Genomic DNA, 57,671 nt, shown 5'->3' on the forward strand with positions numbered 1-57,671 from the left:
GTTAGCTCAGCTGGTAGAGCAGTTGACTTTTAATCAATTGGTCGCTGGTTCGAATCCAGCACGACCCACCATCATTTCTTAAAGCGCTTTCTACCACGCTTTCTTTACTAAAAATATCAACCCCAAAGCGTCATCTCCAGAAAATGCCTTCTACCTATTACGGGTCTGTGCTAAGGCTGCTCCAGAACACAATATTAAAGTAAAATAAACTCAGCGCTGTCAGGCTATCTTCTGCTAACAATTCCGAAAAAATGTGGTTGCCGCTTTGCGTTAGTTCGTTACTAGCATTTATTCTATCTGTAATTCAATTTTTTAGGATGGTATGGTTGAAAATTGGTCAATCATCCTTAACTAAGTAGTATGTATTTTTTATGACAGTTGGGTATAATCCACGCCCTTGTCACAACCGAGATGTAGGTCAATGTCAGTAGCCTTTCGAGTGGAACAGGTAGAGTATCCTTTTCCCGCTAAACCGCAGCCATTATCAGATGCCCGTAGAGCATCGCTTAAAGCTGAGATTAAATCTTTGCTTAAACAGCGAAATGCTGTGTTGGTTGCGCATTACTATACCGATCCTGAAATTCAGGCATTAGCGGAGGAGACCGGTGGTTGTGTTGCTGATTCTTTAGAAATGGCGCGCTTTGGTCGTGATGCCGCAGAGCAAACGTTAATCGTAGCGGGCGTTCGCTTCATGGGTGAAACAGCAAAAATACTCAGCCCAGAAAAAACAGTACTTATGCCTACACTGGAAGCAACCTGCTCCTTAGACATAGGTTGCCCCATTGAAGAGTTCAGTGCGTTTTGTGATGCTCACCCCGATCACACGGTCGTGGTTTATGCGAATACTTCGGCTGCCGTGAAAGCCAGAGCTGATTGGGTGGTTACATCAAGTATTGCGCTAGAGATTGTTGAGCACCTAGATAGCCAAGGTAAAAAAATCATCTGGGGGCCTGACCGCCACCTAGGTTCGTACATTGCCAAACAAACTGGCGCAGAAATGTTGATGTGGCAGGGCGAATGTATTGTTCATGATGAGTTCTCAGCGCAGAAGCTGGCTGATATGAAAGCGCTGTATCCTAACGCGGCAGTATTGGTTCACCCTGAATCACCCGCTAGTGTGGTAGACATGGCTGACGCAGTAGGCTCAACTAGCCAACTGATTAAAGCGTCGCAAACTATGGCTAACGACACCTTCATCGTGGCAACCGATAAAGGCATTTTTTATAAAATGCAGCAACTCACGCCAAACAAAACGTTTATTGAAGCTCCTACTGGTGGAAACGGCGCAACGTGTAAGAGCTGTGCTCATTGCCCATGGATGGCCATGAACGGCCTTGAGGCGATAAAAGCCTCATTAGGTGCTACGTATGAAGGGCATGAGATTTTCGTTGACGACAGCCTGCGTGAGGGCGCTTTAATCCCACTCGACCGTATGCTCAACTTCTCGGAAGAATTGAAAGCGAAAGGCGGCCTGTAACGCTTAATAAGGCAAAGGCGAGTAATAATTCAGCAGTTAGCGTGTTTTTTCGCGCAACGTCTTGATTAAGACACTCGCTTTACCTACTATACGCGCGCTTAAGGTGAATTGTCCGCGCGTAAGGTAATTACCAAGCAGTATTTCGTTGTTTGCGTTCACCGCAAATAGCACAAAGTTTGGAGAGGTGGCTGAGTGGCTGAAGGCGCACGCCTGGAAAGTGTGTTTAGGGTTAAACCTAACGAGGGTTCGAATCCCTCTCTCTCCGCCAAATAAAAAAAGCCCCGTTTTCTTTGCGAAGAGCGGGGCTTTTTTGTGTTTGTAATTCTATGATTGGTAAACACTTTAAGAAATAAAAACCTCACTCGTTTTAAACATAAAAAACCTCAGTTATTTGGGGTTTAAAGTTTTCAGTATCACTGTGCGAACAAAACTTTAATCTTTTTCATTCGCGCTTTGTTTACGCCAAGATCAGAAATGCCCAGCCGCGATGCCGATCTAAAGTCAATCTGCGTTCTATCACCAACTTTTTGTGAAAGCAAAAATTCAACATCATCAACAAAACCAATTAAGTGCGACCTGAATTCTACTCTTAGGTAGTTATCTTGCTCCTCAACTATTGTGGTTCGAGGTAGCGAATTAATAATGCCCACTAATTTCTCTTTCGCTTGCGCCCTTGAGCCTTTAAATAAAATAGGTGCTATATCTTGAGCGTTTTTATCCATACTGCTATGGCAGTTAGGAGTAATAGGGCAATCTTTTAGGGTTTCGCCGCTGACACCTAATTCGGGTGGGATAGTAGAGCAACCTACTAGAGGTAACGAACAAAGTAGCCAATACCGCTTTTTCATAATTTCTCTTTGTGTTTGAACATCGCTTTGTACTTCAGTTACAGATTAACACAGGTTTTCTACCTTTTTAATATTCACCTGTCTGCGTGTTGTTTGGTGTTTAGCTTGTTAGTCGTGAAGGCGTAAGATCTAAAGACGTAAGTTGTGCAGGTATAATATGTTTCAAACTCAGCTTATCGATACACCAAAATTAAAAGTCTTTTGAATAAGCAGATTTACACAATCGATACATGAATAAATTTCATGATCTTAATTATCAAAGGGCGGCATCAAGTAGTACAATCACGTTTTTATTTCATCATTCGTTAGTAGAGCCGTAAAATGAAATTCTTTATAACCCTTATTCGCAACCTACTCGGGGCCATCATTGCTTTTATAGATGTCATTACCCGTGGCACTAAACTAAAACGTTCGCCAGAAAAACAAGTGCAGGTGGCTGAAGAAAGCCAAAATTTGGCTTTATACCAGTTCTTTGGTTGCCCTTTCTGCATTAAAACTCGCCGAGCAATGTACAAATACAATGTGCCTATTCAAAAGCGAAACGTATCAGAGGGGTCGCCGTATAGAGAGGAGTTGTTACAAGGTGGCGGAAAAATTCAAACGCCATGTCTTCGAATTGAAAATAAAGATAGCGTTGAGTGGTTATATGACTCTAAAGCGATTATTGGCTATTTAGAAACGCGCTTTGTTGAAGCAAAGTAACTGCTCGTTATAGTTTCTAGCTTTACTGTAACGGCTAGCCCTAATAAAGGGCTAACCTTCTAAGAAGAACAACTGTAGTGGGAAATACCGCCAGCGTTAAAATATTCTGGAGGGCGCAAACGGTAATAATGGCTTTGTGTTTGCGCTGATTGTTCTTCGTAGGGTTTAGTAAGCACGTCTTGTAGCGCGTGAATGCGATCAAAATTGCCAACTTCCGCGTCTTTATACGCCGGCACCACTAACCATTCACGCCATGTAAACTTAGGGTTGGTAAGCTTCATTTTCTTAACGCTTTCGTTAATATCACCCGACTTTTCAAGTTGAGCTCGCCAACTTTTTAGCCACTCATTCCATTCAAAAACCAAGCTTTCTTTAAGCTCAGTATAAAAACTTGTTTTTAGTGCTTCAACATCCTTAGGATGGTTAGATAGCTCTCTGAAAAAGTGGTTATAGTCCACACCAGTGCGCATCATTAAGTGTAATAGTTGAAGCAGCAGCTCATTATCGTAAGCGTTAAGCCCGAGTTTTGCGGCCCACATGTTGTCCATCTTTTCTTGCATGGCCGAGGCAAAATTGCTGTTCACATCACGTAATGCTTCTAGTTCAGCTGGTGCATTGGTGAGCAAGGGCTCGATGGCACGACAGAACATATCAAAGTTTTTTTCTGCCGCTACAGGCTGGTTTAAAAACGAGAAATGACGTCCTCCACCAGTCCATGGTTGGTAAGCCGGGTCGAACAACTCACAAAATCCAAAGGGGCCGTAATCTAGTGTATAGCCTCCTGCCGCGCAGTTGTCGCTATTGAAGTTTCCTTGGCAGTAACCTACTCGAATCCAATGCGCCACAAGTGATGTGAGTCGGTCTTGAAAGGCAGTAGCAAGGGCAACAAGCTGAGCTTCAAATGGTTGGGCTGTATCGATATCACCTTTATACTCACGTTCAATCAAATGTGCTGCCAGAAGCTGAAGCTCATTTAAAGCAGTAGGGTGTTCGTTGCTTCTTGCCCGTCTTCCAAAAAGTTCTAGCTGACCCACGCGAATAAAAGAAGGAGCAACGCGAGTTGAGATGGCCACAAGGTTTGGCACCATGACTTCTGGGTCTTGAGAGTTAGAGCCCTCTAAATACCAAGGTCTGTCGACAGTTTCAGACTGAGACATAAATAAACTGAGAGAGCGAGAAGTAGGGATACCCAATGCGTGCATATGCTCTTGTACTAAAAACTCTCGCACACTGGAGCGCAATACCGCTCTGCCGTCTGCACCTCGGCAGTAGGGTGTTCTTCCTGCGCCCTTTAACTGCATTTCAAAGCGCTTTCCATTAGTAACAATTTCTAGTACTGAAAGAGCTCGTCCATCTCCGTACCCATTGCCCGTTGAAAATGGGCATTGCTGAATATATTCGGTGCCATAAATTGACAAAGCGTAGCCGGTAGCCCACCCATAAGGCCTTATTTCGGCGGGAAGGGAAGACATGTCGCCAGAAAATAAGCGCATAAATTCAGGCGTGTGGGCAAGGCTATTATTAAACCCTAATTCTTCGAAGAACGTTTGGCTATGAACAACGTACATGGGGTTTTCAATAGGGGTGGGCGTTACCGGTACATAATGGCCAGAGAATACCTGCCTTGGGTTATGCTCATTGCCGTCTTCTTGCGCGTGCGGATCCACAACCAGGCTGCCTAGAAACGAATAATCAACGTATTTTGCAAGGTCGCTAATAGTTTGAATTGGCTGTTCAGTTTTATTTTCTTGATCGTCTAACATTGGCGCCCCTTTAAAACGTTTGATTTAGACGGCATTGTACTACATATGAATCTGGTTACTTGAATCGATCAGACTTTACACTGCAATGAATAATTGAAGTTACAGTGCATCAATATATTCGGCAATGGACAAGCGTCATTAAACGATACTGAGAAACGTCGCCACTTAACTACATCAATAAAAGGCATTATTTAGCGGTTTCAATTTAGGGTTAAGGTATAGGCTATTTTTACCTAACCCGAAATTCAGAAATTTGCCAGTTGCGTCCGATCACACGTTTGTATTAGAACGGCAGTAATATGTGCGTTGAGCGGACCTTGGCGCAATGCATTTCCCACCCTATTGATCAGTAGATTTACATGAAATTCATTGACACACTTTGATGCCAATTCATGGCAAGGATGCCATTGCTAGCAACTCACTCTCATACCTTTAAACGACATCGTCCAGAGCAGACAATACTGTATCAATTGGTCGAACATCACTATCCAGAATTTCTGAAGCAGCTTGGACATCAAGGAAAGTCGTTACCACACCATGTGGAAAAAGAGTTTGAAGAGTTTCTTAGGTGTGGTCGGCTTGAGCATGGCTTTTTGCGTGTAGTTTGTGACGACTGCAAGCTTGAGAAACTGGTTCAGCGCGACTTCAACTTTGGGGCGTAGACAAAAGCAAAATAAGATACTAAGAAATAAATCCTGTCATGCTAGGGCAGCTTGCGCTCGAATTCCAAAATTGCTGTACCAAAGGCTTGAAAAGATCAAACAATGACAACTGTCCTATTAACCAAAATGCTTAAACCATCTTAGCAATGAACATCTAACCAACCTAAAAGCCAGCTGTAACGAAGGGTAGCGTTAGTTTTACTTCTACTCACCTTTTGATGATATACCAACAATTATAGCCTTTTTCATAGCGCCAGAGCTCATTGGAAACCGTGTAGCCCAAGACGCCAACTGAAAAGCGTATGGGGCATCAGTCAAATAAATAACAGGGTATGTTTTGTCAGTATTTGGCGAGTAAGAACGTGGCGTTTTGATAAACAGCGGATAAACTCTAGATGTTGATTTTTCAATTAAACTGACAGTTTCGCTACGAGGAATTTCGACTGATTTACAATAAACGGAAGTGCTAAGAAAAATAAAATAAACCAATAGCGTACCAAAAGTTATATATGGCACTAAACCAAGTCGATGATATTTCTTTTCGATTCTTTGAATTTGCTCTATCTTTACATATTAATTAAGAGCTTTGATATCTTCTATTGACTTTAACTCCATCTGTCGACTCTCCTTTTTCTATAACTCCGCAAGCGGATATATGTCTTTACAAATATTCGTTCGAGTGGATGTTTACTTCATTTGGTCACAGGGTCAATCAATATTCGCATTTAATAAGACTTAGGTTTTGAACGTTGAGCACTTTTCGAATTATAGCTCCCCAGCGTAATTCGAAAGGTCTTGTTCAGACCGGTAAAGTTGATTCCGTAGTCCGTTTGATCGCCGTTCCACATTCGCTGAAAAAGCCACTCTGCGTCTGTAAATTCAACTTCTTCAACGGACACAAAGATCGCTTGTTGGTTTGGTAGTGTTTCGTTGTTTTTCTTAAATTCAATTCGGGCATTTTTCCCGGTCACTAAAAATACGTTCTCATCCATTTTTGCGATAAGGACACCGGCATTTTTGAACTCATTCGGCTGCTTGAGTCCTGTTGCATTTGACGCGGACCAGGCCCGATAACCGAATGGCCACTCATCGAAGCTAACCTCGGCAAGCCAACTCCCAAGATTAAAATGACGAGAACCGTTGTTATCTCCGCGTGCTGCACCCCAGATACCGTTCTCAAAACCCAGACGTGACCACTCACTGGCAGCATTTTTGATCAGGGCGTAGTTTGCCGCAAACCCTTCGATATCGTCAGGTTTAAACCCCGTTATATCATTAGGGTGAACTTTGTAGTCAGCATCATCGATACCAAAAGGTGAGAAGCCTATGGCACCGCGACCCAAAACTTCGAAAAAGTAACGAGGATAGGCATCGTGAGTTCCCGTTTCAGAAACAAAAAGCGGGTTATCAATCCGTGCATACTGGTCTAATACTGCATTGTAGTCATGAGATTTGGGTAAATAGATATCCGGGGTTAGCATGTCTATTGCAGGGGCGCCTACCTTCCACACGTCGAGAACGTTAAACGTTGGCCCACCAGTGGCGTATTGCCCCGGTGATTGCTTGGCCGTGGGATGACGAAGCGCCGCATTGGTATACATCGGTAAATTCAGAACTTCCCGCCCAGCCTCAGCGAGTCGGCCTACGTAACGAGCAAACGCATAAGCCGTGAACATTTCTTCGGCGTCTTTACCAAAAGCATCGCGCCAAATACCGTTTTTAAGGCCTAAATTTTTCGAAAGTTCAGGCGGAACCGGCGCTTCAAACACTGAATTTGCCAACGCTGAATGATCGCGAACGAGGCCATATACACCGACCTCGTTTTCTACTTGCACCATGATTACCGTGTGTTGACGATCATACTTTTTCAAATGCCGCATAAACGCCGTAAATGCTTTGCGTTCAGCCATAAATAATTCCTGACTGTGCGGCGAGAGCGCATAGTGATTATCCCCGTCAGGTCGTATCATTCGAGGAAAACGCTGATTGTCTAGCTTAACCCAAGGAGGAGTATAACTTGGAGAAGTATTTTTAAAAGCACCGAACCACAAAGGAACAACACGTACATTTCGTGTTCGTGCCTGTTCTAATAACGTATCGAGAAACGAGAAATCAAATTCACCTTCAATCGGCTCAATCTGCTCCCATGAAACGGGGATTTGCAGTGTATTGGCTCCCAACGCCTCGACACTCTCCCACACTGATGGCAGTGCGGCCACATAATTACTGGAATTATTTGTCTGAGCGCAAAGCATCAAAAAAGGCTTATTATCCACGAAGAAAACGCTGCGCCCGTTGCGAATATGCAACTTAGGTAAAATATTTGTGGCGACACTCAGCGCTTTTTCATGCGATTGCCCAAACGATACGACACTTGGCTGTGGATCTTTTGACGTCATCATGCAGCCTACTAAAGACATTAAACACGTCAACATCACGAGCGCTTGAGAGAAACGGAAATTGATATTAAGCATACTACGGCGCTCTATCTCAGCAGATTATTGGTGCGATAAATAGGCCAGAACCTGCTATTTATTCACCCCTGTTAATAGTTTTTAAATAATAGCCATTTGCGGCAATCAACGTACAGCAATTTATCGAGGCTGAAAAAAGCCGACTTGTTTTCCATCATTCTACGGCTTCTAAATTGATTTTATTGTGAATATAACTTTGCCTTGGGTTATTCTACTTTGCAACCACATTACGATGACAGATAGGCATTACTTACCCAGAACTCAGGTTTGTCAGTATCTGCGAGCTACTATCGAGACATATATGGACGCTCCCGTGATGTCAACGTAATACCAGCCTCTTCGTGCTGATTTTCAGCATGAATTACGCTCTAATCTTCTTTTACCGCTAGTCTGTCAGGTGAATACATCAACAACATGGCTAACGTTTTTTGGGTTGGTGATGGCGGTCTTCATACCACTATTCAAGACATTGAAAAGTGGGATAGGCAGTTTTACAAACCAGTTTTAGGGAAGGAACCGCGCAAATTTATGCATCAAATAAATATCTTGGCTCTATACACGTAACCGCAATTTCATTGGCATGCGCGGATAATCGGGATTGCCATGATTTATTCCATTCATGATGGTTAAGCAGTTCAAATATACGCTTATAGAACCGCGAGATTTGCGCAGGACTCACCGTGAAACGTTTTAAAGTTGTCTTATCATAATGTTCACTTGCGATAAAACGAAGATCGGATTCAGTATCACCAAATGACGCATTTAAACAGATGGGTTTGATCTTGAAGTAGCCCAGTAAGGCAACAAAGAAACATCGATGTGAAATATTGCGGATGCGAGTAGCTGCATCTCCTTCAATACTATTCAGCGAGAAATATTGACGTCTTTGTTCGTCATCAAGCGCGGGAATACCGTAAAGATCGTCTATTTCGGATTGGTAAAGGATGCTCAGTCGTTTTTCAAAAGACATTTTTGCCCAAATACTGAGAGTATAGGCCATCACATCAAATTATTGAAAATTGACAGTCCTCTGCATGTCAAGTCTGATAGGGGCTACAGAGATAATTGAAAAATTAAGAGGGAATGTCCAAACTACCCCGTCATGGTCGTTTTTCAGCACTTAAGAAAAAGCTCCCTATGTTTCATTAATTTAGGAGCTTTTATTGATGATGTTTTGACGGGGGGACTAACGGATGGTTAGCTGAATATCGCCGATACCTTCGATACTTCCGCTTATTTTGTCTCCAGAAACGACAGGCCCAACGCCATCTGGCGTACCAGTGTAAATCAAATCGCCGGGTTGTAGATGGTAAAATTTGGACAAGTCGGCGATAATTTCACGCACGTTCCAGATTAACAAATTTATATCCGAAGATTGTTTGGTGTCACCATTCACGGCCAATTCGATTTTGCCGTCGTTTAACACACCTGTTTTACCTATTGGCACAATGGGGGCCAGAATCGCAGACTCTTCAAAGTCTTTACCCAGATCCCAAGGACGGCCTGTTTCTCTCGCTTTTAACTGGAGATCTCGACGGGTCATGTCCAAACCGCATGCGTAGCCGAAAATGATGTCTTCGGCTTTCTCTTCACTGACATTGAAGCCTTCTTCACCAATCGCAACGACAAATTCCATTTCATAATGGTAATTGTCTGTTTGGGGAGGGTAATCAATGCTTGCCCCTGTTGCCACGTAAGTACTGGCATCCTTAATAAAGTAAAAAGGACTTTGTACACTTTTATCAACGGTGGCACCCATTTCCGCCGCATGAGCATGGTAATTTCGTCCCACACAAAAAATACGATGGATAGGAAACAGGCTATCAGAGCCTTCAATGGGCGCCAAAATGGTTTCTTTAGCGGGGAATACGAGTTTATTTGTCATGTTTTTCCTTTTATAAATGCTGTATTGATAAGGGTTAAAAAATACCGAGGTAACGATGTAGTGGCGCTTCGTCGGCAGTGATAATGAACGCAGGCTCAGTTGCAGAGGTGTTGCTGAGCGTTACCTCGCTGTAACCGGGCGCGCTGAGCGTGTCCTTTTCTGTCCATAGCAAAGCGTCGTTTGAATCCACTTGTAGAGTGCCTTGACCCTCGACAATATGGAAAACACTGGCGCTTGTGCGTTTAGGCAAAGATAGGGTTTCGTTAGGGCGTAGCATCATGGCGCCAAAGCCAATGCTGGGGAATAAGCTGGCTCCGTTTTCTGGATTGACATAAGCGATGCGGATTGGACTGTCACTGTAGTGCTGAGCCATTTCCATCAAACAAGCCCGTGTTCTTGTCCATGGGTAGCGCAGCATCGGCGAATCCGTATTCTCTCTTTTAAAATCCAATTCAGGCACCACGCCTGCGGCGCTGTATTCGGCAAAGGATTTATCCCGTTCAAGCACCTTGGTCTGAGTTTTTCCCTCAATTGCCCAAGAGCCTTCTAGTTGATACATCAAAGGCAGATCGAGTATGTCTAACCAAATAATCGGTCCGTCGCCGTCGTGCTGGTGCTCGTGCCATTTTCCAGATGGCGTCAGAATCAAGTCACCTCGTTCCATGATGCAAGGCTCGCCGTCGACAATGGTGGTTGCCCCTTCGCCTTCAATGATAATGCGTACGGCGTTGGGTGTATGGCGGTGATTGGGGGCGGTTTCGCCCGGTAATATTAACTGCAACCCCATATAAATACTGGGAGTGGCTTGCATGTTGGTTAGCCCGTGTCCTGGATTAGCCAGCACCAATACGCGACGTTCGGCTTTTTCCATCGGCGTTAAATCCCCTGCTTCGATTAACAGAGGACGAAGTGTGTCAAATTGCCAATTTAACGTTTGGGTTTTACGGCTCGGGACCTTATGAGGCAAAACGGCACGCATATTGGGCCAGAGTGGCACCAAGTTTAAATCGGTTAATTTATCGCGGTAGGATTGAGGTAAATCATCAAGAGTACCTAATGATTGCATGGGAAACTCCTTATTATTTATTTTTCAATTTCACAAAATTAAACGATGAAATCGGGCTGTTGGTTGGGCGCGGCTTGTTGAAAAGCCGTGTTTTGTTGGCAGTGCTCATAAATGCTTAAGACTTTCGTAAAAGACGACAAATCACAGCCGAAACGCAGAGCATTGGCCACTTGTGGGACTAAGCAACAATCTGCCAATGTGGCCTGATCGCCAAAACAATAATCACCATAGCCGTATTCGTTTAAACGGCTTTCCAGTGCTTCGAACCCTTCTTGAATCCAGTGTTGATACCACACCGTTTTTTGTTCATCCGTAACCTCTAGTTGCTGCTTGAGATAGCCTAGGATGCGAAGGTTATTAACCGGATGCATGTCGCTTGCAATCATGTGACAGATTTCTAAAACCCTTGCCCGTTCTAATGAGTCTTTAGGCAGTAACGGCGAGTCAGGGTAGGTGAGTTCTAAATAGTCCAAAATAGCCATGGATTGTGTGAGTGTTTGGCCGTCATCCGTAATCAGCACAGGGACGCCCTTTGCTGGATTGAGTTTTATATGGCTCTCGGTTGCTTGCTCACCAATACGAATGTTGACGCCATGATGCTCGTAGCTTAGTCCTTTCAAGGCGAGTGCAATTCGCACTCGGTAGGACGTTGAACTGTTAAAAAAGTTATATAACTGCATGGTTTTTTCCTATGATTGGGTCGAATTAGGTGACGGTTTTGATGCTGTTTTTTTGATCAGATAAGTAACGAATGGCACCAGGATGATATTGAATCCCCGGATAGTTTTTATTCACGGTATTAACTGCGAGTGCTTTAAAACCTGGGAATATTTTGATTAAAGCGTCTTTGTTCTCGAGAATGGCTTTTACCATGTGATAAACATCTTCGTCAGATACTTTATCGTTAACGATTAGAACGTTATACCAAGTCAGCATTTGGATTGGTTGGTCTATGCCAACTAGATGTGGCGCTGGTTTTACTTCGGAAAAATAAAAGGCTGGACGTACTTTAAGAATGACATCGCGTGCTGCTGGATCTGTGTTAACCGGTAAGAATTTCACACCGCCTACGGAAGCATCTACTTCCGCTACTTTTGGTCCACCAATGGCAAAATAAGTGGCGTCCAGTCGGCCTGATGAAAGATTGTCTGCGGCACGGATTAGGTCAGGGACAGGAACTTTTTTTACATCTTCCCAAGTTAAACCGCCAGTCGCCAGCATGGCTCCCATATGCGGGCGGCCAATCGGAAACGCATTCCACCCCGAAGCGACTCGTTTCCCTTTTAGGTCTTCGATGCGGTCAATTTTGGATTGCTTTTTGACAAAAATGCCAATCGGCTGAGGGCTAATGCGCAGTGCTACTTTTAAATGACGACGTTGTTTACCTTTATAATCTGCCTTTCCCTGTACCGCGACAATGGCGTCATTGATATCATTAATAGCAAACTCGGCTAAGCCTTGGTTAACGGCATCCATCATAGCGCGATTACCACTATAGGGTTGAACAACCAAATTGATATTGGCTTTAGAGCGCGCAACATTGGCTATGCCGTTACTCATGGTGTTCCAAATAGAACCTTGTGGTGGTGACGCGATCGACAAAATTTGTGCCGATATATTGCTAGAGACTAGTGTAATAACGCTCGCAGTGATCAGTGATAATATTGTTTTTTTCATTGTTCTCTCCAGGTTATTTATAGTTATTGTTTGCTGGCTAAGTGATTCGCGATGGTTCTACGAACGAGGTATTAACCTTATCTAAACTTTAGGAAAACCTGCCCGTCTTCCATTCGAGTTGCGTACGCTTTGATATCCTCAGTCAAGGGTTCGCTCATGGCTTTTCCCGTTTTTATACAGAATCTCCCTTGATGAAGCGGGCATTCGATTTGTCCGTCTTCTAAAAATCCATCGCTTAATAGGGCATGCCCGTGTGTGCAGACATTGTCTGTCGCAAAGATTTCATCCTCGACTTTATACAGCGCGATTTGATGACCATTGACCGTAACGCCAATGACATCGTCTTCAGGAACATCGTCAATGCTGATGGTCTCTATCCAGTTGTCACTCATGGAAAACCTCTTTTTTCGAGTATTAAATTGGGTAAATCAAAGAATTAAGAATCATCTCGTTGTCAAAAATGCAGAGTCGAGATTTGATCTGAATACCTTGTTCCGTTAGGCGTAAATGATCCAGATAACGACCGACGTTATAGACTTCAGCAATGCCATTATTCTTGGTTCGAAAAACCGTGTAATTAGCTTGTGATTCAATGATGCCGTCATCTGATTCACTTAATATCAGAGGCGATGAAACCAGATGCAGCTGGTGGTAAGGGTCGTGAAATATGGTTTCTGTGATACCGTAAATACGGTCTTTCAGCATGCCTTTACTGGTGAGTGATAACGCGGCCATGGGCAAGTTGCGTTCATAGTTTTCTCTGGCTTGAACCTTGTAAAGGCAATCTTCGCTAAACATGTCGAGCCATGCGTCCCAATTTTCTTGATCAACCATAGCGGCGTAATTTTGGTAAAATTGAGTCAGTTTTAGGTAGTTGTCGGCTTTCATTGTCATACTCCCATCACTTTGCGCCAGTAGGCGTACATGCCTCGGATTAAGGTTTCAGAGACCATATGATCGGTTTCTTCTATTTCTTTCCCGCCCAGTTCTGCCAGTGAACGATGGAAAGGTTTCTGCTCAAAACCCTGTTGAGAAAACTCAATAACTTCACCGTCATCCGCCGAAACAAAGCCCGCAGGGCCAAACAGGTTCGCTTGGCGCAAACGACGCTCGGTCATGTCGGGGGTATCGTCTTCGTAGCCAAAATGCGTCCAAACAAAGTCGAATGAACCATGGCCGTTTGGTTGAATATGACGGGTACTGACACTGTTAACCTGCTGTTGCAGAATGACGCTTGGGAAGAGGGTCATCATGACGGCGGTCGGGCCATCCCACCATGGCTCGACTTCGACATCTAAGAAGCTAGGGTCATTGAGCTGCATGGACTCTTTAAAACTGGAAACATTCGTGGTTTGTGTGTCTTTACCGCCTGAGCCTCGTGTTGAGATCATCGCGGCATGGCGAAAATGTTCATCCATTTTTAACTCAGAGCGGTTATCTGCACGCCATAAGCCAAAAGTGACAAACCAGGTATGCAGTAAACCTGGGTGGTAAGGGTCTTTGATGTTTTCCTGCATCAGTTTCCAATTGCCTGGAATACGTTGTTTGTTGTAACCCAACAAGGTGAGCTTGCGACCATTAAACATCCGATCAAAGTAGGACAACATAGTGGGGCCAAGAAAATCTTCAAATGACTCAACATTTTGGTCAAAACTGGCGAAAACAACACCGCCGCGCGTTGCGACTAATAGTTTGGTTAAGCCATGATCAGATGTTTTGAAATCTTTAGGCATGCCGCCTTTTGCTTTGCCATCTTGTTTGACACCTCGGCGGAAAGGAACCCCTTGCAGCTTGCCTTCTAGGTCGTAATTCCATTGGTGATAAGGGCAGGTAAAGCTTTTGACATGGCCATGTTTTTCTCGACAAAAACGCATGCCCCGATGGGCGCAAACGTTTTCAACCACATAAATACTGTTATCTTCATGACGGACCATAATGACGGAACGTTCGCCAATAACCGTGCGTTTGAAGTCGCCAGGTTGTGGAATTTCGGCTTCTAATCCGACATAACACCAATGTTTTTTATAAAAGAGTTTCTCAAGCTCCTGCTTGTGTATGTCTTCGTCTGTATAAGCCCAAAAGGGAATTCGACTGGTGTCTTCATGCTCCCAAACAGGTGCCATTGGAATAGGATTTTCATGACTCATTTTATTCGCCCTTTTGGTCTTTATTATGGGTTGAATATTGGCCTTAAAAAGAAATGACTGGTTTCCTGTAAAGGCCTTACTTTTATGTCAAAAAATTAGATAAATGCTGTTAAACCCCGCTAGGGTAAAAGGCATCGGCATATATACGATCGATATCGGCTCCGCGTTTGCTGCAAACCAAAGAGGCGGCTTCCACCATGGCTGGTGCTCCCGCTAAATAAATGCGCCAATTTTTAAGTTCTGGAAAACGTTCTGTGATGGCCTCGATTACCAGACCTCGAAAATGTGGACTATTGGGTTTTGTATGATCTAAGGCAATTAGGTACTGGAAGTTGGCGTATTCAGAGGCCAATTTTTCCAAATAATCCAAGCCGTATAAGTCTTCTTCAGTGCGCGCGCCAAACACCAGTTGAATGTTATTTTGCATTCCAGATTCTAGTGCGCCTCGGACAATTGAAAGGATAGGTGCAAGCCCTGTCCCGGTAGCAATACACAACATAGGGTCGGTATTTTTACGTCTAAGATAAGAGGCTCCAAGTGGGCCATTGAGTTTGATGGATTCGCCAATCTTGATTTGTTCATCGAGCTTGGATGTCACTCGACCATTTGGCACAAGACGAATGTGGAACTCTAACGAATCATCGTCCGTTGTGCCTGCCATAGAGTAAGATCGAGTACCGTCTTCACGCCAAAAGGTTAGGTTGGCGAATTGACCGGGAGAAAACTCGAAGGTTTTGTTGGTTTTGAGTCTTAATCTACGTACATCATTCGATAATATATCGAAAGAAACTATTTCCGCTTTTATCGTCTTTGTTGGGTGTGTAACGATTTCATCAGGTTCTGGGATTTCAATAATCGAATCCGTTTCAACACGGCTTTGACAGGCTAAAACGAATTGGCCATGTTGTGCTAAACGTCCTTCTGCAGCCGCTGGTCCGTTCACTGAACCTTCAATAACTTTACAGCGGCAGGTTCCACATCGACCTGAGAGGCAGCTATAGGAAATGGCAATGTCATTTTCCAAAAACGCTTCTAGCAAGGTGCTGCCTTGTGAGGCACTGATCGTTTTATTGACAGGTTTAATGAGTATTTCCATGGTCGCTCTTATTTATTGAGATCTTTATACGGCTACTGTGATGACGTGAAAAGGTCTCTTATTATTGTTTGATTTATGTGCGATGCTTTTGCATGGAATTGACTATAGAAGTTATTGAAATATTCAGATATAAAATAATCCTAATAATAATTATTCACATCAGTGAGATCTCTACCATGATTCGACTACAAGATATTGATTTAAATTTGCTGGTTGTTTTTCAACTAATGTACCGAGAACGGAAAACTGGTTTGGTAGCAGAGCACCTAGGATTGACACAACCTGCGGTTAGTAATGCGCTTGCGAGGCTAAGGCTGGCCTTGCATGACGAGTTATTTGAAAGGACGGCGCGAGGTATGAGACCTACGCCATTTGCAGATAGTATTGCGGAATCTATTGGCTATTCGTTGAGTACATTGCAAGACGGATTAAATTATCAGGAGCGTTTTGATCCTTTGTCGAGTGACCGATCTTTCTGCATCAATATGACGGATTTAGGGGAGATTTATATGTTGCCGCGTCTGATGGCCTACCTTGCTGAGCACGCCCCTAATATTTCAGTCAGCACGGTAAGAGACCAAGGACACTCCCTAAAAGAAGAGCTAGAAACAGGCAGTGTGGATCTGGCTATTGGACTGTTACCACAACTGGAAGCGGGTTTTTATCAGCGTCGTTTATTCGATCAAGATTATGTTTGTTTGATGCGAGAAGGACACCCTTGTGCGATGGGTAAGTTAAGCTTAGAAGACTTCTCTAAATCAGAGCACATTATAATAGAGGCTCAAGATACAGGACATGGTAGGGTGGAGAAATTATTAGCAAAAAGCGGAGTATTACGAGTCAGTAAATTGAAACTCCCGCACTTTATTTCGGCACCTTACATTGTGGCAAAAACCGATCTTATTGCCACCGTGACCGAAAAGCTGGGTCTACAAACGGCCGAAAATCTGAATTTAATCGTGAAAGCCCATCCTGTCGATATTCCTCCAGCGCAAATCAATATGTTTTGGCATCGCCGTTATCATCAGGACACGGGCAATGTCTGGTTTCGGAATTTGATCTTTGAATTGTTTTCAGAATAGTAAACTGTGTTCAATTCTAGTCATCCTGATAAGAGTCTCATTGTCAGTAAGGCAGGCCTTTCTAGCAGGATGGCGATGGCTCATATTATGAGTAATATCGTCATTCACTTGCTTTTAAAGCGTCTAGCCAAACGTCCTAACTCACTAGTATCTCTGCCACCATCTTGTTGGCTCATAGCCTGTTGAACCGGCTAACGTCATCCTTATTGACGGAATGGTTTACGGGTCTGACGCCGCTTGCTGGAAAACTCACTGTCGGCAAAAGTTAACTGTTGGCTCATGGGTGTTGGTCGTTGCGATTTACTATACTGCTATGATCTCACATCTGGGACTTATTCGCATCTTCCCTAGATATACAGCATGAATGATAGCTCCCAAGAGTATAAACAATATCATGGTGGCTATAAGTAAAAATATAAGTCCAGTCATTATTAACCCACCACTTTCAACCTGATGTAAATTCATCTCAGGTGAAAGTCCGAACTCTTTTGTCACAAACGCAATAAAGCTAAACGATGGAAAGATGCCCAGTATGATACCAATAAAAACAAAGTTTGAAATTTCACTTTGTACTTTAGGTTTGAGTTTAAAATAATCAAACATACGTTTGAGCATACTTGTAGCACCTAACTTTAAGCTAAGGGGCGCAGATACGTGGGGCATAATGGCGAAGCCGCCCCGCGTATAGGGGGAACTCTCCAGCGAGCAGCGCGAGTACCTTGAGTGGTTTGTTATGCACTTACACTGTTATCTCTATGAAAAATAGCGATTTTATTATTATCCAAATCCCTAATGTAACAAGCATAATAAGCATTATCATTTCGAGGGCCAGGCTTGCCTTCGCAAGTCGAGCCTAAGCTGATTGCTAGCTGATAGACCTTCTTAACAAGTTCATTACTGTTAACTTTGAGAGCCAACATAGTTCCGTTACCGAATGTTGCATTTTCTTTATTGTGTGGTTTAGTAATGGATAACTTTGTATCAGAGCCTGGAAATGCATAAAACACAACGTCTTCTGTTTTTGCTACTTGCTTTGCACCGATTAGACCAAGAATTTGGTCATAAAACTCAATAGCTTTATTAAGATCGTTAGTTCCTAACGTAATGTGTGAAATCACTTCCGATGTCTCCTAGGTGCATAACACCAAATTAAGCGGCGTTGCCCGCTCTTGGCAATGTCCGCTTCAATTTTCTTGTTAGGCATCGCTATCATTCAGGCGCACAGTAACTAGCATTAAAAACACCTCTAAGCTCTAACCCACTTTCTAACTTTAGATTATAATTGCCTTTTAGTTCTGTATCAGTTGCACTCAGAATATTTAACTCTCCGTTTTTACAAATACTCATCTCGTCGGCAAGATCTCCAAAAACGAAAAAGCAATATAGCAATTCCTCTCGTTGTAGTGTTGCTGCACCAGATTCGTATCCTAGCGCAAACCACTCAGAACTCTCTTTTCTCCCATCTTGCCAACTTCCAGCCTGGTACATCCACACACCAACCTTTTTCGGATTCGGTTCATTATTGAAACATGCTGATTGAAATTCTACTGATTGATCACGACACCCAACTAAAAAACTCAAGCTAGTAAAAATAAAAAAAGATACGAGAACTCTAAGTTTCATATGTGTATGCCTAACAATTTAATAAGGCGCAAATTGCGCGTTTTTCTACCGAGCTACCGCTCGTTTTTGTCCATATTGTCATGATTACCAAATTTGTGAAAGCCGATGCAGACAATGGCTGCAAGAAAATAAAGCTATTTAATTTTAGGATGCAAACGCGCAATTGGGTCGTTTGCTTGAATATAGGGGAAAGGTAGCTATAACTGTATATAAATACAGTTGTATTAAAAGTTCATGAAAACAAAGTCTCCTTTCTTAAATCACATAAATGACTACATGCTGCTAAAACAGTATTCCCCAAGGACTGTCTCTACATATTTAAAATGGATTTCAGCATTTATTCACTTTCATGGGAAACGTCACCCTTCATCAATGGGTGATAATGAAGTTGAACAATACCTTGAACATTTGGCGTTAAATGCAAATGTGTCACGGCGCACGCAAGCCACTGCATTAAACTCGATATCGTTTCTTTACAAGCACATTATAAAGAATGAACTGTCTCTCAATTTGAATTTTGCCAGAAGTAAACGCCAACCCAAACTACCCATTGTTATGACGCAAGATGAAGTGAAGCTGCTTATGTCAAGATTGGATAAACGTTACTATCTTATTGCTGGCTTGATGTATGGCAGTGGCCTAAGGAGCATGGAAGCTGTGCAACTGCGCGTGTAAGATATTGATTTCGATTGCAAGTGTTTAAGAGTCTGGAATGGTAAAGGCCAAAAACACCGAGTCGTTACTTTGGCAACGGAGCTTATTCCATTACTTAGAAATCAAATAGCGCAGGTTGATGAATACCTGAGACTCGATATACAGAATGAGCAATACGCCGGTGTTTGGATGCCTCATGCACTTGCTAAAAAATACTCTTCAGCGAATAAATCGCTTGCTTGGCAGTTCCTGTTTCCCTCTCATAAATTGAGCGCAGACCCAGAAACTGGTGAAATAAGAAGACATCATTTTCATCCTACTTGCGTTCGCAAAGCGGTAAAAAAAGCTGTATTGGTGTAGGGTTTGAAGAAGCCAATCACGCCTCATACTTTAAGGCACTCATTTGCTACCCACTTACTACAGTCTGGCGCAGATATCCGGACGGTTCAGGCCCAACTGGGACATTCTGATGTAAAAACTACTCAAATATATACTCATGTTCTTCAGCAAGGCGCTAATGACGTAGTAAGTCTTTTGAGTCGTTTATTTTGATGATGTATTAACACTATTGACCGCTTTGGCACCAAAAGCACCTACTCAATTTATAGCGGACATACCTCTGCTCATTTCAGATCTATAAAACGAAAAAACCAATGTCTGCTTATTGCATACAGCAAGCATTTAAACCCTGAGTGCATGCGGCCGCCTTATGGCATAACTGGGAAGTTAAAAACCTAAACTCTGGAGGTCTGCTGTTTGTCTTCAGCAGCCCCTCAATCAGACTGCGATCAGTGACTGGTTATCGCACGAAGCCGAATATCGGCCATGTACCAAAAGCCGATCTTGAGACACTTAGAGATTAACACTGCAAAGATAAGATACCAGATGACCTATTATTGAAAACACTGTTCGACTAATCGTTGCGATAACAAAAGACGTTAAGTAGGTGCATTTTTTGCTCCTACTGCAAATCCATCTTGCTAAATCTACTCAGCCAAATTTGTGAAATCATGTTCTTAATAAATTGTCCAACAAGCTGTTGGATATTTGACGCTTGTTTAGCTGCTGCATTTTGTGCAACAGCTTATTGCACTTTTAATTGGTCAACGGGCTGTTGACCATATGTTCTATTTTGGACCCCATGAGTCATTTGTGCAGACATGTTTGTACAAATAGGAAAGTGCATATTTTGCACATTGCTCAGGTCTCTTGATCGTTCATTACAGTCTGTCGAGTTGACCCAAGTCAACGTGTCAGGCCAAGCTTAAGCAATACACTTCCTGACTATTATTTTTCAGGGTAACTCAGCGCTAGATTTATCATTTCTTTCAATATCGGCATTCATTCTTTTCGACTTTTTTAGTACAGCCTATTCCTTAAATAGATCCCAGAAGCATGTAAACCTGCTTGCAACCCTATACATACGATTTTAAAATTCCGTTTTTTCAAATTCGTTACGGAAATTTCTTATGAGCTACAACAATGTCGATGCCTTAACAAAGCACCTTAATGATTCTCCTGAAAGCGTTGAGTTTGTTGACGTTATTGCCCTTATCGATAATGCATTTACTTTCACGCCAACGGCCTTTACTAATGGCGAAGTAACTAATGAAGCTAACCAAAACAATGGTTCTTGCAAGTTACTCGCGTTAGGCCAGCACCTTCAACTTAACCAAGCGCAGACATTGGCACTGTTTGGTGGTTTTTATCGTGATGACGTTTTGAAAAATCCTGATGGTGATGACCACGCGAACATTCGCAATTTTATGCAGACAGGGCAGGAAGGGGTGAGTTTTGAGACATTCCCGCTATCCGTTAACAGCTAGGTTTTTATCTAGGCTCAGAATCTCTCAACGTTAGTACTTCTGCGCCTGTCGCCGTTACCAATACCGTGTGTTCCCATTGAGCAGATAACTTCTTATCTCTTGTAACCACGGTCCAGCCGTCTTTTTTAAGCTTTGTTTTGTACGTTCCTTGATTAACCATGGGCTCTATTGTGAATGTCATACCTGCTTCCAATTTAAGCCCAGTTCCCGTGCTACCCACGTGGACTATTTCTGGCTCTTCGTGCATTTCTTTGCCAATACCATGGCCACAATAATCGCGAACAACACTGTAACCATGTTTATGCGCATGCTGCTGAATAGCAAAGCCAATGTCACCAATTGTCGTGCCGTGCTTAACGGTGTCTATACCTTTCCACATCGCTTCATACGTCACATCAACTAATCTTTTCGCTATAGGTGAAACAGTACCAATAGCGTACATCTTGCTGCTATCTGTAATATAACCATTTTTTTCTAGGGTGATGTCTATGTTGACGATATCGCCATTCTTGAGCTTTTTGGTAGCAGATGGAACGCCATGGCAAACCACATCATTTACAGAGCTATTAAGCACAAATTGATACCCGTATTGCCCTTTACTTGCGGGTCTCGCATTAAGGCAATCAACAATATACCGTTCTACAAAGCGATCAATTTCAAGGGTGGTAATACCTGGGGCAATAAAACTATCTAACTCGCTAAAAACCTTTGCCAGTAATTTGCCAGATTCACGCATGAGTGAAATTTCACTTGTCGATTTTATAAGGCTATTCACTAACCAACCTTACTGAAAATACGTTTTGAGAGCGCATCTCTAAATCAATGATCTGTTCGTAAGATAATTTGGGATTTTGCTCTGCTAGCCGGCCGACTTTCATCCAAAATTCTGCTTGCGAATTAATAGAACGTTCCATCACTGCGCTGGTTTTGCGCACCTCTTCATGCAATGCATCAGATATTTTAACAATTCCCATAACCAACCCAGTAGGTATATATTATGCTACATAATGTACTATTCTATATATATTGTCCATTTCTGGGTTTTTAGACTTAATAACAGCAGACGTTAGCAAAACTAGTACAACACTTGTTGTCGCAAGTGGTATTGATGCTAGAGAGCGATTCCAATAACAGGTCGATGTTTGTGAGCGCATTCCAGCGAAAGTTAGACAATCTGAAATTTATACCCCTTGCACCTCGTAAAGTGTCGAGTCGGCAGATTTTAGATAACTTGCTACACTGTCCTTGCGTGCCTCTAAATGGTTGGTTTGCACTAAAGGTTTTTGTTAAGCATGGCTCAGGGCATCGCACAGTGTTTCATCACTGTGTGCCACACCAATGACGTGAATATTTATTTTTGTTGCGTCTTTTCCAACATAACCACCACTCAAAGTTAAGCAAAGTAGATTATTTAGGATGATGTAGTGCTGATGAAAAACTGACGCACCCAATTTTTCATCAGCACTGGCGAAGTGGTATACCGAAGGAAAAGAAGTGGGATGCCGCATTGTTCTTCTTGTTGCAAGAGGTGAAGAGCGTCAAACCTGGTTCAATATTAAGCGCTATTATCTTCAATTTCAGAATTCTGTTTATATCTGTATCCCATTTATCTCTCGCCTCTAAAAAACTATATTCCTTTGCATCGGGGAGGAACCCTATACCGTTTTTTAAGGAGTGCGTTATATGGCTATAGCCACAGTAAACTATCATGTGAAAAGTAACGAAGTTCAGGCATTTCATTTTGATGTTAATGGTGTTGTTGGAAATTTGATTTCGCCGGAATTAGTTTCAGTCAAGGTGCCGGTTACTGACATTCGAAATAAAACGCGTTCAGTGGACTTCGATGAAGATGGGATCATTTTTATAAATGCACCGACAAAGGTGCATGCATTTGATGAATCTGAAGCGTGGGCGAGCGACTATGAAAGTGAGCTTACTGCCATTCTACAGCAGCAGATAAAAGCAAAAGAAGTGATTGTTTTCGACCACACAGTACGAATTGACGACCTTAATGCTACGCGCAGACCTGCCCGTAATGTTCACAATGACTACAGTGAAGGTGGGGTAGAAAAGCGTTTGGTAGATGTTGTAGGAGCTCAAAGAGCGCATGAGTTTCAGCAAGGGCATTTTGGATTTGTGAATGTATGGCGCCCAGTGGAATACAAGATACCGTCATCGCCATTAGGGTTTATTTGCCCACGCTCGATGCAAGAAGATGATTGGATGAACATCGAATTAGAATACCCTGATCGCAAAGGCCAAATATTAGGGGTAGCTGAAAACAAAACACACGAGTGGTTCTATCAGTCTGATATGACGCCCGAAGAAGCGATAATATTTAATATTTATGATAACCGTGGAAGACCGCATTTGGCGCATAGTGCACTAGATATGGAAGGTGATACTGCTACGACAAGACCTCGCCAAAGCATAGAAACGCGCACGCTTGTTCGGTATTAGTTTATTTTTGACATACTCGGGAGCGCATAACAGAAAATAAGGGGGTGTATAAGTCGAGATGACTCCGTTTTTAAGGGTTAAGGTATTTATCTAACACTTCAAGCAGCTTTTCTTTTCTTATTGGCTTGCTAACATGGTCGTCCATGCCTGCATGTAGACAGGCATCGATATCTTGCTGCATGGCATTTGCTGTTAATGCAATAATGGGTAAGGTACCGTTCATTTGATGGCGTATAACCCGAGTGGCCTCGTACCCATCCATCTCTGGCATTTGAATATCCATCAAAATAACATCAAACGATTGTTGAGATAATTTGTGAATAGCGTCGTTTCCGTTGGCAACACGGAGTATTTGTAGATTTGTGGCGTTTAGCATTGCCGTTATAACTTCAACGTTTATGTCGTTATCTTCGGCCAATAGTACGCGTGTCTTTTTGAACTGGGTAATTAATTGCGCGGCTTCTTGGTTATGAATGTATTCGTCACCTATTGAATGACAAAATTCCAACGTAAAATAAAAGCGTGAACCTTGTCCAATGGCGCTAACAACGTGAAGTTTAGAGTTCATTTGCTCTAATAATTTATTGCAAATATTTAAGCCTAGGCCTGAGCCTCCATACTTTCGTGCCGTTGAGCTTTCAGCTTGAATGAAGGGCTGAAACAAGTTTTCTTGTTGGGACTTGCTGATACCGATGCCGTTATCCTGAATCCATACGTCGAACAAGCAGTGGGTGTTGTCTTTGTGTTTAACCTCAATGCCTATTTCTATAACCCCAGCACTTGAAAATTTAATGGCGTTGCTAATCAAGTTGGCGAGTACTTGTTTAAGCCTAAGCTCATCAAAAATCATCTCTTTTGGAAGGTTTTTGTCGATATTTAGTTTAATCGTTAAACCCTTGTTACTTGCTTGAGCGTGGAATATATCAAGTAGCTTTCGTATGCTTTGACGTAAATTATAAGGGCCGTAATCTAGAGTTAACTTGCCCGCTTCAATTTTAGAGAAGTCCAGTAAGTCATTAATAAGTTGCAGAAGCATTTCAGATGAATTAACTATTTGGCTGGTCAGCTTTTTAGTTTGTTTATCTTCTAGTTTGTCAGTCAGTACTTGCCCAAAACCAATGATGGCGTTCAGAGGGGTTCTAATTTCGTGGCTTATGTTAGAAATAAACTCTGTTTTAAGCCTGCTATGAAGTTCTGCTTTTTCCTTCGCTGAAATGTAGAGAGCATTGGTCTTACGTGCCTTTTTAAGCAAAATTAAAATAATAACCAGGGTGACAAGTGTTAATGCAATAAAAATCACCAGCCACCGGGTGAAGAGCTTTTGCGTTTGCTGAGCAGCTTCCCTAGCGTTAAGCAGTTCAGAAATAGCACGGTTTTCTTTTTCTAGTAATGTGGTTTTTTCTTTTTGCTGCTCTATTTCGTAAACTAAGTTTGCGCTCTCTAATAGCTCTAAATCTTCGTACTTTTTAGCCTCAAGATATTCGTTATGGTAAACCTCGTACTCTTTGTACGCCGTTTCAAAATCACCTTCTTTGGCAGTAATTTGGGAGGCGAGTTTTTCAAGTTCTGCACGCCACGTGGTCTTCTCACCTACTCGGTAGTCATCATAGGTGCTGCGAGACTGGTCAAGGGCCACTCTCGCTTCTCTCAAACGTCCGCGTTCCATCAGCGCTTTCGCTTTTAATCTATAAATTTCGCTATCGTAAAAAGAGGTAGTAAGCGGGTGAGAGGTGACAGTTTCAGCCAGTTTCAAGGCCTCTTCAATGTTGTCAGTGCGAAAATAGGTAGACGCCATTCCATACAGGGCAATATATTCTGCGTAATTAATGTCTATATTTCTGTCTGATTCTATGGTCAGTTCAAAGTAGGTAATCGCTTTATCGAAGTTGCCCATATTTCTAAACAAAATGCCAATGGCGTACAGGTTGTCACTGACAAGCGGCCATTCATTGAGCGCTTTTGCCTCTGCTAACGACTTCTCATAATACTCAAAGGCAATATCAAAGGACTTTACCGAATGATAATAATCTGCGGCCATGTAATGGTACAGGGCGGTGGCATAAGCGAAGTTATTTTCATAAACCAGGTCGTTGAGGGTGTTTAATAAGTTAACGCTTGATGCAAAAACTTGCCCTTCATTGTACGAAAGTATGAGATACGCAATCGCCATAGCCTTAACAGACGGGCTGGCTGCAGGAGATTGTATGACTTCACCGAATAGCTGATAAGACCGGTCGTAGTTGGCATTGATACCACTCATTCTGGCCAGCCCGGTTTTAATGATTAACCCATCTTCCGTTTCAGCGACTAAATATTCAAGGATAGTCAAAACATCATCAGGGGCGGTGTGATGTAACTTGAGTTTAAGTTGAACGTATCTAACGGCTATTTTGGTTTTTTCAAGCGAGGTGAAGTCGGGGGTGAGTAAACGCGTTTCTAGCGTCGATATTACCTCGCCAATAGGCATTGGGGTTTCAGTTTTAACCCGTGAATCTAACGACTCAAGTTCAGTCAATACATTGGCATTCACCACGTGGCTAAATATACTAAGGCCAACTATTGCTAGAACTTTAAGATAAAATCGGATCATGGATAGCACAGTATTTTCTTACGTCTTGTTGAGTGATTGCTAGGCTTAAACTAACACCAACGAACTAAATTCACTTCTCGCAAATTAGCAGAGATAAAACCTCATGTCTTGAATTTAGGATAATTATCCAGCGCGCCATATAAAATTTAGTCTTTAGTCTAATGTTTTTGGCTTGATTGCTCTTTGCTGAAGCATTTCCTCGTGTTCTTTTTAGAAGTCGTTTTTGGTAACGTCTTAGTGTAACGGGGGGCGTGTGCAATATTCCTAAAAATGCCATGATAGCCCACAAGTCGCTATGTAGCATGACTACTGAGCCTGCAATATTGCAGACCTTCGTGTGATAACTAAGATATATGCTTGTTTTCTTAACTTTCTAAAAGCAGAATGCAACCATAAAAATAGTGTATCGCCAGATAGTTGGAAACTTTATATGATTGGTTTTTTCAAGCCTGCAGTACATAAAACTCGGTTAAACGAACAAGAAATAGACCCAGTTTATAAAAAGCTTAGATGGCAGGTATTCCTCAGTATCTTTGTCGGCTATGCGGGCTACTACCTTGTAAGAAAGAATTTTTCACTGGCCATGCCTTATTTAATTGAAGAGCAAGGCTTCACAAAAGGTGAGTTAGGTTTTGCGCTGTCTGCAGTCTCTATAGCCTACGGGTTAAGTAAATTTTTAATGGGCAATGTTTCTGATAGAAGCAACCCCAGATATTTTTTAATGACAGGGTTATTACTGTCTTCCTTGGTCATGTTTATTTTTGGTTTTGTTCCATGGGCAACCCAGAGCATAGCAATTATTTTTCTGCTGCTTTTTATTAACGGCTGGGTGCAAGGTATGGGGTGGCCCGCCTGTGGCCGTACTATCGTACATTGGTACTCGGGGAATGAACGAGGACAAGTTGTTTCGGTTTGGAATATTGCTCATAACGTTGGCGGCGGACTCATTGGCCCTTTATTTATCTTGGGAATGGCGTGGTTTAATGATTGGCATAGCGCTTTTTATGTACCCGCAGCCTTCGCCGCATTAATCGCCGGTTTTGTATTTTTAACCTTACGAGATACACCGCAAAGTTGTGGTTTGCCGCCTATTGAGGAACATCGTAATGACTATCCCCTCGATTATGAAGAAAAGCATGAGCAAGAACTCAGTGCTAAAGAAATATTTGTTACCTACGTGTTGAACAACAAACTCCTGTGGTTTATCGCTATTGCCAATGCGTTTGTGTATCTCATTCGATATGGCGTTTTAGATTGGGCGCCGACGTACTTGTCAGAAGTAAAAGACTTCTCATTCGAGCATAGTTCTTGGGCGTACTTGTTGTATGAGTGGGCGGGCATTCCAGGTACGCTGTTATGCGGTTACATTAGCGACAAATGGTTTAAAGGCCGTCGTTCACCAGCTGCTATTTTGTACATGGTGCTCGTATTAGTCGCCGTTCTTGTATATTGGTTTAACCCTGCTGGAAACCCATCCATAGATATGGCTGCGCTAATGGCTATCGGCTTTTTAATCTATGGACCTGTTATGTTGATAGGTTTATACGCGCTAGAATTAGTGCCGAAGAAAGCCGCTGGCACGGCAGCCGGGTTAACAGGACTGTTTGGGTATCTTGGTGGTGCTGTTATCGCTAATATTGCCTTGGGTTTTACCGTCGATTACTTCGGTTGGAATGGCGGGTTCATACTTCTCACAGGTGGGTGTATTTGTGCCATTGTGCTAATCGGGTTTACGGTAAAACATGAAATTGCGCATTTAAAAAGTAAAGAGACGTCTGCAGCTAGTTAAATGATGACGTTTCTTTAACGCTAGAACTATCAAGATAGACTGGGTAATGGACAGCCCGGTCCTTTCTTACATTTTGTTGAGTGACTGCTAGGCTCAAGCTAATAAGTTTGACTTAAATGCTCTACGCGTCGCTGAAGCATTTCTTTGTAATCTTGCCTGGCATCGGCCATAAAGGTGATGTACATACCGCAAAGCACTTGTGCTCTGTATCTGTCTAAATCAATATAGCTATTTACCCAATCTTGTCGGGCCAAGCGTTGGCAGCCAAACACCTGTCTAGCCAGAATTTCGGTGTTGATATTACCTAACAAATAGCCATCTTCACGGCCTTTTTGGCACACCTGTGAGCAGATATCTAAGGATGTCTGAAAAATACCTCCGGGTAGTTTTTGATCAAATATTTTCGTGTTTTCCCCAGCTACAAAGGCGGCTTTATACAACCCCTCATTGGCCCTAAAAAGCGAGATAAGTTTATCGATAAAAGCTTCGCTTGCCGTGATAGGATCAGATAATACAAGGTCTGCAAGCGCCTTTTCTACTCGCTCAATCATTTCAATAACGAGCCTTTCAAAAATATCCGCTTTTTTACCAAACAAATTATGAATGGTGGGCACGGTCACGTCGGCAGCAAGGGCTAACTTACTCATGGTAAGCGCATCTACGCCTTGGGTGGCAATAATATCTCCAGCGCGCTCTAGAATAATATGTTTGCGTTTATTGACGTTGGCTGCTCTAGTGCTGCTGCCTCGTGCTAACCCTTTTTGTGTCATCGTTATTTTTCTGCCTAGGTGACTTGCTTTATATACGTTGTTACTGATAGCTCAGCATTAAGACACAGTTTATCATTTTTATTTTTGTTGACCACAGATTTTATTGATCGTAAAGTTTTATTGCTAATAAAAACTGTGAGATCAAAAATGACAACCATAAAACACCCTGTAGATATTAGTGAATCAATTGAAGCCTGCGCGGCGCATTACGGTAAAGATGCTAACGCGATGAAAAGCTACTTGTTGGAAGGTCAGCGTAAAGCGCTTGCGATGGATAACCGCGGCCCGCTCAAGTTTGAAGCAGATGGTTCTCTTGCCACCCACATTAAAGATGCTTACTCAAAATATGGCTTTTATATATTTGAGGGGTTAATCTCTGATAAAGAACTCGCCGATTTAGAGCAAGATATCGAACGGCTAAAAACTCAATTTCCATTAAAAAATGGCGAAAAATTAAATGCCCAAGGAGAAAAAGCACTTGCCAGTGATGCTTTAGGGCCTAGATTAATTTGGTCAAAACCACTTGGCGATCCTTTAGGCGGAACCCCTATCGCAAATGGGCGTCATCAGGTGAAATTATTTGAGCCCTGCGCCGCCAAAGATGCCCCAGAGGAAGCGGTATTTGTGCTACTCGGTTCACTTGAATATTCTGACGCTTGCTTACGTGCTTATGCACACCCGTAATTGTTAAAAGTAGCCGAATCTATTAATGGTAAAGACTTTGCGCCTTTTCATGAATGCTTGTTTATCAAAGAGCCCGGGTTAGGCGCTGCGGTATCTTGGCATCAAGACGGTGATACTCACTGGAATAGCCCAGACTTCGATGAAGGCATTCATGGTTTTAATTTTATGGCACAGGTTTACGGAAGTACCGCAGTAAACGGGGTGTGGGTAGTACCTGGTACGCATAAACAGGGCAAGCTTGATATTAAAGAAATGGTGGCGCAGGCGGGTAGCGAACGGTTAACTGAAGCGGTCCCTATTATTTGCAATGCCGGCGATGTAGTTATCTGTAACCGTCAAATTGTACATGGCTCTTTTGCCAATACAGGCTTTGAGCCTAGAGTTACAGTGAACTTTGGATTCCATCGCCGGAGTTCGGTGTTGAATGTCAGTGGAGCGGGTATTCATTGTGCTTCGCAAGAATTCGACGACGAACATATTGCAAAGCGAACGGCGGTATTAGGTTATGCCATTGATGCTCGTATGAAAAAGTATCCAGAAGAGACACCTTATGTTTATGCATTATTTGCAAATTCCGATACCCAGTTTGAATACAACAATGATACAAAGGAAGCACTAAAAGACTACAACCTTTTAGATCTTAGTATTTAGCACAGCAGTAGGTTAATCATGAGCAAAACAGCGACAGCAAACAAAGCGAATATCGTCATATTGGGCGCTGGGAGCATTGGATGTTATTTAGGAGGTTGTTTGCTGTCTATTGGCGCGAATGTCACCTTAATTGGCCGTGCAAGACTTAAAGATCAAATTGCGAATAGCGGCTTAACGTTAACCGATTGGCGCGGCAGAAATACAAAACTTAAACCAGCAGACATTCATTTTACTGAAAATGCCGAGGTCATGGCGAGCGCTGATTATGTTTTAGTGTGCGTAAAAAGCGGTGATACCCAAGAGGCCGCGTCGCTTATTGCGGAATATGAAAATAGTGACTCGTTGAAGGATAATCCTGTTGTCATCAGCTTTCAAAACGGGGTAAGAAACGGTCAAGTGCTATCAGAATGCTTACCGAATCATACGGTCATGAAAGGCATGGTTCCCTTTAACGTGCTGGGGCAGGGCGACGGGCATTTTCATTGTGGCACAGAAGGGAATTTGTGTGTTGAAGACAAAACTGGGAAATCGGGAGATCTCGTCGCCCTGTTTGACATGGCCGACTTACCTGTTCATGTGTACAAGGATTTATCTAGTGTGCAGTGGGGTAAGCTGCTCATGAATTTAAATAACGCCGTTAATGCACTTTCTGGCAGGCCATTGCTTGAGCAATTGCACGACAACGAATACCGAAAAGTAATGGCGGTTGTGCTAAAAGAAGCTTTAGTCGCAATGAAAGCGGCTGGTATTGAACCAGCTAAAACAGGTAAGGTCGTCCCTAAGCTTATGCCTTACATTATGTCTTTACCTAATTTTCTATTTAAAAAGGTGGCTGCAGCTACGTTAAAAATTGACCCTCAGGCACGCTCATCTATGTATGAGGATTTAGCGCTGAATAGAAAAACAGAGGTCGATTACCTAAATGGCGAAATTGTTGCTTTAGGTGAAGCTCATCAAGTGAGTACCCCCGCCAATACCGCAATAGTAAAACTCATTAAAGCGGCTGAAAATGCAAGAGACGGGTCGCCGAGGTTGAGCGCCGCCACTTTACAACAAGCGATAGTAGCTAATTAGCCTATCGCTTTTAATCGTCTTGAAGGTCGTTAATATCGTCAATAATATTGTTGAGCTTTTTCAGCAGGTGTGACTTCTGTTTTGCGGTCATTGTCTTTACCAGTGCATCGGCTAGCGATAAATATGCTTCTCGATTAGCTTGTCTGCGTGCTAGGTACTCTTCGGTGCGGTAGTCATCAGGGTGAGTAAGTAGGTGGGTTAGCTTTTGTTGAAACGCTTCTGTGTTTTGTCTGCTTGCAAACAATCGGCGCGCTTCATTCTGCATGGCTAATCGGTATTCAAGCCAGTTTCCACGGGTACGGGCAAAGTGAGGGGCAGCGTTCGCCACCATGGTTTTTTGCTCGTCAGTTAAATCCCCCAAATTTTCTTCAAAACCTTCCTCAAAATTCTCAATTAACTTTTCAAGCCTTTCACTTTCAGACATTGAGTCGTACTCATCAAGCTCTTCTTGCTCTTCGTCATTTTCTTTTTGGATGGCAGCAAACAAATAAATAACTTGGTCGTCACTTAAGCGGGAAGCGAGTTCTGCTAACTCAGGCGCTATTTTTGAGCGTAACGTCATTACATGCTCATTAGCCTGATTTAGATGATTAGCTATAACTGCTTTGTTTAACTTATCTTGTTTTATCTCTTCGGTAATCTGCTCTAGTTGGGCCAAATATAAAGCCAATTGTTCTTCTCTGTGCCAATCAATCCACCCTTCAAGCTTAATATCGAAAATAGCTTCTTGTGAATCGTTAAGCTCTACATAATCGTCCATGTACCAATAAATAAGCCAATCGAGGTTATTGTATGCAAGTTTAGACGAGCACCCTGTCAGTACTAAGAAGCCAAGAATAAGCCATAACTTGTTCATCTTTTATTCCGTTGTAGATGTAGCTATTAGCTACTGATATATAAATTAATTACTGAGCACTAATAGTTCTTAGTAATTTAGCCGCCTTTTGGATTTCAAAATCGATAAATCGCTGCTGAATTTCTATGGCAGCGCCACACATAATATCTGGTGACTCGAGAAAATCTTTAGGTGCTGCTACCACCTCAAAATGTGCCTTACTGCTATCCTTCATGTCTTTAACTAAATTCGTGATGATGTCATCACTTTCCTCATCAGAATACAAAGAGGGGCTTACCTGCTGATGAGCAATAAGCTTTGCTAAAACCTCAAGCTCAAGTGCCTTTACTTCGCTCGATAGCTGAGCTTCATTCCCAGCATGGTGTTCTAGTGGCACCTCTTCGGGATACACAAATGCGGCGCAGGCAAGGGGATATTGCCCTTGAAGTTCTTGCATTTGTTTTATCATTACATGCCAATAATCAACGATGTCGGCATCACTACCATGGGCGATATAATGCGTAATTCTCGCTTCAAACACCGCTCGAGCTCGGGTTGCAATAGCATTAATAGAAGCGCCTTCCCGTAAACCCTCTTCATTTATAGCGACAATTCGATAGTAGGTATCTGGATCTTTGTCTTTCATGGCAACCAAGTAGGCATGAGTCAATAAACCAGATTCTACTGCTTGCGTGTTTATTTCGCTTTCGTCTTCATAGCCACTGAACCCGTAGGCGCTACTGTCCACTACTTTACTGACAATACCTGCTCGTAAAAGTTCTTTGTGAGAAGGAGCCCAAAGTTCAGTATTCGGCGTATTTCGTATTTTTTTCGCAAACCAATTTGGAACATCGGCATCTTTATACGCTTGGTCAAACGCGGAACTTAACTCTGTGTTGTCATGCATAGACTTGCCGCCTAATGCGGGAGCGTGAAACTGCAACACGCCGTCTTCACCCAATAGCCTTTCTTTTCCCGCTAAATACACAATACTGCATGCCGAAGAGCACGAGGTTTTCACAAATGTATTAAGTCCATATTCTTTGACTACAGCAGCTAGACGAGTCGCGCCGATAAGTCTTCCGCCAATACTGTGTAAGTGTATTGTTGTTATGTTTTCATTCTGTTTCAGTACATCTAGCAGTAGTAGTTCGGAGCCAATTTCTATACCGCCATAAAGTTCTAGCTCGGTGCCATTATTTAAAACTCTAAACTTGGTAGGGGGATAGGTGGATTCAGCGCCAATTAAAGAGATACTTTCAGTAATGATGGGTACCCCTGACCGATAGAAATCTACAGTGAAATTTATCATTCCTACTACTGTCATTATTATCGCCATTGTTGCCCAACCAGCAGAGCCACCGCGATGAGGGTGACGGATGGCAGAGCGAATTACGCCAACCGATTGCCAGATAACCACGGGCGTTAACACCACGTACAAAAGCATCATGTATATACCAAGCTCAGCTCGCGATGATGCACTTTCTATTTTAAGTTCAACAAATGAGCTTAGCGCAAGTGCACCAAGTGTTATTAAAATGCCAACCACCCAATAACTGATAGGTAACGATACTTGGCCTTTCCAAAAACGAATTAGCCAGTTTGCATGCAATGCTTCGTCATCGTATCTATCTTCCGCCAATAATGGGTCGTGATTGGCAGTATTTTGAGGATGAGAACTATCTTGATGCTGAGACGTTTCGGTTTTACTTGTTAAGGGTTGTCTTAAGGCTATTTCCTTTAGCACGGCAGACACTCTATCGGGATATTGCTCTTTGTCGATGTTGGCTAACACATCTTCAAGTTCGGCAAGGCTGTAGTTTGAATAATCCGGAGCTTGCATTAAATACTTCCATGTGGCTTTTATATTATTGAAGATGACATTCATTGACGTGTTAATAATACGGAATATTAGCCGCTAACACTACAGTATTCACCATATCTACCTGAATAGATGAGGAAAAACCATGGCAACACATGAAAAGCTAAACTACGTTGAGTTCGGTACATTGGATATCAACAGTACTAAACGCTTTTTCGAAACCGTATTTGGTTGGGCATTTACCGATTACGGGCCTGAATACACGGCATTTGCTAACCAAGGATTAGACGGGGGCTTTTTTAAAGCTAAGCATGCTGGCATTACAGAAAATGGCGGTGCGTTATTAGTTTTTTACAGTGCTGATATTAAGCAAACGTTAAGCAAGGTAGAAGGCGCTGGTGGCGATGTGAACAAGTCTATTTTTGAATTTCCAGGGGGCTGCCGGTTTCACTTTATTGAGCCTGGGGGTAATGAATTCGCGGTTTGGTCTGAAAAGGAATAGGGCATAAATAATAGGAAGTTAGAGAAAGTACTTTAACAAGAGTACATTAACAATAGAACGTCAGCACGACTGCCTTGCTAGAGAGGTATTACCAATCGAGCCTTAGCAAAAAGGGGGGCGGTAGTAGTTTAATACAAAAAAGCCCGGCTTAAAAAGCCGAGCTCCAAATGTTATAGCCGAGTTTATGTTTAAATTCGGCTTATCTAAGCCTTACCAAGAACAATACGCAGCATTCTTCTAAGCGGCTCGGCAGCACCCCATAGCAGTTGATCGCCTACGGTGAAGGCTGAAATATATTCTGGCCCCATGGTCAGTTTACGAATTCGACCTACAGGAATAGACAATGTGCCTGTCACTTTTGCAGGCGTTAATTCTTGCATGGTGGCATCACGATCGTTTGGTACCACTTTCACCCATTCATTGTGCTGTGCAAGAATTTGCTCAATGTCTTCAACTGGCAGGTCTTGTTTAAGCTTGATGGTAATAGCTTGACTGTGACAACGCATAGCGCCTACACGCACACAAATGCCGTCAATAGGAATAGGCTGATCAGTTAAACCCATAATCTTATTGGCTTCAGCTTGTGCTTTCCATTCTTCACGGCTTTGCCCAGAAGGCAGCTGTGAATCAATGTAAGGAATTAAGCTTCCTGCTAGCGGCACGCCAAATTGCTCAGAAGGATAATCTTCGCTTCTGATAAACTCAGCTACTTGCTTGTCGATGTCTAAAATCGCCGACGCTGGATTGTCTAAATTTGCTTGTACATTAGTGTGAATGGCACCCATTTGGCTAATAAGTTCGCGCATATGCTTAGCACCCGAACCAGAAGCAGCTTGGTATGTCATGGGTGAAGCCCACTCAACCAAGTCTTTTTCGAATAAGCCACCTAGTGCTAACAACATTAACGATACCGTGCAGTTTCCGCCTACGAAAGTGCGAATGCCGCTTTCTACGCCAGCGTCAATTTCTTTACGGTTTACAGGGTCTAAAATAATGACCGCATCGTCTTTCATGCGAAGCGCTGACGCTGCGTCTATCCAGTATCCATTCCAGCCAGTATCGCGCAATGAAGAGTACACTTCTTTGGTGTAGTCACCGCCTTGGCAGGTAATAATAATATCTTGCTTAGCTAACGCTTGAATATCAAAGGCGTCTTCTAGTACACCTGCGTTAGCACCGGCAAAGTCTGGCGCTGGAAGGCCTTTTTGAGAAGTGGTAAAAAATGTGGGTTCAATGTGCGCGAAATCTTGCTCTTCTTGCATGCGCTGCATTAACACTGAGCCAACCATACCGCGCCAGCCCACTAAACCTACTTTTTGTTGAGACATTAACTTGAGAACCCTATAAAACTAAACTGTGTATTCATGTTGAACTAGCGGTGATATCGCCCTGCCAACCCTATACCTGTCGCATTATCATTATTATGCCTGCAGTCTATAAACAATTTAAAACGCTGGCTAGCGGGTTTTTAGAAATATTACGTTATAGATATAAGTGAATCACATTTGGTTAGTACATTATCAATTTTTTATTGAAACTAATTCTTAAAATGCTTAATTATCATTCATGTTCGAGGAAGGTAATCTTGGTTCAACAGTTTTTCAGACCCTAGCAGCATAAATGAGTACCGAGTCAAACGCGCCTAATTTTGCGAAAATTAACAACGGCTTTCGCAATGTCTTTAACAATGGTCGTATGTCGATAGGCTTAGTTGTGCCAATCGAGTCTTATCCATATGGGCCTGTCCCCACTATGCAAGACCATATAGAAAGAGTGAAGCTTGCAGAAGGCTTAGGCTTTAAAGCTGTGTGGATAAGAGACGTTTTATTCAATGTGCCAACATTTGGCGATGCAGGGCAAGTATACGACCCTTTTGTTTATCTAGGCATGCTTGCAGGACTGACGAAAGCCATTACGCTTGGCGTAGCATCTTTGGTACTTCCTCAGCGCCATGCCGCACAAGTTGCTAAGGCTGCTGCGAGTATCGACGTACTCAGCGGCGGACGTCTAGTGTTAGGGGTGGCCTCTGGAGACAGACCTGAAGAATACCCGGCTATTAACCTAGGGTTTGATGACCGAGGCGAACGCTTTCGTGAAAGCGTGGAATATATAAAACGTATGATGCAAGGGTATGGCCAAATTAACAATAGCTTTGGGCATGTGAATGGAACCTTGGACTTACTGCCCAAGCCCCATGGTGAACGCTTTCCAATGATGATCACTGGGGGCTCTCAACAATCACCGAACTGGGGGGCAGAGCACCTAGACGGGTTAATTACGTACCCCAGAAGCCCTAAAATTCAAGCTCACGTGGTTGATAGTTATCGCTCACGTGTGAATACCTTTACCAAACGAAGTAAGCCGGTGATGCAACCGCTCTATATAGACGCAAACGATAATTCTCCGGTATCACCAATTCATTTGGGTGTGCGCTGCGGAGTAAACCGTTTATTAGATTACCTTTTAGTATTGCGTGACAGTGGCGTTAACCACGTTGCACTCAACCTTAGGTTTAATCGCACTCCGGTTGAAGAAACTTTACAAAAACTGTCGGAAATGGTGTTACCGCATTTCCATTCTGACGAATTTAGTCATCAAGCTATTTTGCAAAAAGAGGGAATGAACGGATGAAAACAATATTAGTGACAGGCGCGACCGACGGCATTGGTCTTGAAACCGTCAAATTGTTAGCTCACGAAGGGCATAATTTGATCATTCACGGAAGAAGTGCTGATAAATTAAAGCGTGTAGAGCAAATGTTAGGTGCCGATTACCCTGCAATAAAGGTGACAGGGTTCGTGGCAGATTTAAGCGACTTTAAAGCAGTAGATAATTTTGCAACTCATGTGGCAGACGCTTTTTCAGCGATTGACGTTATCATTAATAATGCTGGTGTGTTTCACTCTCCCTCAATTGAAACAAGCGCTGGCTTAGACGTACGCTTCATGGTGAATACGATTGCGCCGTTCATCATTACTAAACGTTTGTTGCCACTTTTGCCAAGTGATGGCCGAGTAGTTAACGTGTCATCTGCGGCACAAGCCCCCGTAAACTTTGACCTGCTAAGCCAAGGCCCTTCTATGAGTGACGGCATGGCATACGCACAAAGCAAGCTTGCTATTACCATGTGGACGCGCTTTTTTGCCGAAAAATACGAGGCAACAGGGCCATTGTTTGTGTCTGTTAACCCTAAATCTTTGCTTGGAAGTAAAATGGTGAAAGAAGCTTATGGTGTAGCCGGTGGTGATTTAGCAATAGGTGCGACGATATTTGTGGAAGCTGCCGTTAGTGATAGGTTTGCTAACGTAAAAGGTGAATATTTCGATAATGATAACAATCAGTTTGCGCCTGCGCATCCATTTGGTGAAAACCCAGCAAATAGAGAGCAATTGGTTAATGTGATTGAAGCTATTGTCGCCAGCCACTTAAGTTAATATTTTTCAAAATTATCATGTTTATGTAGAACACATCAGGTCACCTGGTGTGTTTTGCCTATTCGGCACTATTTCTCTTTTTCAATCACGCCCTTATTCTCATCCTTATTAACGCTTGCCTTGCGAGTCTGTAAAATATTCCTACTTGGATACGTAATTAAAACGCCTAGGTAGCACGAACTTTACGCAGCTTCCTATTAATGCACCCAAATGCCCAATGCGCCATTTTCAACAAGGCGGCCATATGGCAATACAAAAGCCTAAAGGGCGCGCCAACTACGAACCAAATTCGTGGGATGCCGATGAAAATAACCCTCGTGCGTGTCCAGAAACGGGTTTCCAATCACATGCAGAGCCTATGGAAGGCAGTAAAACACGCTACCGTTCAGAAACCTTTGCAGACCATTACAGCCAAGCGCGACAGTTTTATATCAGTCAGACTGGGAAAGAACAAAAACATATGCGCGACGCATTTAACGCTTTTACTCTAATCGAGACGGGCCCTAGTTATCAACCTGAGGGGGGCGCTTTATAGGCGTTTCCCCCTATACCCAAGCAAAATTTCCCGTGCTAAGTTGGGTTTTTAATTTAGAATAGCAAAAAGGCTCGTGAGCTTTACTTTGCGAGTTGCGCATTATGTAAATAGCATTTGCGGTAAAAAAGTAGCAGGGCTCTATGAAATTTATAAGAGCGTAATTTCAGACGTCTTCTATAGTGAAGCACATTATTAACCATCGCGATGCCAGAGGAAAATATGCAGTACGATTCACATCAAAAGTTTTCACCTACCACTTTATTTCTACATTGGCTTGTTGGCTTAATCATTATTGGCATGCTGGCTTCTGGCGTCTATATGGTAGAGGAAAATGCCTATTGGGTATTTTCATGGCATAAATCTTTTGGCTTTATTGTGCTATTCCTTGCATTAGCCAGGGTGGCGTGGCGAATGAAGAATGGTTGGCCTACAGCGGCAGGGGATTACTCTGCGTTAGTGCATGGCGTAGCTAAAGTGATTCATTGGGTACTTATTCTTAGCACGCTGCTAATGCCGATATCTGGGCTTATGACCTCGGTTCTGGGGGGGCACGGTTTATCTGTGTTTGGATTAGAGGTGTTCGCTCAAAATTTCAGTGTAGAAGATCCTGAAAAAACATTGCCAATAAACTATGAGCTTTCGAAAGTTGGCGGCACTATGCATCATTATTTAGGCTATGTACTCATTGGTGCTGTACTGCTTCACATTGCAGGCGCGTTAAAGCATCATGTTATGGACAAAGATGGCACGTTACGACGTATGCTGGGCAAGAGCATTTCATGATTAAAGCCCAAGATTAATGCCTTCGAATAGGCAATAAAACCTAATAGAAATTATTTAGTTATTTAAAAACCACAGTTTACTTACTGTGGTTTTTTTATGACTTTTCTATTAAAGACCCGCTTCTCGCAATGCCTTATCCCAGTAGGGTTCACCACTGTATCGCTCCTTTAAAAAGTCGATAAAGGCGCGCACTTTGGGCGCCAATAAACGGTTGCTTGGATATACTGCCCACAGTGCACATTCAGCAGTTAATGGATAATCTTTTAAGACTTGAATCAATTGACCACTTTTAAGATACGGGTAGCTACACCACGTGGCGGTGAGGGTTAAGCCATTGCCACCAATGGCTGCGTCGCGCACCGCTTCACCATTATCCATACGAATTCGCGTTTTAGGTTTTATCGATACTACGCCCTGCGGTGTGTTGAATTCCCATGTTTCTAAACCCATAAGATTTACCGCAGCATGTTGAGGTATGTCTTGTGGGGTTTTCGGCGCACCATATTTCTTAATATAGTCTGGTGACGCTACAATAATTCGCTTGTCATCAGCCAGTTTCCTAGCGTGTAGATTAGAGTCTTTTAGCACCGCGTCACGAATTGCTACATCAAACCCGCCTTCTATCAAATCCAAAATACTGTCGCTGAATCGAAAGTCGATATTTAACTGAGGGTAAGATGCTAAGAATTCTTCCATAGCAGGTACTAAGTGTAGGCGACCAAAAGAGGCTGGAGCGGTTACTCGCAATGTGCCCTGTGGCGTTTGTGAGCCAACGCCAACGGCAGCTTGAGCGACCTCAATACTCGATAACACTTCTTCCGCATGAGGTAAAAATAGTTTTCCTTCATCGGTTAACGACACTTTTCGCGTGGTTCGGTGAATAAGTCGCACGCCCAAATTTTCTTCCAATTTATTAATGTGAGCGCTGGCCACAGCCGGTGAAACATTCAGTTCACGCCCAGCAACACTGATGTTATTGGTATTGGCGATACGTACAAAAAGCTTAAGGTGGTCGATGTTCATCATTGATTATCAATAAAATCTAAAAACTGTATGTGGTTATAACCCAATTATCATATGTATGGCTAGTGTCTATTATAACCCTCGAACTTAACGCAACGAGGTGAACTCTCATGAAAGCAATGGTTATTAACGAATTTGGTGGTCCTGAAGTATTTACTGCGGCTGAAGTAGACGCGCCGCAGCTTAAAGTTGGTCACGTGATTGTGCGTATTGCCGCAACCAGCGTGAACACAGTAGACACCATGATACGAGAAATGGGTCAAGACCTACCATTTGCTCCTGAACTGCCTGGAGGTGTATTAGGGATGGACTTTGCCGGTACGATTGAAGCCGTTGGTGAAGGCGTAGATAATTTTAGCGTTGGTGATGAAGTTTATGGGTGTGCGGGTGGCCTAGCCGACTTGCAAGGCTCGCTGGCTGAATTAATGTTAGCCGACGTTCGTCTTATTGCGCCTAAGCCCAAATCGTTGTCGATGCGTGAAGCAGCAGCTTTACCTTTGGTGGGGATCACCGCTTATGAGGGACTAACCCGCGCACAAACTGCAAAAGATCAAACTGTGTTGGTCCATGGCGGCGCTGGCGGTGTGGGTCACCTTGCTATCCAAATGGCCCGTTACTTTGGTGGATCAGTTTTTGCTACAGGTGGTTCCGACGAGCAAGCCGCCCTTATTGAGAAACTCGGTGCTACTTATATTGATTTTCGCTCAGAAAAAGTGGCTGATTATGTTGCTAAGCATACTGGTGGCGCTGGTTTCGATGTGATTTATGACTCTGTGGGTGGCGGTAACCTCCCTAACTCGTTTGAAGCTGCAAAGTTATGTGGTCAAGTAGCGACGACCGTGTCGTTTATTGAAACAGATTTAACCCCAGTGCACTTCAAAGGTTTGAGTTTGCATGTTGTATTCATGCTGATCCCTATGATCCACAACTACAAGCGTGAAAGTCATGGCGCTATATTACGCGCTATTACCGACATTGTTGATGTAGGCGCATTAACCCCCGTCTTGGATAGCGAAGTGTTTACCCTTGAGCAAGCAGGTGATGCTCATGCGCGCTTAGCAAGCGGCAAAGCCATGGGCAAAATTGTTATCGATGTCGCCTCTTAAATTTTCGTGCACAGGTTCTTGTATAAGTTTTTGAACAAGCTCTTGAATATGTTTTTGAAATAACGACTTGTGCTAACTTTTAAATTTGTACTATTTACTTTCCCTAAGCGCTTTCCCTTTGCGCACTTTTCCCCTTGGCGTTTGCAGTTTGCTCGCCAAGGGGCTTTTATTTTTCCTCTCGTCTTTAATTAATCGTCACTATCCTTATCTTTATACTCATCAATAGATCATATTTACTTATGTTCATATGTTGCGTTGCGAGTTTTTTAGCGCTATTGGTATTTTATACTCGCAACTATTGTCACTTGCTAATCAGGAAGGAAATCTTATGAAAGTAATGCGTTTGAAAGACAACAGTGAAGGCTTAGCATCACTTTACTGCGCAGACGAAGCAGAGCCAACCGTCGTCGGCAATGATGAAATTAAAGTAAGGATCCACGCTAGCTCTCTAAATTATCATGATTATAGCGTAGCGACGGGCGCTATTCCCACTGAGGGCGACCGCATCCCTATGTCTGACGGCGCTGGCGTAGTGGTAGAAGTTGGGGAAGGCGTTACACAATTTTTCCCAGGAGATCATGTGGTTTCTACCTTTTTTCCCGACTGGTTAAGTGGCGCACCTACAGTAGGTGATTTTAGTCGCACACCCGGCGACGGTATTGACGGCTACGCCAGAGAAGTCGTGGTAAAACCGCAGCAGTGGTTTACTAAAGCACCTACAGGGTGGTCTCATGAAGAAGCCGCTACTATCACTACGGCAGGGCTGACCGCATGGCGGGCTTTAGTTGTGGAAGGTAACTTGAAGGCGGGCGACACGGTTCTATTGTTAGGTACTGGTGGTGTTTCTATATATGCGCTTCAAATAGCCAAAGCAATGGGAGCGAAAGTGGCTATAACCTCAAGCTCTGATGAAAAGTTAGAGAAAGCTAAAGCCCTAGGTGCAGATTTTACGGTTAATTATAAAACAGACGAAAAGTGGGGGAAAACCGTTGCCAAGTGGACCGGCGGGAAAGGAGTCGATCACGTAGTAGAAGTGGGCGGCCCTGCCACATTAGGGCAATCTATTCATGCATGTAGAGTAGGGGGAAGTATTGTACTTATTGGGGTATTAACCGGTATTAAAGGTGATATTCCAACGGCTACTCTTATGCGAAAACAAATTAGGTTAACTGGGGTTATTGTGGGTAGCAATAAAGAGCAATGTGACTTTGTTAGTGCCTTGGAGTGTTTGGATTTTAAACCTGTGGTTGATACTACATTTGCCCTTGAAAGGCTATCGGATGCGTTTGCTTTCGAGGAATCGGGTAAACACTTTGGCAAAATTTGCGTTAGCCTTTGATCCAAAATTTGAGGGCAGCAATATTGAACGCAGCGCCCTTATAAAGGAATATAAGAATCGCTAAGGTTAACATAAAAGGAATACCATGAGCTTGTCCCATATCATGTCAACGCGTGTGGTCAGTGTACACATGGATGATAGCCTAGAATTGATACAAACTTTGTTCGCCGAAACGGGGTTTCATCATTTGGTGGTAGTGCATCAGAATCAACTGCAAGGCATCATTTCAGACCGCGACGTATTAAAGGCCACCAGCCCTTTTGCCAATACGGTTAATGAGCGTTTTCGTGACCGAGCGACACTGGAAAAAAAAGCGCATCAGATTATGACGCGAAACGTATTAACCCTTTCTGCTAGCGATTCTATTGTTAGCGCAATTTCCTTGTTCAATGAAAATAAGATTTCCTGCATCCCCATCATTGATGAGAAACGATGCCCAATTGGGATAGTATCTTGGCGAGATGTGATGCGCTTTATGGAAGCGAGGGTGAATGCTAAGAAAGGTTAATCTGCTAATTAAGGGGGGAGCCGAAAAGACAAATTAGCGACGTTTACATGAATAAAGAAGGTGCGTTTATACGCACCTTCTTTGTTGGTTAGCTTGCCATATGTAAACTAACTGGTTTTTCGATAACTCACTCTAAATAAGATGCTATACAGTACAGGTACGGCGATAAGCGTGAGAATGGTGGCAAAGGTTAATCCGCCCATAATCGTAACTGCCATGTCGGCAAAGAAGGCATCGAATAACAGGGGTGCCATACCTAAAATGGTGGTTAATGCGGCCAGCGTTACAGGACGTAAACGGCTTAATGTCGCTTCCACTATCGCTTTTTTGATTTCTAGCCCTTCTTCAATTTGTAGGTCTATTTCTTCGATAAGTACAATGGCATTTTTAATTAACATGCCGAATAAACTTAAAAACCCAAGAAGTGACATAAAGCCAAATGGCATATTGGTAGACAGAAGGCCTGTTACTACCCCGACAATAGCCATAGGTACCACTAACCAAATGATTAGCGGCTGACGAGCGTGGCCAAATAACAGTACAGAGATAATGAACATCACTAAGAAACCCACAGGTAAGCCTGCACCAAGTGCAGCTTGAGCATCGCTAGAGCTTTCAAATTCGCCGCCCCATTCAAGAGCATAACCGGCAGGAATGTCCATCGCTTCAATTTGAGGGCGAATACGCGCAAATGCTTTCGCGGCAGTTTCATTGTCGCCAGGCTCAGCTTCTACCGTGATGGTACGCAATCTATCTTTTCTATGAATGCGAAGCTCTTCGGTCACAATATCTAAACCGCTTGATACTTGCGTAAAAGGTACGTACTGACGTTGCTGAGACGACCATACTTGGCTCTCTCGAACTGATTGAATGGCAGTGTCATCGGGATGCCCCATTTTTGCCACAATACTGTAGGCATAGTCTCCGTCTTGCACACTGCCTAAGCGCAAGCCACTACTAGCATATTGCACGGTTTGACTGAAATCTGAATGAGACACGCCTGCAATTCCCGCATTGTAATTATCGTACTGGGTATTGATGGCGACACCTTTTTCACGCCAGTTATGTCGAACATCTTTGATATTGCTGTCAGCTAACATCATGCCTTTCGCTTCTTCGGCGAGGGTTCGTAAAACTTCTGCATCAGGGCCTGAGAATCGTGCTTCAAGTTTAGCGCCAGAACCTGGGCCAAACTGCATACGTTCTTGGTAGAAGTTAGCATCAAGGTCGATATTGTTGAGTAAGCCGGAAAGCTTTTCTTGAACGGCAGGAATATTCTCTAACTCATTAACCCGTACCATGAAAAAGCCGTAGTTTTCATTGGCACTTTTGGGTGCGTAAGTTAGCGTAAAGCGGTCTGCACCTTGACCAATAATGGTGGTGACTGCCGTTACATTTTCTTGCGCTAAAATACGTTGCTCAGCTTCTTTAATGATTTTTTCGGTAGCCCGAATATCACGGTCTTGAGGGCCCCAATAATGTACAAAGAAAAGCGGGGCGTTTGAGGGTGGGAAAAAGCCTTGTTTTACCATACCGAAACTGCCATAAGCTACTACGGTAATGACCATTAGCATAGCAATGGTCACCCATCGTAATTTCAATGCCCCGGTGAGTGTTTTGGTGAACCAGCGCTGCAGCAGGGTAGGTTCATCGCCATCGGTTTGCTTCACGCCTTTGCGAAAAACTAACTCGCCAAGCACTGGCACTAAAGTAACGGCTAGCACCCAGCTCATCATTAAAGAAACTAATACAACGGCAAATAAGGAATACAAGAATTCACCGGTGGCATCATCAGATAAACCAATTCCAGAGAAGGCCGCGATACCTATTACTGTTGCGCCTAATAAAGGCCACTGCGTTCGTTTCACAATAAAGCTTGCTGCATCTTTGGCCGACGCGCCGGTAGCCATTCGAAGCATCATGCCTTCGGCAACGACAATGGCGTTATCTACCAACATTCCCATGGCGATAACCATAGCGCCAAGAGAGATACGCTGAAGCTGAATATCCATTAGCCACATGATAAGAATAGTGCCAAGCACGGTAACTAATAGCACCGCGCCCACTACTACGCCAGAGCGCCAACCCATGAATAGGCACAGCGTCAGGGTCACAACGACTACCGACATCACTAGGTTTGCAATAAAGCCATCGACCGATTCGTCAACTACCGCAGCTTGGTCGTAAATCGGGGTAAGGGTAATACCCACAGGAAGGGTATTAAGTAGATGATCCACTTTAGCATTTACCCGAGTGCCTACATCAACAATGTTCACGTTAGACAGCGCTGAAACCGACACAGTTAATGCTTCTTCACCGTTATAACGAATAAGCTGAGACTGAATATCAGCAGGCTCTAACTTGAGGGTGGCTACATCGGAAACGCGAATAGAGCGATTGGTACCAGGAATAACTAACGAAAGGTTAGATATTTCTTTAATTTTATCTGGTGCCCGTTCTACGATTAACCGCACATTCTTTTCGTCTACCAATACTCTGCCGCCGTTAAAAGGGCGCAAGTTGTCTTCAAACAGCGAGGTTAGATCAGGAAAGGATATACCTAATCCGGCAAGCTGATAAGGATTCACGTAGGCAACTATCTGTTCGGTTTGCACACCACTTACAGTGACCTTCGCAACGCCTTCTGTCGTTAACAGGTCTCTTCGAATTAAGCGCGCAAATTCCCGTAACTCACTGGTGGTAAAATCGGGGGCACTTAGGGCGTAATATAGCCCGTAAACATCACCAAAATCATCGAAAACCACAGGGTCTTTTGCACCGGTCGGTAAGGATGTAGCGGCATCTCGTAAGCGCTTCCTAAGTTCATCCCAAATTTGAGGAAGCTCGTTACTGTCATAGTTGCTTTTAACTTCAACGGTAATTTCAGACAAGGCTGGCGAAGAAATTGATGTCAGCTTTTTAAGCTGCGGCATTTGCTGGATAGCAATTTCAAGAGGTTCGGTAATTTCCCGTTCCACTTTCTCTGCGCCGGCGCCAGAGTAGCTGGTGTAAACCTTCACCTGTTTAATCGTGAATTCGGGGTCTTCCAAACGACCAATATTGGTCATTGCGATAATACCGCCTAACAGTAGTATCACTACCATTAGCCATACATTTACGGGTTTATCAATTGAATAACGAGCGATATCCATAACTTACTTCTCTCCCTCGTAAGGAAGCACTTTCATGTCAGCTCGCATTTTGGTTGCGCCTGCTGCAACTACCTTTTCACCCAGCGCCAACGAACCACTTAATACCGCGAAATCTTCGTGAATGTGTTCAACAGTAACGCTAACTTTGTTCACTAATTTACTGCTTTCGTTATAAACCCAAACTCCAAAACCAGAGGCTTTGTCACCTACTAACGATTGTACTGGAACAACAACACCGTCGGGAAATGGTGAACCTTGCAAGCTCACTTTCACTACGGCACGCGCACCTGGCGTAAGAGGTAAATCTGCGCGGGGCTCCATGGCAAAAACGACTTCGTAAGTTTGCGATACAGGGTCGGGCTGAGTGTTGTGCTCTACATAGTTAACTGGGTACCACTGGGTTTCTTCAGTCGTTAAGGATGCACTAGCTTGCTCTATTCCACGATTTAGGTTCGCGGTGAGTAGCCTTTCAGGCACGTTAATATTGAAGTAAATTTTAGAGACATCTTGTAAGCGAGCAATAGGTGTTCCCGCGGCAACAAAGCTATTATTTTCAACAAGACGCTGAGACACCTTGGCATCGAAAGGTGCATATAATTGGGTGTAACTTAAATCCTGCTTCGCCGTTTTTAGCTCTATTTCAGCTAATTCGTAGGTGGTTTTTGCAGTATCAAGGGTACTTTGCGCGACCAGTTTCTGCGCATACATTTTTTCAATACGATCTAATTCGCGTTTGGATTGTTCCAAGCGAGTGCGCTGTTCGTCAACACGGCGCTCAAAAGGTTGTCTGTCAATTGTGGCTAACAGCTTGCCTTCTTCAATATCGCTACCTGTAGTTAAATCGGTTTGAACTAACCTTCCTGATACTTCAAAACTAAGATCTACCGTTTTTACTGCAGAAACGACTGCCGGAAAAGTAAATTCGTCAAATGCAGGAACAGTGCTCACCTCAGCGAGTTTCACATAGCGAGGGGCGACAGTTTGCTCTTGTGTATCATCTTCTGATGTACAACCAGCAAGGGTGAGAACAGACAGGGCAGTAAACGCAACAAGGTGACGAATTCGCGAAATAGACATAGGAAATTTTCGATCCGTATTTGTGGTGAATACAGTATAGACGACTATACTCACCTATAATTAAAGTACACTGTGCGGTGCATTTTAGAGATCATCCATTGAAAAGTAAACTGTGCAGTGTAAAATGACCGCATATTATTTTTAGACAGTAAAATTATGACTAGCACTACACGTACCCGAAGTGATGTTAAGCGAGATGCCATTATACAAGCAGCAAAGCAAGCATTTCAGGAATTTGGCGTTAACGGAACCAGCATGGATAAGCTGGCTGAGCTAGCGAACGTGTCTAAAAGAACAGTGTACAATCATTTCTCAGCAAAGGAAGAGCTGGTCATGCACCTAATTAAAGAGCAGTGGCAATCAGCCCTTGTTGATATAGGTGCGCCTTATGATCCCCAGGCCTTGTTGGCTGACCAACTCACCGACCTGATAATGGCTGACATCAATTTTATGAGCGGGGATGAACACTTAGAGTTGGCCCGCGTTGCTATTGGCCACTTTTTTTATGAACCCACTCGATTGAAAGATGAAGTTGCCCAACTTCAAGCCCAAGAAAAAGCGATGCATAGGTGGTTAAAAGCCGCCAAAAAAGACAACCGTATGGTTTTTGATGACATTGAGCAGGTGGTTGAAGAGATGGATAGCCTTATAAAAGGGCAATGCTTTTGGCCACAACTGTTTAAGTTAGAAGATCCGCTTACTGAAGCGCGGAAGTTGCAAATTGCAAAAGGCGTGACTGCACTAATACTGTGTCGTTATGGCGTGAATGCACCTCACCGCACGACATAAATTTACGGCAACATGTGTTGATACCGCCGTTTGCAACATGGCGGTATCTGCATACTGATTTTACACTTGCGGGTAGGGAAGCCCAACATATTGGGTCGCAATGACCTCTTGCCCTGCTTTGTTGGTCAAAAAGAAGTCGAGCTCAGATTTCATAAAGCGCTCAAAGGTTTTTTGATCTAAATTATTGGCGGTGCCCGCATCGTCTTTAAAGTCGTGCAGCATGTTACTCATCCACCATGAAAAGCGTTCAGCTTGCCAAACCCGGTTAAGCGCCAATTCTGAGTAGCCTTGTACTGCGCTTGGCTCGCCATCATTATAAACTTTACATAACAATCGATACAAAATTGATACGTCAGAAGCAGCCAAATTTAGGCCTTTAGCACCGGTTGGAGGCACAATGTGCGCCGCATCACCCACTAAAAACAAGTTACCTAACTGCATTGGCTCACACACGAAGCTGCGAAGCGGTGCGATACTTTTTTCTATGCTCGGGCCGGTAACAAGTTTCCTCGCGGTATCAGCAGGCAGGCGCTTTTTAAACTCATCCCAAAACTTATCGTCACTCCAATCTTCAACTTTGTCAGTTAGCGGCACTTGAATGTAATAGCGAGAACGGGTGCTAGAGCGTTGGCTGGCCAACGCAAAGCCTCTGTCTGTTTTACAATAAATAAGCTCATCGCTGACGGGAGGGGTGTCACTCAATAAACCTAACCAACCAAAAGGATATACTCGTTCGAACTCAGTTCGCTTTTCTTCTGGAATGGTTTTGCGTGACACCCCATGAAAACCATCGCAGCCTGCAATATAATCGCAGTCAAGTAGGTAGCTTTCTCCCTCGTGCTCAAAAGTCACGGAAGGAGAGGCGCTATCAACATCATTTAACACGACGTTCGTTGAGGAATAATATGTGGAAGCCCCGTTCTCTTTTCGTGCAACCATTAAGTCGCGCGTGACTTCAGTTTGCCCATAACACATGACCGTTTTGCCACCTGTGAGCTCATTAAGATCGATGCGATAAGAGGTGCCATAGTAGCTAATAGCGAACCCATCATGGACATGACCTTCTTCATCCATTCGGTCACTTACATCTGCTTCTCGTAACAAGTCAACTAAGCCTTGCTCAAGTATACCCGCTCGAATTCGGCCTAATACATAATCGGGGGATACGCGTTCGATGATAATATTATCAATCCCTTTTTTGGCTAAGAGTTGACCTAACAACAAGCCTGAAGGACCGGCTCCTATAATAGCGACTTTGGTTTTTATATTTTGCATCATCTTCTCGTGGTAACTCATTCAGTGTCGTTATCATTCACCAATTGATGGAAGTATGTAATTCAACTATGCAGCTGATTATTGTACTTTTGAATCATGTTAACTTAATGTGTTAATACGTAAATGATGAGCTTGTTGCCATGTTTAACCCTATTCCATTCTACGATTTATACGGCGAATCCTTTATCCGTAAAGAGGTTGGGCTTGCTCATGTCGAGGATATTGCATTTCGTAGTTGTGATCTTGAATGGCAAATTGCGCCGCATAGGCACGACAAGCTCTCGCAAGTCGTTTGTACTTTTGATAATACATGGGACGTACAGTTAGACGAAAAGTGTTATACATTAAGTGGTAATTGGCTGGTACTGATTCCGGCAGGGGCAGTGCATGGATTTAAGTTCGAACCCAACACCAAAGGCTTTGTTATTTCATTGAATCAAGACCTTCTAGAGAGCACGAGTATCGGCGAACAACAGTCAACATTGCCAGCGCTATTATGGACTCCCTCAGTTATCGAGTTTCGAGACAAGCTACAACTTAAGCGATTTACGACCTATGTAGAACTGTTAAGGGACGAGCTAAACAGTGGTGAAGCGGACCAAACGGCTGCGGTTAGTCATTTGGTTCAAATGCTGTTACTTATCATAAAACGACAACAGCACATTCACGCCGTTAGCGAAGGTGCTAGCGGCAGAGAGTCAAAAGTGCTACTTGGATTTAGACATCTAATTGAGCAACACTATAGGCAACACTTATCGGTGAAAACTTATGCCGAGCAATTACATGTTTCTGTTTCTACCCTCAATCGATTATGCCAAGGAAAGTTAAATGATTCGCCCAAGGCCATTATCCATCAGCGTTTAATTATTGAGGCCAAACGTCGTTTGGTTTACACCAGTCAAAGTGTTGACGAAATTTCCGCTTTTCTAGGGTTTAATGACCCAGCCTATTTCAGCCGTTTCTTCAAACAATTCGTTGGGCTCACCGCCAGTGCTTTTCGTCAACAAGGGAACAAATTTTAGTGTTGCGGTGAGCTACATCTCGTTACCAATTTCGATCAGGAAGTCTAAAAACACACGTGTTTTGCTTGGCAGCAGACGACGGCTTGGGTATACCAAAGACAGTACAGAGCGGTTCATGTAAAATTCGATGTCAGTACAAACATTCACTAATTCGCCGCTTTCTAGTTGTTTCTTACAGTACTGGATAGGAATAATAGCTACACCATTTCCGCCCGTAACGGCTTCTCGAACTGTAATTGGGTCGTTCACCTTAATGGTCTGGGTTTTCAAGTCCACAAGACGTTTTTGGCCATCAACACGAATAGGGAAGCGGGGATTAGCATAGCGAGTCTCACAAAACTGAACATGTTGTTGAAGTGTTTCCTCATGCTGGGATAAATCGTTCGCGGCGGCATATTCAGGGCTAGATATGCATATGAGGTGACTATCGTTCAGCTTACGGATAATAAGCTCAGAATTTTGTGGTGTACCAACGATAAGCGCGATATCAATGTTATCGCGGATGATATCAACCGGTAGGCTGGTGACAATGATCTCTAATTCTATTTCGGGGTATCGTCGTCGAAATTCGCCAAGACGGGGTGCTAAAAACTCTCTGGTAAACGCCACTGGCATGGCTGCTACTAGTTTACCTTTTGGATACGTGGTTAACCCTGAAACCAGTGAATCGGCCTCTTTAACCTGCTCCATAATATTTAAACCCTGCTCATAAAATGCTTTACCATCTTCAGTAAGCCTCACATTTCGAGAGTTTCTTTCTAACAGTCGAATACCTAGCGCCAATTCTAACCGTGTAATAGCTTTACTCACATACGACTTGGACAAGCCTAAATGATCTGCGGCATGAGAAATGCCTTTCTGTTCCACTGCCGCTAAAAATAGCGGCAAATCATCTATTTTCCATTGCATGTCAATCTCCAGTGAGGGGGACACCCGTTTTACCTTATTTGTTTCCATATGGAAACAGTTTGTTCTTATTTGCTTAATTGTTTCCTTCTTTATTTGTTAATAAAGTGTGACTGCATACATTAATCAATTAAGTGAGTGAGGCATAAGACATAGCCAGTGGCTTTAAAAACCAATGTTGCTGACTTACTCATTTAGCGTTTTCGAAATCTCATATACCGAGGTGAACTATGTCGGTTTGTTATACAGATATACCGCGTCCAGACGAGGCGGTAGTTGCTAAGTATCAGGGCGCAGAAGTGGCCACTGTGCATGAAGCCCAAGGCCGCAAAGGCTTATTAGCGGATTACATGCGTCCAATCTATAAACCCGCAAAAATTGCTGGTCCTGCGGTGACGTGCGAAGTCGCGCCAGGAGATAACTGGATGATTCATGTAGCGGTCGAGCAATGTCAGCCTGGTGACGTTTTAGTGGTTAAACCGACGAGCGCGAGTAGCGATGGTTTTTTTGGCGACTTATTGGCTACGTCATTGAAAGCACGCGGTGTACGTGGGCTCATTATTGAAGGTGGCGTGCGTGACACGGCAACGCTTACCGAAATGAACTTTCCGGTTTGGTCGAAAACTATTTTTTCTCAGGGCTGCGTGAAAGAAACCATTGCTAACGTTAACGTGCCGATCACCTGCGCCAATGCTTACATTCGCCCTGGTGATATGGTCGTGGCTGATGAAGATGGTGTCGTTGTGGTTAAACGGGAAGAGGCCAGTGAGGTATGGGGGAATGTTGAAAAACGCATGTCTAACGAAGAAGCCAAAAGAATACGTTTTGAAAACGGTGAATTAGGGTTAGACATTTACAACATGCGAGAGCGCCTTGCCAATAAAGGCTTAGTTTACGCTAAGTATGAAGATAAATGAAAATGCAGGTAAACCCCAATAAGAACGGCAAGGTACAACACGCTGTTCCGTGCTGTCTATTTCGAGGCGGCACATCCAAGGGGCTATATTTTCTTGCTGAAGATTTACCTCAAAACGCTGATGAGCGCGATCAGGTTCTATTGCGTTTGATGGGGTCGCCTGACCCTCGCCAAATCGATGGTTTAGGTGGCGCACATCCCCTTACCAGTAAAGTCGCTATTGTGAGTAAATCAGAGCGCGACGATGCAGATGTAGATTACCTTTTTGTGCAAGTCGTCGTAGATAAGGCGCAAGTCAGTACGGCGCAAAATTGCGGCAATATTCTGGCTGGAGTTGGCCCTTTCGCAATTGAAAAAGGCTTGGTACCTAGCAGCGTTAGCCATACTGACGTGCGAATTCATATGCTTAATACCGGTGCAAATGCTACTGCGCGAGTAGAAACCCCGGGGGGCATGGTTAATTACCAAGGTAACGCACAAATAGATGGCGTGCCTGGCAGCGCAGCACCTATCTTTCTCGATTTTTTAAATATTGCGGGTTCAAGCTGCAAAAAAATGTTCCCCACCGGAAACGCCCAAGATGTGATTTTAGATGTACCGGTAACATGCATAGACAACGGCATGCCAGTAGTTCTGATTAACGCACAGTCATTCGGGTTAACCGGTGCAGAGTTACCTAGCGAGCTTGAAGCAAACGAAGCATTAAAAGCTAACGTTGAGGCTATTCGTTTAGAGGCCGGTAAGCTAATGAACTTAGGTGATGTGAGTAACAAAACGGTGCCTAAAATGAGCCTGATTTCACCTGCGTTACAAGGCGGGTTAATCAATACCCGTACCTTTATTCCTCATCGAGTTCACGATGCAATTGGCGTGTTGGGCTCAGTGAGCGTTGCGACGGCCTGTGTATTAAGCGGCACAGTAGCAAACGAGCTAATTCAGAAAAGCTTTGATGACAGCGCTATGGCTATTGAAGTTGAGCATCCGACAGGCCAGTTTACCGTCGAAATGGAAGTTTCTGGTAGCCACGATATTAGCCAGTTTTATGTAAAGCGTGCTGCCTTATTACGCACTGCGCGTTTGTTAATGCGCGGCGAGGCAATGCTGTCGTGTGAATAATAACGAGCACAAATTAACCCATTAACTTTTACTGTTGCCCGTTACGTCGTTGGTATGTTGATGAACAAGCAACAGGTGAACTTAGGATAACAACATGATCATAGATTGCCACGGTCACTACACTACCGCACCCGAACCCCTACAGCTATTTCGCGAAGCGCAAATAGCTGCTTTTAAGGCAGGTAAAGCCTTGCCAGAAGTTCCCTATATTAGTGACGATCAAATTCGCGACAGTATCGAGAAAAACCAAATTAAGTTGCTAGACGAGCGTGGTTTGGATATGACCATATTCTCACCTCGTGCTTCAGCAATGGCACATCATGTCGGTGATGAGACCGTATCAAAGCAATGGACCAGTGCGTGTAATGACCTAATAGCAAGGGTAGTTGAGTTATATCCAGAGCGCTTTATAGGTGTGTGTCAGCTACCCCAGTCTGTGGGAGTACCGATTAAAAATTCGATTCAAGAGCTGGAGCGTTGTGTAAAAGAAAAAGGGTTTGTTGGATGCAACCTAAATCCAGACCCATCAGGGGGGCATTGGAATTCTGCGCCTTTAACTGACCCAAGTTGGTATCCATTCTACGAAAAAATGGTAGAGCTTGATGTGCCGGCCATGATCCACGTATCAGGTTCATGTAACGCCAATTTTCATGCCACAGGTGCCCACTATATGAATGCTGATACCACCGCATTTATGCAGTTCTTAGAAGGTAACTTGTTCAAAGATTTTCCAACGTTACGATTCATTATACCTCATGGGGGCGGCGCAGTTCCTTATCACTGGGGACGCTATCGAGGCTTGGCCGATATGCTTAAGCAACCGCCGCTTCGCGAACATGTAATGAAAAATGTCTTTTTTGACACCTGCGTTTATCACCAGCCAGGTATCGATTTGTTGTTCGACGTGATTGATATCGACAACATTTTGTTTGGGTCTGAAATGATTGGTGCCGTTCGCGGTATTGATCCAGAAACCGGTAACTATTTTGATGATACGAAGCGCTATGTAGATTCGATAGCGTTGTCAGAGGTAGATAGACAAAAGGTGTATTCAGGAAATGCTCGCCGAGTTTATCCCGCGCTAGGTAAAAAATTACAGGCGATGGGGTTATGAGTGCATTTACCAAAGATGTGGATTGGTTAGATTGGCATCCATCACCTTCAAAACCTACATATATGGTGCCAGCCGGCGCCGTGGATGCCCACTGCCATGTATTTGGTCCCGGCGATAAATTTCCGTTTGCACCGCAGCGAAAATACACCCCTTGTGATGCTTCTAAACATCAACTTTGGGCACTACGCGATTATCTCGGTTTTAGTCGAAATATATTGGTACAAGCTACCTGTCACGGGGCAGACAATCGCGCTTTGGTTGATGCGCTTAATACATCAGAAGGGCTAGCTAGAGGTGTGGCTACTGTCACTGAAACGGTTACCGATGCTGAACTTGATGCGCTCCACCAGGCCGGGGTTAGAGGTGTTCGTTTTAACTTCGTGAAGCGCCTTGTTGACGCATTGCCTTTTGATTCCCTAAAGCGCATTGCGGCAAGAATTAAAGAGCTAGATTGGCATATTGTCATTTATTTTGAAGGGCAAGAGCTTCCAGAGCTTTATGAGTTCTTCACTAATTTGCCAACCACGGTAGTGGTTGACCACATGGGCAGACCTGATGTCACTAAACCTTTAGATGGTCCTGAATTCGCCTTGTTCTTGAAGCTAATGCGTGAAAATGAAAACTTTTGGTCGAAAGTCAGTTGTCCAGAACGTTTATCTGTTGAAGGCCCATCAAAGCATTATTTAGATGTAGTGCCTTTTGCACGCACCGTGGTAGAGCAATTTTCAGACCGCGTGTTGTGGGGGACAGACTGGCCTCATCCAAATATGAAAACCCATACGCCTGATGACGGCATGCTGGTGGATATGCTGCCTTTAATTGCACCAACAGACTCGTTACAGCAAAAGCTACTTGTCGAAAACCCCATGCGCCTGTATTGGCCTGAACAGGTTAAATAGAGTTGAGGAAGCAATAATGTCTTTAGATAAGTCTTATCAAAAAATCCCAGGAACCACCATTTTTGATGCAGAAATGGGCAGACGAGGTTATCACCTCAACCAATTTTGTATGTCGTTAATGAAAGCAGAAAACCGCGCACGGTTTAAAGCTTGTGAGCGTCAGTATTTGGATACATGGGATATGAGCGAAGAACAAAAGGAAAGTGTGCTAGCAAGAGATTACAACCGAATGATGGCTACAGGGGGCAATATTTATTTCCTTGCAAAGATATTCTCATGTGACGGGCTCAGCTTTCAGTTTGCGGCAGCAAGTATGACTGGTATGAGCCAACCAGACTATGCACAAATGATGTTAAACGGTGGTAGGACACCTACTGGCAATATGTATAAGGAAAATAATAATGGCTAAGATTACCGCCGGCGTTGCTACGTCGCACGTTCCCGCTATTGGCGCAGCCATTGATAATGGTAAAACCAACGATCCTTATTGGAAGCCCTTGTTTGCAGGCTATGATTTTGGGAAAGAATGGATACAACAGAGCAAGCCAGATGTCGTCATTCTGGTTTACAACGACCATGCCTCTGCATTCGATATGAATGTTATCCCTACCTTTGCGTTAGGTTGCGCTCCCTCTTTTGCACCAGCTGATGAAGGGTGGGGGCCGCGGCCAGTGCCTACAGTAATGGGGCACCCTGAAATGGCCTCGCATATTGCACAATCGGTTATTCAGCAAGATTTCGACTTAACTATCGTTAACGACATGGACGTAGATCACGGGTTGACCGTACCTATGTCTCTTATGTTCGGTCAGCCCGAAATGTGGCCATGCAAGGTTATCCCCTTGGCGGTAAATGTGGTTCTGTATCCCGCGCCATCGGGTAAGCGATGCTATGCACTAGGTAAAGCCATTCGAAACGCTGTTGAAAGTTTTGATGAAGATCTCAATGTTCAAATTTGGGGAACTGGTGGAATGAGCCACCAACTACAAGGCCCTCGTGCAGGGCTAATCAATCAAGAGTTCGATAACAATTTCTTAGATCGCATTGTCGATGATGCGGAGAATTTAGCGCAAATGCCTCATTTTGACTATTTGAATCAAGCTGGTTCAGAAGGGGTTGAATTAGTCATGTGGATGGTCATGCGTGGCGCCTTAAACGACAAGGTGGAAACGAAAAAGCGCTTTTATCATGTACCCGCATCGAATACGGCCGTTGGCCATCTTATATTAGAAAATAAATAGGAATTAATTATGAAAGTAATCGTAGTAGGACCTGGTGCATTCGGAATAAAACACCTCGAGGGCATAAAAAATATTGATGGTGTTGATGTGGTGGCGTTAGTAGGCCGTTCTGTTGAGAAAACGCAAAAAGTTGCAAATGAATATGGCATTGAGCACGTATTTACTGACTTAGCTGAAGCACTTAACATTGACGCCGATGCAGTTATTTTATGTACGCCTACCCAACAACATGCCGAGCAATCCATTCAATGCATGAAAGCAGGTAAGCATGTTCAGGTAGAGATCCCTCTCGCGGACAGCTGGTTTGATGCTGAAGCTGTTATGAAGGTGCAAGAGGAAACGGGGTTAACTTGTATGGTGGGACATACACGTCGTTTTAACCCTTCGCACCAATGGATAAATAAGCGCATTACCGCCAATGAACTGAACATCCAACAAATGGATGTACAAACTTACTTTTTCCGTCGTAAAAATATAAATGCGAAAGGGGAGCCTCGTTCTTGGACCGATCACCTGCTATGGCATCATGCTGCCCATACCGTTGATTTGTTTGCCTATCAAGCCGGCAGCAAAATTGTAAAGGCGAATGCCTTGCAAGGGCCGATTCACCCTGAGCTAGGTATTGCCCTTGATATGTCTATTCAGCTACAAGCGGAAAATGGCGCAATTTGTACGCTGTCGCTGTCGTTTAACAATGATGGACCTCTAGGGACATTCTTCCGCTATATTTGTGACAATGGCACTTATATCGCACGCTACGATGACTTGGTTAACGGCAAAGAGGAAACTATTGATGTGTCTACTGTAGACGTTTCAATGAACGGGATTGAATTGCAAGACAGGGAGTTTTTTGCCGCTATTCGAGAAGGTCGAGAGCCTAACTCAAGCGTGGGGCAGGTATTAAACTGCTATAAAGTACTGCACGATCTTGAGCAGCAATTGGTGTGACAGCATAACGATGTAACAGGGGGATGGCGTGAAACAACGAATACTTGCGGGACAACACGTATCGGAAATCGGTTTAGGCTGTATGAACTTAAGCCATGCTTATGGTCATCCTTTATCTGAAGCCGATGCGGCGGAGGTTATTACCGAAGCGGTAGAGCTTGGCGTAACCCATTTCGATACCGCGGCATTGTATGGTTTTGGTAAAAACGAAGCCTTGTTGGGGAAGTTACTCAAGCCCCATCGGCAGCGTATTTTTTTAGCAAGTAAATGTGGTATGACGGGCGTTGACGGTAAGCGCGTAATTGATGGCCGTCCGGCCACGTTGCGCG

54 protein-coding genes, 1 tRNA gene and 3 pseudogenes (1 of these 58 running past the window's edge) are annotated in these 57,671 nt (G+C 43.6%); 30 read left to right on the forward strand and 28 right to left on the reverse strand.

Going from position 1 to position 57,671, the window contains the following annotated elements:
- Window positions 1–421: 421 nt before the first annotated feature.
- Both nadA and KYS23_RS15910 read left to right on the forward strand, forming a co-directional pair.
- Window positions 422–1,477 carry a quinolinate synthase NadA gene (nadA, locus tag KYS23_RS15905; protein WP_159529753.1) on the forward strand — a complete coding sequence of 352 codons (1,056 nt, stop codon included), beginning with the start codon at window positions 422–424 and terminating at the stop codon, window positions 1,475–1,477.
- Between the two features lie 178 nt (window positions 1,478–1,655).
- A tRNA-Ser gene (locus KYS23_RS15910) sits at window positions 1,656–1,745 on the forward strand.
- Between the two features lie 145 nt (window positions 1,746–1,890).
- Here the strand turns inward: KYS23_RS15910 and KYS23_RS15915 are convergent.
- Window positions 1,891–2,325 carry a DUF1499 domain-containing protein gene (locus KYS23_RS15915; RefSeq protein WP_218419364.1) on the reverse strand — a complete coding sequence of 145 codons (435 nt, stop codon included), beginning with the start codon at window positions 2,323–2,325 and terminating at the stop codon, window positions 1,891–1,893.
- Window positions 2,326–2,646: 321 nt separating this feature from the next.
- Between KYS23_RS15915 and KYS23_RS15920 the strand changes: the two genes are divergently transcribed.
- Window positions 2,647–3,027 (forward strand): glutaredoxin domain-containing protein, encoded by a 381-nt coding sequence (locus KYS23_RS15920; protein WP_159529757.1) that lies wholly within the window; start codon window positions 2,647–2,649, stop codon window positions 3,025–3,027.
- Between the two features lie 59 nt (window positions 3,028–3,086).
- On the opposite strand, the gene KYS23_RS15925 is transcribed toward KYS23_RS15920, so the two are convergent.
- Window positions 3,087–4,790 (reverse strand): protein adenylyltransferase SelO family protein, encoded by a 1,704-nt coding sequence (locus tag KYS23_RS15925; RefSeq protein WP_218397959.1) that lies wholly within the window; start codon window positions 4,788–4,790, stop codon window positions 3,087–3,089.
- 392 nt (window positions 4,791–5,182) lie between these two features.
- On the opposite strand from KYS23_RS15925, the pseudogene KYS23_RS15930 reads away from it, so the two are divergent.
- Window positions 5,183–5,425 (forward strand): annotated as a pseudogene (locus tag KYS23_RS15930) (transposase zinc-binding domain-containing protein); the annotation flags it as partial.
- A 752-nt stretch (window positions 5,426–6,177) separates the two neighbouring features.
- On the opposite strand, the gene KYS23_RS15935 reads toward KYS23_RS15930, so the two are convergent.
- From KYS23_RS15935 to KYS23_RS15980, 10 genes are all read right to left on the reverse strand, one after another.
- Window positions 6,178–7,854, reverse strand: coding sequence for a DUF5597 domain-containing protein (locus KYS23_RS15935; RefSeq protein WP_218419366.1), 1,677 nt, complete (start codon window positions 7,852–7,854; stop codon window positions 6,178–6,180).
- 598 nt (window positions 7,855–8,452) lie between these two features.
- Window positions 8,453–8,896 (reverse strand): DUF4158 domain-containing protein, encoded by a 444-nt coding sequence (locus KYS23_RS15940; RefSeq protein WP_159529762.1) that lies wholly within the window; start codon window positions 8,894–8,896, stop codon window positions 8,453–8,455.
- A gap of 216 nt (window positions 8,897–9,112) precedes the next feature.
- Complete coding sequence (locus KYS23_RS15945) at window positions 9,113–9,811, reverse strand: fumarylacetoacetate hydrolase family protein (protein ID WP_218419369.1); 699 nt, start codon at window positions 9,809–9,811, stop codon at window positions 9,113–9,115.
- Window positions 9,812–9,845: 34 nt separating this feature from the next.
- Complete coding sequence (locus KYS23_RS15950) at window positions 9,846–10,877, reverse strand: cupin domain-containing protein (protein ID WP_246604444.1); 1,032 nt, start codon at window positions 10,875–10,877, stop codon at window positions 9,846–9,848.
- Between the two features lie 38 nt (window positions 10,878–10,915).
- Window positions 10,916–11,557, reverse strand: coding sequence for a maleylacetoacetate isomerase (gene maiA, locus KYS23_RS15955; RefSeq protein WP_218419371.1), 642 nt, complete (start codon window positions 11,555–11,557; stop codon window positions 10,916–10,918).
- 25 nt (window positions 11,558–11,582) lie between these two features.
- A complete protein-coding gene (locus KYS23_RS15960; protein ID WP_218419373.1) occupies window positions 11,583–12,554 on the reverse strand; it encodes a TAXI family TRAP transporter solute-binding subunit in 972 nt (323 codons plus the stop codon).
- A 77-nt stretch (window positions 12,555–12,631) separates the two neighbouring features.
- Window positions 12,632–12,946, reverse strand: coding sequence for a non-heme iron oxygenase ferredoxin subunit (locus tag KYS23_RS15965; RefSeq protein WP_159529772.1), 315 nt, complete (start codon window positions 12,944–12,946; stop codon window positions 12,632–12,634).
- Between the two features lie 22 nt (window positions 12,947–12,968).
- Window positions 12,969–13,448, reverse strand: a complete 480-nt coding sequence (locus KYS23_RS15970; protein ID WP_232370594.1) for an aromatic-ring-hydroxylating dioxygenase subunit beta — start codon at window positions 13,446–13,448, stop codon at window positions 12,969–12,971.
- Window positions 13,445–14,701, reverse strand: coding sequence for an aromatic ring-hydroxylating dioxygenase subunit alpha (locus KYS23_RS15975; protein WP_159529774.1), 1,257 nt, complete (start codon window positions 14,699–14,701; stop codon window positions 13,445–13,447). Before KYS23_RS15975 ends, KYS23_RS15970 begins: the two co-directional genes overlap by 4 nt.
- A 109-nt stretch (window positions 14,702–14,810) precedes the next feature.
- Window positions 14,811–15,797, reverse strand: a complete 987-nt coding sequence (locus KYS23_RS15980) for a 2Fe-2S iron-sulfur cluster-binding protein (RefSeq protein ID WP_218397953.1) — start codon at window positions 15,795–15,797, stop codon at window positions 14,811–14,813.
- Between the two features lie 176 nt (window positions 15,798–15,973).
- Here KYS23_RS15980 and KYS23_RS15985 point away from each other — a divergent pair, with 176 nt between their 5' ends.
- Window positions 15,974–16,879, forward strand: coding sequence for a LysR family transcriptional regulator (locus KYS23_RS15985; protein WP_159529777.1), 906 nt, complete (start codon window positions 15,974–15,976; stop codon window positions 16,877–16,879).
- Window positions 16,880–17,182: 303 nt separating this feature from the next.
- Here the strand turns inward: KYS23_RS15985 and KYS23_RS15990 are convergent, their stop codons facing one another.
- The 3 genes from KYS23_RS15990 to KYS23_RS16000 form a co-directional block, all read right to left on the reverse strand.
- Window positions 17,183–17,494, reverse strand: coding sequence for a hypothetical protein (locus KYS23_RS15990; RefSeq protein WP_159529779.1), 312 nt, complete (start codon window positions 17,492–17,494; stop codon window positions 17,183–17,185).
- A gap of 116 nt (window positions 17,495–17,610) precedes the next feature.
- Window positions 17,611–17,997, reverse strand: a complete 387-nt coding sequence (locus tag KYS23_RS15995) for a VOC family protein (RefSeq protein WP_159529781.1) — start codon at window positions 17,995–17,997, stop codon at window positions 17,611–17,613.
- Between the two features lie 91 nt (window positions 17,998–18,088).
- Window positions 18,089–18,502 carry a hypothetical protein gene (locus KYS23_RS16000; RefSeq protein ID WP_159529783.1) on the reverse strand — a complete coding sequence of 138 codons (414 nt, stop codon included), beginning with the start codon at window positions 18,500–18,502 and terminating at the stop codon, window positions 18,089–18,091.
- Window positions 18,503–18,736: 234 nt separating this feature from the next.
- On the opposite strand from KYS23_RS16000, the pseudogene KYS23_RS20745 reads away from it, so the two are divergent.
- Both KYS23_RS20745 and KYS23_RS16020 read left to right on the forward strand, forming a co-directional pair.
- A pseudogene (locus KYS23_RS20745) lies at window positions 18,737–19,708 on the forward strand (integron integrase).
- 917 nt (window positions 19,709–20,625) lie between these two features.
- On the forward strand, window positions 20,626–20,982 hold the full coding sequence (locus KYS23_RS16020) for a HopJ type III effector protein (RefSeq protein WP_218419380.1): 357 nt from the start codon (window positions 20,626–20,628) through the stop codon (window positions 20,980–20,982).
- 4 nt (window positions 20,983–20,986) lie between these two features.
- On the opposite strand, the gene map is transcribed toward KYS23_RS16020, so the two are convergent.
- From map to KYS23_RS16035, 3 genes are all read right to left on the reverse strand, one after another.
- Complete coding sequence (gene map / locus KYS23_RS16025; RefSeq protein WP_218419381.1) at window positions 20,987–21,757, reverse strand: type I methionyl aminopeptidase; 771 nt, start codon at window positions 21,755–21,757, stop codon at window positions 20,987–20,989.
- Window positions 21,750–21,956 (reverse strand): ParD-like family protein, encoded by a 207-nt coding sequence (locus KYS23_RS16030; protein WP_057792933.1) that lies wholly within the window; start codon window positions 21,954–21,956, stop codon window positions 21,750–21,752. Before KYS23_RS16030 ends, map begins: the two co-directional genes overlap by 8 nt.
- Before the next feature lie 312 nt (window positions 21,957–22,268).
- Complete coding sequence (locus tag KYS23_RS16035) at window positions 22,269–22,490, reverse strand: hypothetical protein (protein ID WP_159531446.1); 222 nt, start codon at window positions 22,488–22,490, stop codon at window positions 22,269–22,271.
- Between the two features lie 175 nt (window positions 22,491–22,665).
- Here KYS23_RS16035 and KYS23_RS16040 point away from each other — a divergent pair, with 175 nt between their 5' ends.
- The gene (locus tag KYS23_RS16040) at window positions 22,666–23,442 is read left to right on the forward strand and encodes a CmcJ/NvfI family oxidoreductase (protein ID WP_218397941.1); all 777 of its coding nucleotides are present in this window, start codon (window positions 22,666–22,668) and stop codon (window positions 23,440–23,442) included.
- Between the two features lie 70 nt (window positions 23,443–23,512).
- On the opposite strand, the gene KYS23_RS16045 is transcribed toward KYS23_RS16040, so the two are convergent.
- Window positions 23,513–26,032 carry a hybrid sensor histidine kinase/response regulator gene (locus tag KYS23_RS16045; protein ID WP_246604445.1) on the reverse strand — a complete coding sequence of 840 codons (2,520 nt, stop codon included), beginning with the start codon at window positions 26,030–26,032 and terminating at the stop codon, window positions 23,513–23,515.
- Between the two features lie 430 nt (window positions 26,033–26,462).
- Between KYS23_RS16045 and glpT the strand changes: the two genes are divergently transcribed.
- Window positions 26,463–27,821, forward strand: coding sequence for a glycerol-3-phosphate transporter (glpT, locus tag KYS23_RS16050; RefSeq protein WP_218419383.1), 1,359 nt, complete (start codon window positions 26,463–26,465; stop codon window positions 27,819–27,821).
- A gap of 98 nt (window positions 27,822–27,919) precedes the next feature.
- Here glpT and KYS23_RS16055 read toward each other — a convergent pair whose 3' ends face one another.
- Complete coding sequence (locus tag KYS23_RS16055) at window positions 27,920–28,591, reverse strand: TetR/AcrR family transcriptional regulator (RefSeq protein ID WP_159531442.1); 672 nt, start codon at window positions 28,589–28,591, stop codon at window positions 27,920–27,922.
- A gap of 147 nt (window positions 28,592–28,738) precedes the next feature.
- Here KYS23_RS16055 and KYS23_RS20750 point away from each other — a divergent pair, with 147 nt between their 5' ends.
- Genes KYS23_RS20750 through KYS23_RS16065 form a run of 3 tightly spaced genes read left to right on the forward strand, consistent with a single transcriptional unit; the run spans window position 28,739 to window position 31,000 of the window.
- Window positions 28,739–29,275: a hypothetical protein gene (locus KYS23_RS20750; protein WP_246604446.1), complete on the forward strand. Its 537-nt coding sequence runs from the start codon at window positions 28,739–28,741 to the stop codon at window positions 29,273–29,275.
- Window positions 29,276–29,926, forward strand: coding sequence for a phytanoyl-CoA dioxygenase family protein (locus tag KYS23_RS20755; RefSeq protein WP_246604447.1), 651 nt, complete (start codon window positions 29,276–29,278; stop codon window positions 29,924–29,926).
- An 18-nt stretch (window positions 29,927–29,944) separates the two neighbouring features.
- Window positions 29,945–31,000, forward strand: a complete 1,056-nt coding sequence (locus KYS23_RS16065; RefSeq protein ID WP_218419384.1) for a 2-dehydropantoate 2-reductase — start codon at window positions 29,945–29,947, stop codon at window positions 30,998–31,000.
- A 10-nt stretch (window positions 31,001–31,010) separates the two neighbouring features.
- Here KYS23_RS16065 and KYS23_RS16070 read toward each other — a convergent pair whose 3' ends face one another.
- Window positions 31,011–31,856 (reverse strand): DUF6279 family lipoprotein, encoded by an 846-nt coding sequence (locus tag KYS23_RS16070; RefSeq protein WP_218419385.1) that lies wholly within the window; start codon window positions 31,854–31,856, stop codon window positions 31,011–31,013.
- A 49-nt stretch (window positions 31,857–31,905) separates the two neighbouring features.
- The gene (locus KYS23_RS16075) at window positions 31,906–33,678 is read right to left on the reverse strand and encodes a hypothetical protein (protein WP_218419387.1); all 1,773 of its coding nucleotides are present in this window, start codon (window positions 33,676–33,678) and stop codon (window positions 31,906–31,908) included.
- Window positions 33,679–33,802: 124 nt separating this feature from the next.
- Here KYS23_RS16075 and KYS23_RS16080 point away from each other — a divergent pair, with 124 nt between their 5' ends.
- Window positions 33,803–34,159: a VOC family protein gene (locus KYS23_RS16080; protein WP_218397933.1), complete on the forward strand. Its 357-nt coding sequence runs from the start codon at window positions 33,803–33,805 to the stop codon at window positions 34,157–34,159.
- 203 nt (window positions 34,160–34,362) lie between these two features.
- Here the strand turns inward: KYS23_RS16080 and asd are convergent, their stop codons facing one another.
- Complete coding sequence (gene asd, locus KYS23_RS16085) at window positions 34,363–35,487, reverse strand: aspartate-semialdehyde dehydrogenase (protein WP_159531430.1); 1,125 nt, start codon at window positions 35,485–35,487, stop codon at window positions 34,363–34,365.
- Between the two features lie 292 nt (window positions 35,488–35,779).
- Here asd and KYS23_RS16090 point away from each other — a divergent pair, with 292 nt between their 5' ends.
- From KYS23_RS16090 to KYS23_RS16105, 4 genes and pseudogenes are all read left to right on the forward strand, one after another.
- Window positions 35,780–36,790 carry an LLM class oxidoreductase gene (locus KYS23_RS16090; protein WP_218419391.1) on the forward strand — a complete coding sequence of 337 codons (1,011 nt, stop codon included), beginning with the start codon at window positions 35,780–35,782 and terminating at the stop codon, window positions 36,788–36,790.
- Window positions 36,787–37,593 carry an SDR family NAD(P)-dependent oxidoreductase gene (locus KYS23_RS16095; RefSeq protein ID WP_159531426.1) on the forward strand — a complete coding sequence of 269 codons (807 nt, stop codon included), beginning with the start codon at window positions 36,787–36,789 and terminating at the stop codon, window positions 37,591–37,593. The genes KYS23_RS16090 and KYS23_RS16095 overlap by 4 nt, the downstream gene beginning before the upstream one ends.
- Window positions 37,594–37,729: 136 nt before the next feature.
- A pseudogene (locus tag KYS23_RS16100) lies at window positions 37,730–38,068 on the forward strand (catalase); the annotation flags it as partial.
- 279 nt (window positions 38,069–38,347) lie between these two features.
- Entirely contained in the window at window positions 38,348–38,911 is a 564-nt protein-coding gene (locus KYS23_RS16105) for a cytochrome b (protein ID WP_218419392.1), read from the forward strand.
- Between the two features lie 108 nt (window positions 38,912–39,019).
- On the opposite strand, the gene KYS23_RS16110 is transcribed toward KYS23_RS16105, so the two are convergent.
- Window positions 39,020–39,934, reverse strand: coding sequence for a LysR family transcriptional regulator (locus KYS23_RS16110; protein WP_159534581.1), 915 nt, complete (start codon window positions 39,932–39,934; stop codon window positions 39,020–39,022).
- A gap of 110 nt (window positions 39,935–40,044) precedes the next feature.
- Between KYS23_RS16110 and KYS23_RS16115 the strand changes: the two genes are divergently transcribed.
- The 3 genes from KYS23_RS16115 (at window position 40,045) to KYS23_RS16125 (ending at window position 42,887) form a co-directional block, all read left to right on the forward strand.
- Window positions 40,045–41,040: a zinc-dependent alcohol dehydrogenase family protein gene (locus KYS23_RS16115; protein ID WP_218397930.1), complete on the forward strand. Its 996-nt coding sequence runs from the start codon at window positions 40,045–40,047 to the stop codon at window positions 41,038–41,040.
- A 328-nt stretch (window positions 41,041–41,368) separates the two neighbouring features.
- The gene (locus KYS23_RS16120; protein WP_159531420.1) at window positions 41,369–42,379 is read left to right on the forward strand and encodes a zinc-dependent alcohol dehydrogenase family protein; all 1,011 of its coding nucleotides are present in this window, start codon (window positions 41,369–41,371) and stop codon (window positions 42,377–42,379) included.
- A gap of 85 nt (window positions 42,380–42,464) precedes the next feature.
- Entirely contained in the window at window positions 42,465–42,887 is a 423-nt protein-coding gene (locus tag KYS23_RS16125; protein WP_159531418.1) for a CBS domain-containing protein, read from the forward strand.
- 107 nt (window positions 42,888–42,994) lie between these two features.
- Here KYS23_RS16125 and KYS23_RS16130 read toward each other — a convergent pair whose 3' ends face one another.
- Window positions 42,995–46,039, reverse strand: coding sequence for an efflux RND transporter permease subunit (locus tag KYS23_RS16130; protein ID WP_159531416.1), 3,045 nt, complete (start codon window positions 46,037–46,039; stop codon window positions 42,995–42,997).
- A 3-nt stretch (window positions 46,040–46,042) separates the two neighbouring features.
- Window positions 46,043–47,116: an efflux RND transporter periplasmic adaptor subunit gene (locus KYS23_RS16135; protein WP_201299261.1), complete on the reverse strand. Its 1,074-nt coding sequence runs from the start codon at window positions 47,114–47,116 to the stop codon at window positions 46,043–46,045.
- Between the two features lie 156 nt (window positions 47,117–47,272).
- On the opposite strand from KYS23_RS16135, the gene KYS23_RS16140 reads away from it, so the two are divergent.
- Window positions 47,273–47,905 carry a TetR/AcrR family transcriptional regulator gene (locus tag KYS23_RS16140; RefSeq protein WP_159531414.1) on the forward strand — a complete coding sequence of 211 codons (633 nt, stop codon included), beginning with the start codon at window positions 47,273–47,275 and terminating at the stop codon, window positions 47,903–47,905.
- A gap of 60 nt (window positions 47,906–47,965) precedes the next feature.
- Here the strand turns inward: KYS23_RS16140 and pobA are convergent, their stop codons facing one another.
- Window positions 47,966–49,201, reverse strand: coding sequence for a 4-hydroxybenzoate 3-monooxygenase (gene pobA / locus KYS23_RS16145; protein ID WP_246604448.1), 1,236 nt, complete (start codon window positions 49,199–49,201; stop codon window positions 47,966–47,968).
- A 119-nt stretch (window positions 49,202–49,320) separates the two neighbouring features.
- On the opposite strand from pobA, the gene KYS23_RS16150 reads away from it, so the two are divergent.
- On the forward strand, window positions 49,321–50,202 hold the full coding sequence (locus KYS23_RS16150) for a helix-turn-helix domain-containing protein (RefSeq protein WP_159531412.1): 882 nt from the start codon (window positions 49,321–49,323) through the stop codon (window positions 50,200–50,202).
- 12 nt (window positions 50,203–50,214) lie between these two features.
- On the opposite strand, the gene KYS23_RS16155 is transcribed toward KYS23_RS16150, so the two are convergent.
- Window positions 50,215–51,111, reverse strand: coding sequence for a LysR family transcriptional regulator (locus KYS23_RS16155; protein ID WP_218397925.1), 897 nt, complete (start codon window positions 51,109–51,111; stop codon window positions 50,215–50,217).
- Between the two features lie 227 nt (window positions 51,112–51,338).
- On the opposite strand from KYS23_RS16155, the gene KYS23_RS16160 reads away from it, so the two are divergent.
- From KYS23_RS16160 to KYS23_RS16195, 8 genes are all read left to right on the forward strand, one after another.
- On the forward strand, window positions 51,339–52,025 hold the full coding sequence (locus tag KYS23_RS16160; RefSeq protein ID WP_159531408.1) for a 4-carboxy-4-hydroxy-2-oxoadipate aldolase/oxaloacetate decarboxylase: 687 nt from the start codon (window positions 51,339–51,341) through the stop codon (window positions 52,023–52,025).
- The gene (locus tag KYS23_RS16165) at window positions 52,022–53,140 is read left to right on the forward strand and encodes a 4-oxalomesaconate tautomerase (protein ID WP_246604450.1); all 1,119 of its coding nucleotides are present in this window, start codon (window positions 52,022–52,024) and stop codon (window positions 53,138–53,140) included. The genes KYS23_RS16160 and KYS23_RS16165 overlap by 4 nt, the downstream gene beginning before the upstream one ends.
- Window positions 53,141–53,234: 94 nt before the next feature.
- The gene (locus KYS23_RS16170) at window positions 53,235–54,254 is read left to right on the forward strand and encodes an amidohydrolase family protein (RefSeq protein ID WP_218419394.1); all 1,020 of its coding nucleotides are present in this window, start codon (window positions 53,235–53,237) and stop codon (window positions 54,252–54,254) included.
- Complete coding sequence (locus KYS23_RS16175) at window positions 54,251–55,153, forward strand: amidohydrolase family protein (protein WP_218419395.1); 903 nt, start codon at window positions 54,251–54,253, stop codon at window positions 55,151–55,153. The genes KYS23_RS16170 and KYS23_RS16175 overlap by 4 nt, the downstream gene beginning before the upstream one ends.
- A 16-nt stretch (window positions 55,154–55,169) precedes the next feature.
- Window positions 55,170–55,562, forward strand: coding sequence for a protocatechuate 4,5-dioxygenase subunit alpha (gene ligA, locus KYS23_RS16180; protein WP_159531402.1), 393 nt, complete (start codon window positions 55,170–55,172; stop codon window positions 55,560–55,562).
- A complete protein-coding gene (locus KYS23_RS16185) occupies window positions 55,555–56,394 on the forward strand; it encodes a class III extradiol dioxygenase subunit beta (protein WP_159531400.1) in 840 nt (279 codons plus the stop codon). Before ligA ends, KYS23_RS16185 begins: the two co-directional genes overlap by 8 nt.
- Window positions 56,395–56,403: 9 nt before the next feature.
- A complete protein-coding gene (locus tag KYS23_RS16190) occupies window positions 56,404–57,342 on the forward strand; it encodes a Gfo/Idh/MocA family oxidoreductase (protein WP_159531398.1) in 939 nt (312 codons plus the stop codon).
- A gap of 28 nt (window positions 57,343–57,370) precedes the next feature.
- Window positions 57,371–57,671 carry the 5' end (the start) of an aldo/keto reductase gene (locus tag KYS23_RS16195; protein WP_159531396.1) on the forward strand. 686 nt of this gene lie beyond the right edge of the window, so the window shows 301 of its 987 coding nt (coding positions 1–301); it begins with the start codon at window positions 57,371–57,373; the stop codon falls past the right edge of the window.

Source organism: Alteromonas lipotrueae, from assembly GCF_019249255.1.
In the GTDB taxonomy this organism is placed as follows: domain Bacteria; phylum Pseudomonadota; class Gammaproteobacteria; order Enterobacterales; family Alteromonadaceae; genus Alteromonas; species Alteromonas lipotrueae.

Coding starts and splice junctions, on each gene's coding strand:
- nadA (WP_159529753.1), top strand. CDS start 422: ATGTCAGTAGCCTTTCGAGTGGAACAGGTAGAGTATCCTTTTCCCGCT.
- KYS23_RS15915 (WP_218419364.1), bottom strand. CDS start 2,325: ATGAAAAAGCGGTATTGGCTACTTTGTTCGTTACCTCTAGTAGGTTGC.
- KYS23_RS15920 (WP_159529757.1), top strand. CDS start 2,647: ATGAAATTCTTTATAACCCTTATTCGCAACCTACTCGGGGCCATCATT.
- KYS23_RS15925 (WP_218397959.1), bottom strand. CDS start 4,790: ATGTTAGACGATCAAGAAAATAAAACTGAACAGCCAATTCAAACTATT.
- KYS23_RS15935 (WP_218419366.1), bottom strand. CDS start 7,854: ATGATGACGTCAAAAGATCCACAGCCAAGTGTCGTATCGTTTGGGCAA.
- KYS23_RS15940 (WP_159529762.1), bottom strand. CDS start 8,896: ATGTCTTTTGAAAAACGACTGAGCATCCTTTACCAATCCGAAATAGAC.
- KYS23_RS15945 (WP_218419369.1), bottom strand. CDS start 9,811: ATGACAAATAAACTCGTATTCCCCGCTAAAGAAACCATTTTGGCGCCC.
- KYS23_RS15950 (WP_246604444.1), bottom strand. CDS start 10,877: ATGCAATCATTAGGTACTCTTGATGATTTACCTCAATCCTACCGCGAT.
- maiA (WP_218419371.1), bottom strand. CDS start 11,557: ATGCAGTTATATAACTTTTTTAACAGTTCAACGTCCTACCGAGTGCGA.
- KYS23_RS15960 (WP_218419373.1), bottom strand. CDS start 12,554: ATGAAAAAAACAATATTATCACTGATCACTGCGAGCGTTATTACACTA.
- KYS23_RS15965 (WP_159529772.1), bottom strand. CDS start 12,946: ATGAGTGACAACTGGATAGAGACCATCAGCATTGACGATGTTCCTGAA.
- KYS23_RS15970 (WP_232370594.1), bottom strand. CDS start 13,448: ATGACAATGAAAGCCGACAACTACCTAAAACTGACTCAATTTTACCAA.
- KYS23_RS15975 (WP_159529774.1), bottom strand. CDS start 14,701: ATGAGTCATGAAAATCCTATTCCAATGGCACCTGTTTGGGAGCATGAA.
- KYS23_RS15980 (WP_218397953.1), bottom strand. CDS start 15,797: ATGGAAATACTCATTAAACCTGTCAATAAAACGATCAGTGCCTCACAA.
- KYS23_RS15985 (WP_159529777.1), top strand. CDS start 15,974: ATGATTCGACTACAAGATATTGATTTAAATTTGCTGGTTGTTTTTCAA.
- KYS23_RS15990 (WP_159529779.1), bottom strand. CDS start 17,494: ATGCTCAAACGTATGTTTGATTATTTTAAACTCAAACCTAAAGTACAA.
- KYS23_RS16000 (WP_159529783.1), bottom strand. CDS start 18,502: ATGAAACTTAGAGTTCTCGTATCTTTTTTTATTTTTACTAGCTTGAGT.
- KYS23_RS16020 (WP_218419380.1), top strand. CDS start 20,626: ATGAGCTACAACAATGTCGATGCCTTAACAAAGCACCTTAATGATTCT.
- KYS23_RS16030 (WP_057792933.1), bottom strand. CDS start 21,956: ATGGGAATTGTTAAAATATCTGATGCATTGCATGAAGAGGTGCGCAAA.
- KYS23_RS16035 (WP_159531446.1), bottom strand. CDS start 22,490: ATGCGGCATCCCACTTCTTTTCCTTCGGTATACCACTTCGCCAGTGCT.
- KYS23_RS16040 (WP_218397941.1), top strand. CDS start 22,666: ATGGCTATAGCCACAGTAAACTATCATGTGAAAAGTAACGAAGTTCAG.
- KYS23_RS16045 (WP_246604445.1), bottom strand. CDS start 26,032: ATGATCCGATTTTATCTTAAAGTTCTAGCAATAGTTGGCCTTAGTATA.
- glpT (WP_218419383.1), top strand. CDS start 26,463: ATGATTGGTTTTTTCAAGCCTGCAGTACATAAAACTCGGTTAAACGAA.
- KYS23_RS16055 (WP_159531442.1), bottom strand. CDS start 28,591: ATGACACAAAAAGGGTTAGCACGAGGCAGCAGCACTAGAGCAGCCAAC.
- KYS23_RS20750 (WP_246604446.1), top strand. CDS start 28,739: ATGACAACCATAAAACACCCTGTAGATATTAGTGAATCAATTGAAGCC.
- KYS23_RS16065 (WP_218419384.1), top strand. CDS start 29,945: ATGAGCAAAACAGCGACAGCAAACAAAGCGAATATCGTCATATTGGGC.
- KYS23_RS16070 (WP_218419385.1), bottom strand. CDS start 31,856: ATGAACAAGTTATGGCTTATTCTTGGCTTCTTAGTACTGACAGGGTGC.
- KYS23_RS16075 (WP_218419387.1), bottom strand. CDS start 33,678: ATGCAAGCTCCGGATTATTCAAACTACAGCCTTGCCGAACTTGAAGAT.
- KYS23_RS16080 (WP_218397933.1), top strand. CDS start 33,803: ATGGCAACACATGAAAAGCTAAACTACGTTGAGTTCGGTACATTGGAT.
- asd (WP_159531430.1), bottom strand. CDS start 35,487: ATGTCTCAACAAAAAGTAGGTTTAGTGGGCTGGCGCGGTATGGTTGGC.
- KYS23_RS16090 (WP_218419391.1), top strand. CDS start 35,780: ATGAGTACCGAGTCAAACGCGCCTAATTTTGCGAAAATTAACAACGGC.
- KYS23_RS16095 (WP_159531426.1), top strand. CDS start 36,787: ATGAAAACAATATTAGTGACAGGCGCGACCGACGGCATTGGTCTTGAA.
- KYS23_RS16105 (WP_218419392.1), top strand. CDS start 38,348: ATGCAGTACGATTCACATCAAAAGTTTTCACCTACCACTTTATTTCTA.
- KYS23_RS16110 (WP_159534581.1), bottom strand. CDS start 39,934: ATGAACATCGACCACCTTAAGCTTTTTGTACGTATCGCCAATACCAAT.
- KYS23_RS16115 (WP_218397930.1), top strand. CDS start 40,045: ATGAAAGCAATGGTTATTAACGAATTTGGTGGTCCTGAAGTATTTACT.
- KYS23_RS16120 (WP_159531420.1), top strand. CDS start 41,369: ATGAAAGTAATGCGTTTGAAAGACAACAGTGAAGGCTTAGCATCACTT.
- KYS23_RS16125 (WP_159531418.1), top strand. CDS start 42,465: ATGAGCTTGTCCCATATCATGTCAACGCGTGTGGTCAGTGTACACATG.
- KYS23_RS16130 (WP_159531416.1), bottom strand. CDS start 46,039: ATGGATATCGCTCGTTATTCAATTGATAAACCCGTAAATGTATGGCTA.
- KYS23_RS16135 (WP_201299261.1), bottom strand. CDS start 47,116: ATGTCTATTTCGCGAATTCGTCACCTTGTTGCGTTTACTGCCCTGTCT.
- KYS23_RS16140 (WP_159531414.1), top strand. CDS start 47,273: ATGACTAGCACTACACGTACCCGAAGTGATGTTAAGCGAGATGCCATT.
- pobA (WP_246604448.1), bottom strand. CDS start 49,201: ATGAGTTACCACGAGAAGATGATGCAAAATATAAAAACCAAAGTCGCT.
- KYS23_RS16150 (WP_159531412.1), top strand. CDS start 49,321: ATGTTTAACCCTATTCCATTCTACGATTTATACGGCGAATCCTTTATC.
- KYS23_RS16155 (WP_218397925.1), bottom strand. CDS start 51,111: ATGCAATGGAAAATAGATGATTTGCCGCTATTTTTAGCGGCAGTGGAA.
- KYS23_RS16160 (WP_159531408.1), top strand. CDS start 51,339: ATGTCGGTTTGTTATACAGATATACCGCGTCCAGACGAGGCGGTAGTT.
- KYS23_RS16165 (WP_246604450.1), top strand. CDS start 52,022: ATGAAAATGCAGGTAAACCCCAATAAGAACGGCAAGGTACAACACGCT.
- KYS23_RS16170 (WP_218419394.1), top strand. CDS start 53,235: ATGATCATAGATTGCCACGGTCACTACACTACCGCACCCGAACCCCTA.
- KYS23_RS16175 (WP_218419395.1), top strand. CDS start 54,251: ATGAGTGCATTTACCAAAGATGTGGATTGGTTAGATTGGCATCCATCA.
- ligA (WP_159531402.1), top strand. CDS start 55,170: ATGTCTTTAGATAAGTCTTATCAAAAAATCCCAGGAACCACCATTTTT.
- KYS23_RS16185 (WP_159531400.1), top strand. CDS start 55,555: ATGGCTAAGATTACCGCCGGCGTTGCTACGTCGCACGTTCCCGCTATT.
- KYS23_RS16190 (WP_159531398.1), top strand. CDS start 56,404: ATGAAAGTAATCGTAGTAGGACCTGGTGCATTCGGAATAAAACACCTC.